The 57,671-nt window shown below is 42.1% G+C and carries 51 protein-coding genes and 1 pseudogene (1 of these 52 running past the window's edge); 31 read left to right on the top strand and 21 right to left on the bottom strand.

The genetic code is table 11. The annotated features are described in order from the left end of the window. The 4 genes from Q0541_RS17610 to Q0541_RS17595 form a co-directional block, all read left to right on the top strand. Window positions 1-1,016 carry the 3' portion of a valine--pyruvate transaminase gene (locus Q0541_RS17610; RefSeq protein WP_298912677.1) on the top strand. It extends 268 nt beyond the left edge of the window, so only the last 1,016 of its 1,284 coding nucleotides appear in the window; its start codon lies beyond the left edge, outside the window; it ends in the stop codon at window positions 1,014-1,016. 28 nt (window positions 1,017-1,044) lie between these two features. Continuing rightward, window positions 1,045-1,644 (top strand): ribosome maturation factor RimM, encoded by a 600-nt coding sequence (rimM, locus tag Q0541_RS17605; protein WP_298912746.1) that lies wholly within the window; start codon window positions 1,045-1,047, stop codon window positions 1,642-1,644. A 333-nt stretch (window positions 1,645-1,977) separates the two neighbouring features. Beyond that, the gene (locus Q0541_RS17600) at window positions 1,978-3,063 is read left to right on the top strand and encodes a hypothetical protein (protein WP_298912674.1); all 1,086 of its coding nucleotides are present in this window, start codon (window positions 1,978-1,980) and stop codon (window positions 3,061-3,063) included. A 391-nt stretch (window positions 3,064-3,454) separates the two neighbouring features. Further along, window positions 3,455-5,065 (top strand): DUF1565 domain-containing protein, encoded by a 1,611-nt coding sequence (locus tag Q0541_RS17595; protein ID WP_298912671.1) that lies wholly within the window; start codon window positions 3,455-3,457, stop codon window positions 5,063-5,065. A gap of 477 nt (window positions 5,066-5,542) precedes the next feature. Here the strand turns inward: Q0541_RS17595 and Q0541_RS17590 are convergent, their stop codons facing one another. From Q0541_RS17590 to Q0541_RS17565, 6 genes are all read right to left on the bottom strand, one after another. Continuing rightward, complete coding sequence (locus Q0541_RS17590) at window positions 5,543-6,202, bottom strand: hypothetical protein (RefSeq protein WP_298912667.1); 660 nt, start codon at window positions 6,200-6,202, stop codon at window positions 5,543-5,545. A gap of 111 nt (window positions 6,203-6,313) precedes the next feature. Next, complete coding sequence (gene fghA, locus Q0541_RS17585; protein ID WP_298912664.1) at window positions 6,314-7,153, bottom strand: S-formylglutathione hydrolase; 840 nt, start codon at window positions 7,151-7,153, stop codon at window positions 6,314-6,316. Window positions 7,154-7,318: 165 nt separating this feature from the next. Continuing rightward, entirely contained in the window at window positions 7,319-8,110 is a 792-nt protein-coding gene (locus Q0541_RS17580) for an ion transporter (RefSeq protein WP_298912661.1), read from the bottom strand. A 282-nt stretch (window positions 8,111-8,392) separates the two neighbouring features. Next, window positions 8,393-8,890, bottom strand: coding sequence for an O-acetyl-ADP-ribose deacetylase (locus Q0541_RS17575; protein WP_298912743.1), 498 nt, complete (start codon window positions 8,888-8,890; stop codon window positions 8,393-8,395). Between the two features lie 265 nt (window positions 8,891-9,155). Further along, window positions 9,156-9,818, bottom strand: coding sequence for a response regulator transcription factor (locus tag Q0541_RS17570; RefSeq protein WP_298912740.1), 663 nt, complete (start codon window positions 9,816-9,818; stop codon window positions 9,156-9,158). Then, window positions 9,818-11,083 carry a sensor histidine kinase gene (locus Q0541_RS17565; protein ID WP_298912658.1) on the bottom strand — a complete coding sequence of 422 codons (1,266 nt, stop codon included), beginning with the start codon at window positions 11,081-11,083 and terminating at the stop codon, window positions 9,818-9,820. Before Q0541_RS17565 ends, Q0541_RS17570 begins: the two co-directional genes overlap by 1 nt. A gap of 382 nt (window positions 11,084-11,465) precedes the next feature. Here Q0541_RS17565 and Q0541_RS17560 point away from each other — a divergent pair, with 382 nt between their 5' ends. From Q0541_RS17560 to Q0541_RS17550, 3 genes are all read left to right on the top strand, one after another. Beyond that, window positions 11,466-11,990: a P pilus assembly/Cpx signaling pathway, periplasmic inhibitor/zinc-resistance associated protein gene (locus Q0541_RS17560; protein ID WP_298912655.1), complete on the top strand. Its 525-nt coding sequence runs from the start codon at window positions 11,466-11,468 to the stop codon at window positions 11,988-11,990. A gap of 412 nt (window positions 11,991-12,402) precedes the next feature. Further along, the gene (sipA, locus tag Q0541_RS17555; RefSeq protein ID WP_298912652.1) at window positions 12,403-12,651 is read left to right on the top strand and encodes a regulatory protein SipA; all 249 of its coding nucleotides are present in this window, start codon (window positions 12,403-12,405) and stop codon (window positions 12,649-12,651) included. A gap of 51 nt (window positions 12,652-12,702) precedes the next feature. Then, complete coding sequence (locus Q0541_RS17550; RefSeq protein WP_298912649.1) at window positions 12,703-13,260, top strand: peroxiredoxin; 558 nt, start codon at window positions 12,703-12,705, stop codon at window positions 13,258-13,260. Window positions 13,261-13,437: 177 nt separating this feature from the next. Here the strand turns inward: Q0541_RS17550 and modA are convergent, their stop codons facing one another. Further along, a complete protein-coding gene (modA, locus tag Q0541_RS17545; protein ID WP_298912646.1) occupies window positions 13,438-14,232 on the bottom strand; it encodes a molybdate ABC transporter substrate-binding protein in 795 nt (264 codons plus the stop codon). Window positions 14,233-14,322: 90 nt separating this feature from the next. On the opposite strand from modA, the gene Q0541_RS17540 reads away from it, so the two are divergent. Together Q0541_RS17540 and Q0541_RS17535 are read left to right on the top strand one after the other, a co-directional pair. Then, window positions 14,323-14,766 carry a molybdopterin-binding protein gene (locus Q0541_RS17540; RefSeq protein WP_298912643.1) on the top strand — a complete coding sequence of 148 codons (444 nt, stop codon included), beginning with the start codon at window positions 14,323-14,325 and terminating at the stop codon, window positions 14,764-14,766. 1,592 nt (window positions 14,767-16,358) lie between these two features. After that, window positions 16,359-18,179: an iron uptake porin gene (locus tag Q0541_RS17535; protein WP_298912639.1), complete on the top strand. Its 1,821-nt coding sequence runs from the start codon at window positions 16,359-16,361 to the stop codon at window positions 18,177-18,179. A gap of 133 nt (window positions 18,180-18,312) precedes the next feature. Here Q0541_RS17535 and Q0541_RS17530 read toward each other — a convergent pair whose 3' ends face one another. Continuing rightward, complete coding sequence (locus Q0541_RS17530) at window positions 18,313-19,932, bottom strand: cyclic peptide export ABC transporter (protein WP_298912636.1); 1,620 nt, start codon at window positions 19,930-19,932, stop codon at window positions 18,313-18,315. 500 nt (window positions 19,933-20,432) lie between these two features. Here Q0541_RS17530 and Q0541_RS17525 point away from each other — a divergent pair, with 500 nt between their 5' ends. Beyond that, window positions 20,433-22,088: a B12-binding domain-containing radical SAM protein gene (locus Q0541_RS17525; RefSeq protein ID WP_298912596.1), complete on the top strand. Its 1,656-nt coding sequence runs from the start codon at window positions 20,433-20,435 to the stop codon at window positions 22,086-22,088. Between the two features lie 228 nt (window positions 22,089-22,316). Here the strand turns inward: Q0541_RS17525 and Q0541_RS17520 are convergent, their stop codons facing one another. Beyond that, window positions 22,317-22,502, bottom strand: a complete 186-nt coding sequence (locus Q0541_RS17520; protein ID WP_298912588.1) for a hypothetical protein — start codon at window positions 22,500-22,502, stop codon at window positions 22,317-22,319. Between the two features lie 226 nt (window positions 22,503-22,728). On the opposite strand from Q0541_RS17520, the gene Q0541_RS17515 reads away from it, so the two are divergent. Then, window positions 22,729-23,532 carry an SDR family NAD(P)-dependent oxidoreductase gene (locus Q0541_RS17515; RefSeq protein WP_298912585.1) on the top strand — a complete coding sequence of 268 codons (804 nt, stop codon included), beginning with the start codon at window positions 22,729-22,731 and terminating at the stop codon, window positions 23,530-23,532. Here the strand turns inward: Q0541_RS17515 and Q0541_RS17510 are convergent. Further along, window positions 23,518-23,793 carry a hypothetical protein gene (locus Q0541_RS17510; protein WP_298912580.1) on the bottom strand — a complete coding sequence of 92 codons (276 nt, stop codon included), beginning with the start codon at window positions 23,791-23,793 and terminating at the stop codon, window positions 23,518-23,520. The genes Q0541_RS17515 and Q0541_RS17510 overlap by 15 nt on opposite strands. Window positions 23,794-23,808: 15 nt before the next feature. Here Q0541_RS17510 and Q0541_RS17505 point away from each other — a divergent pair, with 15 nt between their 5' ends. The 4 genes from Q0541_RS17505 (at window position 23,809) to Q0541_RS17490 (ending at window position 26,436) form a co-directional block, all read left to right on the top strand. Continuing rightward, the gene (locus tag Q0541_RS17505) at window positions 23,809-24,549 is read left to right on the top strand and encodes an MBL fold metallo-hydrolase (RefSeq protein WP_298912577.1); all 741 of its coding nucleotides are present in this window, start codon (window positions 23,809-23,811) and stop codon (window positions 24,547-24,549) included. Window positions 24,550-24,635: 86 nt separating this feature from the next. Next, entirely contained in the window at window positions 24,636-24,788 is a 153-nt protein-coding gene (locus tag Q0541_RS17500) for a hypothetical protein (protein WP_298912574.1), read from the top strand. A gap of 89 nt (window positions 24,789-24,877) precedes the next feature. Continuing rightward, window positions 24,878-26,065, top strand: coding sequence for a zinc-dependent alcohol dehydrogenase (locus tag Q0541_RS17495; protein ID WP_298912571.1), 1,188 nt, complete (start codon window positions 24,878-24,880; stop codon window positions 26,063-26,065). A 158-nt stretch (window positions 26,066-26,223) separates the two neighbouring features. Beyond that, the gene (locus tag Q0541_RS17490; RefSeq protein ID WP_298912568.1) at window positions 26,224-26,436 is read left to right on the top strand and encodes a hypothetical protein; all 213 of its coding nucleotides are present in this window, start codon (window positions 26,224-26,226) and stop codon (window positions 26,434-26,436) included. Window positions 26,437-26,508: 72 nt separating this feature from the next. Here the strand turns inward: Q0541_RS17490 and Q0541_RS17485 are convergent, their stop codons facing one another. The 3 genes from Q0541_RS17485 to Q0541_RS17475 all read right to left on the bottom strand — a co-directional run bounded on the left by Q0541_RS17485 (window position 26,509) and on the right by Q0541_RS17475 (window position 31,031). Next, window positions 26,509-27,930 carry a pyridoxal-dependent decarboxylase gene (locus tag Q0541_RS17485; protein WP_298912565.1) on the bottom strand — a complete coding sequence of 474 codons (1,422 nt, stop codon included), beginning with the start codon at window positions 27,928-27,930 and terminating at the stop codon, window positions 26,509-26,511. A gap of 851 nt (window positions 27,931-28,781) precedes the next feature. Then, complete coding sequence (locus Q0541_RS17480) at window positions 28,782-30,245, bottom strand: FAD-binding protein (protein ID WP_298912562.1); 1,464 nt, start codon at window positions 30,243-30,245, stop codon at window positions 28,782-28,784. Between the two features lie 513 nt (window positions 30,246-30,758). After that, window positions 30,759-31,031, bottom strand: a complete 273-nt coding sequence (locus tag Q0541_RS17475; protein ID WP_298912559.1) for a hypothetical protein — start codon at window positions 31,029-31,031, stop codon at window positions 30,759-30,761. Window positions 31,032-31,535: 504 nt separating this feature from the next. Here Q0541_RS17475 and Q0541_RS17470 point away from each other — a divergent pair. The 8 genes from Q0541_RS17470 (at window position 31,536) to Q0541_RS17435 (ending at window position 40,565) form a co-directional block, all read left to right on the top strand. Next, window positions 31,536-32,222, top strand: a complete 687-nt coding sequence (locus Q0541_RS17470) for a glutathione S-transferase (RefSeq protein ID WP_298912556.1) — start codon at window positions 31,536-31,538, stop codon at window positions 32,220-32,222. Window positions 32,223-32,350: 128 nt separating this feature from the next. Further along, window positions 32,351-32,956, top strand: coding sequence for a CDP-alcohol phosphatidyltransferase family protein (locus tag Q0541_RS17465; RefSeq protein ID WP_298912553.1), 606 nt, complete (start codon window positions 32,351-32,353; stop codon window positions 32,954-32,956). Window positions 32,957-33,249: 293 nt separating this feature from the next. Further along, window positions 33,250-33,879, top strand: a complete 630-nt coding sequence (locus tag Q0541_RS17460) for a hypothetical protein (protein WP_298912552.1) — start codon at window positions 33,250-33,252, stop codon at window positions 33,877-33,879. 348 nt (window positions 33,880-34,227) lie between these two features. After that, on the top strand, window positions 34,228-34,941 hold the full coding sequence (locus Q0541_RS17455) for a 2OG-Fe(II) oxygenase (RefSeq protein WP_298912550.1): 714 nt from the start codon (window positions 34,228-34,230) through the stop codon (window positions 34,939-34,941). Between the two features lie 134 nt (window positions 34,942-35,075). Further along, complete coding sequence (locus Q0541_RS17450; RefSeq protein WP_298912548.1) at window positions 35,076-35,831, top strand: phosphocholine cytidylyltransferase family protein; 756 nt, start codon at window positions 35,076-35,078, stop codon at window positions 35,829-35,831. Between the two features lie 219 nt (window positions 35,832-36,050). Then, entirely contained in the window at window positions 36,051-37,706 is a 1,656-nt protein-coding gene (gene aepX / locus Q0541_RS17445) for a phosphoenolpyruvate mutase (RefSeq protein ID WP_298912544.1), read from the top strand. Between the two features lie 568 nt (window positions 37,707-38,274). Then, complete coding sequence (gene aepY, locus Q0541_RS17440) at window positions 38,275-39,441, top strand: phosphonopyruvate decarboxylase (RefSeq protein WP_298912540.1); 1,167 nt, start codon at window positions 38,275-38,277, stop codon at window positions 39,439-39,441. A 44-nt stretch (window positions 39,442-39,485) separates the two neighbouring features. Then, window positions 39,486-40,565, top strand: coding sequence for a 2-aminoethylphosphonate aminotransferase (locus Q0541_RS17435; protein WP_298912537.1), 1,080 nt, complete (start codon window positions 39,486-39,488; stop codon window positions 40,563-40,565). Between the two features lie 252 nt (window positions 40,566-40,817). On the opposite strand, the gene Q0541_RS17430 is transcribed toward Q0541_RS17435, so the two are convergent. Together Q0541_RS17430 and Q0541_RS17425 are read right to left on the bottom strand one after the other, a co-directional pair. Beyond that, window positions 40,818-41,273, bottom strand: coding sequence for a cupin domain-containing protein (locus Q0541_RS17430; RefSeq protein WP_298912534.1), 456 nt, complete (start codon window positions 41,271-41,273; stop codon window positions 40,818-40,820). Between the two features lie 359 nt (window positions 41,274-41,632). Then, window positions 41,633-42,397 carry an isochorismatase family cysteine hydrolase gene (locus Q0541_RS17425; RefSeq protein WP_298912531.1) on the bottom strand — a complete coding sequence of 255 codons (765 nt, stop codon included), beginning with the start codon at window positions 42,395-42,397 and terminating at the stop codon, window positions 41,633-41,635. A gap of 81 nt (window positions 42,398-42,478) precedes the next feature. Between Q0541_RS17425 and Q0541_RS17420 the strand changes: the two genes are divergently transcribed. Next, a complete protein-coding gene (locus Q0541_RS17420; RefSeq protein ID WP_298912752.1) occupies window positions 42,479-42,625 on the top strand; it encodes a hypothetical protein in 147 nt (48 codons plus the stop codon). Window positions 42,626-42,660: 35 nt separating this feature from the next. Then, a pseudogene (locus tag Q0541_RS17415) lies at window positions 42,661-42,858 on the top strand (Na+ dependent nucleoside transporter N-terminal domain-containing protein); the annotation flags it as partial. A 13-nt stretch (window positions 42,859-42,871) separates the two neighbouring features. On the opposite strand, the gene Q0541_RS17410 reads toward Q0541_RS17415, so the two are convergent. Both Q0541_RS17410 and Q0541_RS17405 read right to left on the bottom strand, forming a co-directional pair. Further along, a complete protein-coding gene (locus Q0541_RS17410) occupies window positions 42,872-44,608 on the bottom strand; it encodes an ABC transporter ATP-binding protein (protein WP_298912529.1) in 1,737 nt (578 codons plus the stop codon). A gap of 420 nt (window positions 44,609-45,028) precedes the next feature. After that, the gene (locus Q0541_RS17405; protein ID WP_298912526.1) at window positions 45,029-46,300 is read right to left on the bottom strand and encodes a lipid-A-disaccharide synthase-related protein; all 1,272 of its coding nucleotides are present in this window, start codon (window positions 46,298-46,300) and stop codon (window positions 45,029-45,031) included. Between the two features lie 51 nt (window positions 46,301-46,351). Between Q0541_RS17405 and Q0541_RS17400 the strand changes: the two genes are divergently transcribed. The 4 genes from Q0541_RS17400 to Q0541_RS17385 all read left to right on the top strand — a co-directional run bounded on the left by Q0541_RS17400 (window position 46,352) and on the right by Q0541_RS17385 (window position 50,290). After that, window positions 46,352-46,633, top strand: a complete 282-nt coding sequence (locus Q0541_RS17400; RefSeq protein ID WP_298912523.1) for a hypothetical protein — start codon at window positions 46,352-46,354, stop codon at window positions 46,631-46,633. 593 nt (window positions 46,634-47,226) lie between these two features. Beyond that, window positions 47,227-47,424 (top strand): hypothetical protein, encoded by a 198-nt coding sequence (locus Q0541_RS17395; protein ID WP_298912520.1) that lies wholly within the window; start codon window positions 47,227-47,229, stop codon window positions 47,422-47,424. Window positions 47,425-47,426: 2 nt separating this feature from the next. Then, the gene (locus Q0541_RS17390; protein WP_298912518.1) at window positions 47,427-47,741 is read left to right on the top strand and encodes a hypothetical protein; all 315 of its coding nucleotides are present in this window, start codon (window positions 47,427-47,429) and stop codon (window positions 47,739-47,741) included. A gap of 749 nt (window positions 47,742-48,490) precedes the next feature. After that, the gene (locus Q0541_RS17385; protein WP_298912516.1) at window positions 48,491-50,290 is read left to right on the top strand and encodes a fasciclin domain-containing protein; all 1,800 of its coding nucleotides are present in this window, start codon (window positions 48,491-48,493) and stop codon (window positions 50,288-50,290) included. A 380-nt stretch (window positions 50,291-50,670) separates the two neighbouring features. Here the strand turns inward: Q0541_RS17385 and Q0541_RS17380 are convergent, their stop codons facing one another. The 4 genes from Q0541_RS17380 to Q0541_RS17365 all read right to left on the bottom strand — a co-directional run bounded on the left by Q0541_RS17380 (window position 50,671) and on the right by Q0541_RS17365 (window position 55,180). Beyond that, window positions 50,671-51,336, bottom strand: coding sequence for a class I SAM-dependent methyltransferase (locus tag Q0541_RS17380; protein ID WP_298912514.1), 666 nt, complete (start codon window positions 51,334-51,336; stop codon window positions 50,671-50,673). 1,394 nt (window positions 51,337-52,730) lie between these two features. Beyond that, on the bottom strand, window positions 52,731-53,663 hold the full coding sequence (locus Q0541_RS17375; RefSeq protein WP_298912512.1) for an alpha/beta hydrolase: 933 nt from the start codon (window positions 53,661-53,663) through the stop codon (window positions 52,731-52,733). 19 nt (window positions 53,664-53,682) lie between these two features. Continuing rightward, window positions 53,683-54,189 carry a DUF4112 domain-containing protein gene (locus tag Q0541_RS17370; RefSeq protein WP_298912510.1) on the bottom strand — a complete coding sequence of 169 codons (507 nt, stop codon included), beginning with the start codon at window positions 54,187-54,189 and terminating at the stop codon, window positions 53,683-53,685. Window positions 54,190-54,283: 94 nt separating this feature from the next. Next, window positions 54,284-55,180, bottom strand: a complete 897-nt coding sequence (locus tag Q0541_RS17365) for a YihY/virulence factor BrkB family protein (RefSeq protein ID WP_298912509.1) — start codon at window positions 55,178-55,180, stop codon at window positions 54,284-54,286. 505 nt (window positions 55,181-55,685) lie between these two features. Between Q0541_RS17365 and Q0541_RS17360 the strand changes: the two genes are divergently transcribed. Both Q0541_RS17360 and Q0541_RS17355 read left to right on the top strand, forming a co-directional pair. After that, complete coding sequence (locus Q0541_RS17360) at window positions 55,686-56,159, top strand: hypothetical protein (RefSeq protein ID WP_298912507.1); 474 nt, start codon at window positions 55,686-55,688, stop codon at window positions 56,157-56,159. A gap of 121 nt (window positions 56,160-56,280) precedes the next feature. Further along, the gene (locus Q0541_RS17355) at window positions 56,281-57,510 is read left to right on the top strand and encodes a hypothetical protein (RefSeq protein ID WP_298912505.1); all 1,230 of its coding nucleotides are present in this window, start codon (window positions 56,281-56,283) and stop codon (window positions 57,508-57,510) included. Window positions 57,511-57,671 lie beyond the last annotated feature (161 nt).

Raw genomic sequence — 57,671 nt, 5'->3', positions numbered from 1 at the left:
ATGATTTTAACAAACGCTACGGGTTAAACTTGAGCGATCGCAATATCCTGATTACCCCCGGCAGTCAAACCCTCTACTTCTACGCTGCGAATGCCTTCGCTGGCTACACTCCCAGCGGCGAGTTAAAACAAATTGTTTTGCCCCTCTGTCCTGACTACACAGGTTACGGTGGTATCTGCTTAGTTCCAAAAGCCCTAATCGCCCACAAACCGACTCTTGATATTGATGCAGCTAATCACCGATTTAAATATCGCCCCGACTTCAGCCAACTGTCGATTACAGAAAACACGGGTTGTGTCCTCTTCTCTCGCCCCTGTAATCCCACTGGCAATGTCCTCACTGATGATGAGGTGAAAAAGATTGTTGCCCTGGCTGCACCTTACAATCTGCCCGTGTTAATTGACTCGGCTTATGCGCCTCCCTTCCCAGCATTGAACTTTACCGAAATGACACCAGTGTTTGGTGATAATATCTTACACTGCATGAGTTTATCAAAAGCGGGATTACCAGGAGAAAGGATTGGTATTGCCATTGGAAATGAAAAGTGGATTGAGGCGTTGGAGTGTTTCCAAGCAAATATGAGTCTCCATTCTTCACGTTACGGCCAAGCGATCGCTGCTTTTGCAATCAATTCTGGTGCATTAGTGGAAATTTCTCACACTGTCATCCGTCCCTTTTATCAAAATAAATTTACCGTTTTAGAAACCAGCTTAGAACAAGCGATGCCCAAGAATTTACCTTGGTTCCTGCATCGTGGTGAAGGAGCAATTTTTGCTTGGTTGTGGTTAGAGGATCTACCCATCACTGACTGGGAATTTTATCAACGCCTCAAGCAAGTAGGTGTGATTGTTGTCCCTGGAAGTACCTTCTTCCCCGGTTTAGAGGAAGAGTGGGCACATAAGCAACAATGCGTCCGCATCAGCCTTACAGGCAGCGATGAGGAGATTGCCACTGGTATGCAACGTTTAGCAAAAGTCGCTGAAGAAGCTTATCAGCGTGCAGTTGTGAGTGCCTGATTAGGGGTAGAGACGCGATTAATCGCGTCTGTACAGGAGTTATAAGAATTCTTTCCTCAATGCCCCATGCCCCATGCCCAAATCAGATGATTGGCTAGAAATTGGTAAGATTGTTGCCCCTCAAGGATTATCTGGAGAATTACGGGTTTATCCTGTATCTGACTTCCCCGAAAGATTTGAGGTGCCAGGAAAACGTTGGTTGTTGCGTTCAGGTGACACAGAACCACAACCAATCGAATTATTGACAGGACGTTATATAAGTAATAAAAACTTATATGTGCTCAAATTAGCTGGTGTGGAAAATTGCGATCAGGCGGAGGCGTTGCGCGGTTGTAAGTTAATGGTGCCAGCAAGCGATCGCCCCCAATTAGGCGAAGATGAATATCATGTCCTCGATTTGATTGGGTTGGAAGTCTTCATGCAAGCATCTGGCGAACTCGTTGGTACGGTGGTAGATATCATTCCTGCGGGGAATGATTTGTTAGAAGTGAAGTTGCATGAATCATTTGCTACTGACAAAAAGCAAAAGACTGTTTTGATTCCATTTGTGGAAGCGATCGCACCAGTGGTAGACTTGCCATCTGGTCGCATTGAAATTACACCACCGCCTGGGTTGTTGGAAATCTAATAATTAGGTCATTAATTAAATATTAATTATTATGAGAAAGTTATAGTTTTTTCCTTTGCTATAAAAACTCCAGATACTCCTTGCCATTTAGTGTTTACAAGATGATTCCTGAAAATCCCAAAGAAAACAGTAACATTATCAGAGAAAATGAACTGCTCTCTTCTTCCAGTCAACTAATAAATGGCTTAGATAGCATTAGATATCGTTTGCAAGGTAGTTTCTACAAAACAAAAGGTAGATGCTCTTTTAGAAGCATTCCAATCTGGGCACAAAGGAATTGAGTTAGTTGTACAAGCATTAGATAATGAAATCAGAGAAGTTCGACAATCAGCTTTGCTCCTATTGTCTGATAGCAGTGAAGTTACTGCCGGACAAGCGCTATGGAATCATCTACCCTTTGCAAAAATGCAATGCCTGCATACATTAAAGGAATTTAATCTTGATTGCTACAATCCTGAACAACATCATCCATATTATTTTGCGATCGCAGACTACAATAATACCCTAATTTGCTATTGGGATATATATTATAAGGGATCTTTCGTTAATATCTGGCATTTAGAAATAGGACAAAGCAAGAAAGATTTTGGGTTGGGTATGGCTCATGAATTTGCTTTAGGAAAAAGCGGCAGGGTGAGTATCATTAGCTTTCAGGACGTACTTTGGGCACTAGATACAGAAACACAAGAAAATATTGGAACTTTTCCCGATAACCTTATTCATACTGTTCTACCCCATCCTCATTGCTTGGCTGTCTGCCCAACTAAAAAGCCATTAGTTGCTACTGGGTATACTCAAGGCAGAACAGGAGAGTTAGAGATTTGGGATTATGAAACATATACTCGTCGCCTCTATCATCAATTTCAAGATGTAGTTTTGATTCCTTATGATAATTCATGGAATCAATCAAAGCTAAACCTTTGGTTAACTACACCCCTTTTTTTCACCCCTGATGGAAAGTTCTTGGTTGCACGTTTCAAGCAGAGATTGCAGAATAAGCTACAACTCTGGAATACCGAAACAGGAGAACTTTTTCAAACATTAGATAATTTACCTGCTCTGACAGTGAATTCACTTGCAAATCGCCTTGATGGGCAAATTTTGGCTTGCGGAATCCGGCAAGACGAAGTGTGTGTATGGGAATTGATCAGTGATCGCATTCTCTATACATCTTCGGGTGTTGCTCCTTGCCTTATGAGTTTAGATGGTAGAGTTTTAATCTACTGTACAGACAATTACGAAATAGTTGTTTGGGATTTGGCAATGAACAGAAAATTATGCACATTGCAGGGGCATACAGCACCAATTGGTTATGTTGCCATGAGTAGCGATCGTGAGTTCATTGCTAGTTATAGCATTGATAGAACAATTAAAATTTGGGGAGTGCCACAATCAATTAATAGCTGTAGCAACCTGTAAACCACTTCCGAATTGAGAACACATTATTTGCAAACAATTCAGAAACGTTGAACATGGGTATAAAATTGCCAACCCAACGACACTGGCACAGATTAGCCATGAGGAGTTGGATGCGACCTGAAGATGCCAGGCAGAGCCTCTAGATGGGCATTGCCATGCTCTGCATGGGAACGAGATCATGTCACCTTGGCAGGGCTACTCCTCACTCAACATTCACTATTCTCCACCCTCACCCAGCAATTTTGAGTTGTCGAGTACTAATAAAACCAAAAGCACTGGCATAATTTTTTAACTTTGCAGTGACAAGTACTTTAAGTAACTTAATGCATCAACTGCTACTCACTTTCATGGTTAGCGCTAAGATAGCTATGTATTTTTTGGAAGTATAAATATGGCTCAGATTTTTTACGTAAATCCAGTATCAGGTAGCAATACCAACCTTGGTAGCCAACAAGCCCCGTTCAAAACTATTACCCAAGCCCTCAAGGTAGCTACAGATAATACTAAAATTCAACTGGCAGATGGAAATTATAATGCAGCTAGCGGGGAAGTCTTTCCGCTAACGGTTGCATCTGGGGTGACAGTTGTGGGTAATGAAACCAATAAAGGAAATGGCATTTTGATTGAAGGGAGTGGTAGCTATCTAAGCCGTACTTTTGCTGCTCAGAATGTCACATTTGTGCTGCTGGATAAAGCTGAACTCAGGGGGATAACTGTAACAAATCTGGCTAGCCGTGGTAGTGGTGTCTGGATTGAATCAACTGCCCCTACTGTTGCTAATAGCACCTTCACTAACTGTAAGCGGGAGGGAGTATTTGCTACAGGCGATGCTAACCCAGTTATTCTAAGTAATGTGTTCAGTGAAAATGCAGCCAATGGAATTGCGATCGCTAAAAATTCCAAAGGTCAAATTCAGGGTAATACCTTCTTCAAAACAGGTTTTGGCATTGCTATTAGTGATACTGCATCACCCACCCTTCGAGATAACAAAATTTCCGAAAACCGTTCTGGAATTGTGATCTCTGGCAGTACTCGTCCTGTATTGCGTAACAATGTCAGTGAGAATAACACTGACGATGGGATCACAGTAATTGGAAGTGCCCTACCGGATATCGGCAGTACTAATAATCCAGGCGGCAATACTCTACAAAATAACGGTAAATTTGATTTGCAAAATGCCAGTTCCAACAAGCTGGTTTCTGTGGGAAATAAAATAAATGCGTCTAAAGTTACGGGAAACGTAGAGTTTGCAGATAGTTCAGTTCCTACACCTACTCCTGTGCCAACACCCACACCCACGCCCACTCCTGTGCCCACGACGCCCACTCCTGTGCCCACGCCCACTCCTGTGCCCACGCCCACGCCTACTCCTGTGCCCACGCCTACCCCTACTCCTGTGCCAACACCCACGCCCACTCCTAGTATCGAATTAACCGATATTAGTAATCATTGGGCAGGTGGGTTTATTCGGGAATTAGTCAAATTGGGGATAGTTAATGGTTTTCCCGATCGCACATTTAAACCCGATGCGACGATGACACGGGCGCAATACGCGGCATTATTGGTAAAAGCTTTCAACCCATCGCCAAACCGCACCATAAACAAATTCAAAGATGTACCAGCAGACTTCTGGGCATCCAAGGTAATTCAGCAGGCATATCAAGGTTTATTTCTCTCTGGTTTTCCTGACAATACCTTTGGCCCCAACAAAAATATCCAGCGTGTGCAAGTGATTGTCTCACTGGTGAATGGATTGAAGTTATCTGGTGATAGTACAGCAACTATCAAAGCTTTTGATGACCAAGCAAAGATTCCTGAATATGCCAAGGATGAGGTAGTAAAAGCTATAAACAAGGGGATTATCGTCAATCACCCGAACCTCAAACAACTTAATCCTACCCGCGATGCTACACGCGCTGAGGTAGCGGCGATGGTATACCAAGCCTTGGTAGATGCTGGCAGTGTAGCAGCGATTGACTCGCCTGATATTGTGACTGCTTAATTGACAAAATAGTTTGTTTTAGCAAAATCGGATGATTTTTGTAAAAGCAATTCATGACTGAAGTTTAGACTACTTATAAATTCAGAACTTACGCATTGACAAATTAGACAACAAGTGAAGTAGGGTAAACCAGAAAAAATATGCGATCGCTAAGGAACGTGGATTAGATAAAATGCAAAACTTCATCCTGTATCTTGCTTCCCTCTCCAATATATAGGAGAGGAATTGAGGGTGAGGTAAGTCAGGGACAAAAATTGTATGTTATTTAATTCTTATTCCTAATCACTTTGAACAAAAGATGGACTTGAATGCATATATAGGACTGATATTTGATTTTTGAAATATACGTAGGGTGCGTTATGCCAAAGGCTAACGCACCACCTCTGATTCTAGGTGCGTTACGCTACGCGATAACACACCCTACATATATTTAGATTTTTTCAAAAATCAAATCGGATTGCTATAGTCAGATTACTGTCAATGCGTAAGTCTTGAAATTATTTTCCAGCGTTGACGCAACAATAAACTAGCACCAATTATTCCTATACCTACCAATGTTGTAGTATTTCCGGCTTCCGGAACTCTTTGAGGAACTGTAAAGGAACCACTTAAGACGGCTGTACCTGTAGTGCGAGGTTCCGTTGTTGCATTCGGATTGAAAGTCACGTTCTCCGAAAGCGTTAAAGTCCCTGTTGCACCTTGAAAATTGCCTACTCCACCGACAATAGTTGTAGTGCCGGAAATCAATGCCGTAAAATCTTTAACGTTACGTATAGCAGTACTACTAGTGCTTGCAAATAATTTATCGTTACCGCTACCAAAAAATGTCTCAATAAGAATTGGTAATCCTTTTATACCAAACTCTGTAGCATCTTTAACTATTGATTCCACTCCTGTATTATCATTCCTTTGGATATAATCCATTCTTATAAAATTAGTCAAACCATAAGGCGCATCAGTACTTTCACCTATTACAGTTGACTTAAACACAGCATCTTGAATCGGTTCAAAAACGCTTTGTGTGTTGTAAGTAGCCTCAAAAGGAAAAGTAATTTGAGCATTTGCCTTTGTCATATCTAACCCCAAACTCAGCAATGCTACTGGTATGAACGATAAAGTGAGCGAGCCAAGTTTCATAAGTTCTTCTCCTTTAGTAATAAATACATTCGTAGTAATTTAAGATAGCACTACTAATGTCAATAAGCAGATATGCTGAAGGTAGTTGAAATAGATGAAAACTGCTGTAATTCATAAAGCGATCGCATGGTGGCGCATATGATCTTCAATAAAACTGGCTATGAAATAAAAACTGTGGTCATAGCCTTCTTGGTAACGCAAATTTAGCGGCTGGTTAACATCTGCACAAGCTTGTTCAAACACCTCTGGTAGTAATTGCTCAACTAAAAATTTATCAGCAGTTCCTTGGTCAATAAAAATTGGACTGTGATATCCTACTTGTTTGACTAATTCGCTAGCATCATAAGCACGCCAACTTTCTTGATTGCTGCCAAGATAACGACTGAACGCTTTTTGTCCCCAAGGACAACGCATGGGTGCAGTGATAGGTGCAAAGGCTGATACTGATTTGTAGAGTTCTGGGTTTTTCATCGCACAGACAAGCGCCCCGTGTCCCCCCATTGAATGACCGAAAATACCTTGTCTCTCCGGTTGCGTGGGGAAGTTTGCGGTAATTAAAGCAGGTAATTCCTGGACGATATAACTATACATTTGGTAATGCTGATCCCACGGTTCTTCTGTAGCATCAACATAAAAGCCCGCACCTGTACCAAAGTCCCAATCATCATCTTCACCAGGAATACCTGTGTTCCGAGGACTAGTATCTGGCACAACCAGCATCAAACCATACTCAGCTGCGTAGCGCTGCGCCCCCGCCTTCACCATAAAATTTTCTTCAGTGCAAGTTAAACCAGAGAGGAAATAGAGAATCGGCACAGGTTGTTGAGTTGCTTGTGGTGGTTGATAAACAGCAAAGCGCATTTCACCGTTACAGGTTGAGGAGGGATGACTATAAAAGCCGAGTTTGCCACCAAAGCTTTTATATTCTGAAATAAGGTTGAGGTTAGGCATTGGTTATATTCTCTTTCCTGAGCGGCTACCGGAGAATGATTATTTTAGCGTGAGTTTCGCTCTGATAACCGAAACCAAATTGCGATCGCTGCTTGGCGATTCATCGCGTCTGAACTTTGTAGCACACACTAAAATTACGCGCCGTCAGCGCCACCACTTACTCTCTCAATCAACCCTGCGACTAGGTAACTTAGTACCGCACCTTTTACAAAACCCAGCATCTACATCGTGGAAAGCCAAACCACAACCTGAACAAACTGTTTCTACTTGATTAGCGGTTTTCACCACTCGCTTAATTAAATCTCCCACTTGCCAAGGAATCAGCGCAATTCCTGTGAAAATCATCAGTACTGTTAGCAAACGCCCTAATTCAGAAATTGGAATAACATCGCCAAATCCCACAGTTGTCATTGTGACAACAGAGAAATAAAATGCATCAAAAAATGTCCTGTAATTTTGAGGATTAACCGGATGTTCTACTTGATAAATTAAGCCAGAATAAATAAAAACAATTGCAAATAATGTAAATAAGATTCGCACAAAAATCATGCCATCTTCGGTGCTGATAGTGGCGAATAAAAATTTTCTATCTATAAATCTGATTAATCGTAAAATCCGAAACCATCGTAGTAGGCGGATAAAGCTGATATCCACCATTCTTAGAAAGAATGGCAAAATCGCCATTAAGTCAATAATCGAATAAAAGCTAAAAATATACTTAATTTTATTTTCTGCACTCCACAGACGGAGTGAATATTCCACCGCAAAGATGATAACGATCGCAGTATCGGCTACATGCAATTGAAACCGCACAGAATCAGGAATATTATAAGTTTCTGCTACAAAAATTCCTGATGATAATAGCACCATCGCAGCAAGTGTTAAATTAATCGCTTTCCCTAATGGTGTTTCCAGGTCTGTTAAGTAAAATTCTGTTTCTTGTCTGCTCAGTAACATATTCGACCATTAACTAATCTTAATTCCCAGTTATAGCATTAGAAATACGATATTATTAATCATTATCCTTATGTTAACCTCAGCTTATAGAAACTCAGAAGATTTTATGCCTATCAAAAAACTTATAGGAATAGTCTTTTCAAAGTAACTCCAAATATATCGTTTTTTCTCTCTGTACCACTGACACTTTGCTTAAGTCGGAAAATCTTCCAAAGTAAGTGTTATCCTTAGTGAATTTGCGACGTCAAAGTAATTTATCTAACCAATATTAATTTACTTATGTCAATGCGTAAATCCTAAAATATTTGTATATATTCCATAGTTTTCTGGGTCATAGCAGCAAAAAATTATTCTTTGTGGACGACCATTCTTTTGTAGTTGTTCATCGCATATTTTCACTGCCACCTCAGCTGCTAAAGCTTTAGGATATTTATAAATGCCAGTACTAATGCAAGGAAATGCCAAACTATTAAACTCTTTATCTGCGGCAATTTGCATACATTTATAGTAACACTGAGCTAGAAGTTCAGGTTCTCCGTAATTACCTCCTCGCCATACTGGGCCTACGGTATGAATGATGAAGCTTGCAGGCAAGCGATATCCTTTGGTTAGTTTAGCATCGCCAATCTTACATCCTCTAAGTGACCTACACTCATCAACTAGGTCTGATCCAGATGCCTTGTGTATCGCTCCATCTACACCACTACCCCCAAGCAGACTAGTATTTGCAGCATTGACGATGGCATCAACTTCTAGCTTTGTGATATCACCCAAAATCACTTCCATAAAACAATTAAGCGTAATCAAGACTAATCTTTATACTACGCTTGTATTATGTTTCTGTCCACCACACAGTTTTAGCTTCAAGCTTAACGAGCAGTCTGCTTAAGGTGATGAGTGATCGCCTGCTTTTTCCTGATTTATTCAATGCATTTTTTATCTGTTTTATCAATACGTAAGTTATGATTTTTCAGTTGTATAAGTAGCTCGGTGAAGAATTACGTTAGCGCAGCGTTAGTAACGTAGGAACATCATTACGAATTATTTAACTTGGTTCATTCAAATAGGATAAATATGTATTTGCCCAAATCGCAGCTTGAGTGCGATCGCGCAAATTTAACCTGTTTAAAATATTTGTAACATGATTTTTCACAGTCCCCTCAGAAATGTAGAGTTGCTGGGCAATTTCTCGGTTACTAGCGCCTGTAGCAATTAACCGCAAAACCTCTTTTTCTCTAGGAGTAAGTTCAGCTAAACTAGATGGTACAGGCGGTGATTGGGTTAGTGCAACATGAGAAAACTGAGTCAATAGTTTTTTAACTATACCTGGGCCCAATTGAGTATATCCTTTATAAACGGCACGAATAGCAACAGCTAATTCTTCTGAGGGCGTATCTTTTAATAAATAACCCATTGCCCCATTTTGTAAGGCTGCTGACACATATTCATCATCATCAAAAGTCGTCAATACTAAAATTTTAGTTTTTGCAAAACGTTTTTGAATTTCTCGCGTAGCTGCAACTCCATCCATAATTGGCATTCTGATATCCAGCAATACTACATCTGGCTGAAATTTAGCAACCAAATTAATCGCCTGTTCACCGTTTTCTGCTTCTCCCACTATCTCTAAATCTGGTTCTAATTCTAATAACACTCTTAATCCTTGACGAATTAAACCTTGGTCATCTACCAACAACACTTTAATCATCATGTCAACCTTGTTAAAGGAATATTAACTGTAATTTTGCAACCAGAACCAGGAACGCTATTAATATTAAACTCACCTCCAAGTGCTAAAGTGCGATCGCGCATACTATGAAGTCCATAACCAGTAGTATTTTGCCTTAAATCAAAACCTCTACCATTATCCTGAATTATCAATCGTAAATTTCCTCTGATTTCAGTAAGTTCTAGTTTCACCTCTGTTGCTAATGCATATTTAGATATATTTGTCAACGATTCTTGAGTAATTCGGTAAATAGCGGTATTGATTTCAGGTGGGAGAGAAGATTCCAGATTGATTTGATAAATTGGTAAAATGCCATTGGAGCGATGAAAACTTTCTGAAAGATTAGCGATCGCACGTTCTAAAGATTGCTCTTGTAAGGGATTAAAACGCATAGTAGAAACAGATTGACGGACATCTTTTAACGCTTTTGAACCTAATTCTTTTGCTGTTGCTAGAAATGTTTCTGCCTTACCTGGATTAGATTGCCACAATTTTAAAGCAGTTTCTAATTGCAGATTTAAAGCAGTTAGAGAATGTCCTAATGAATCATGAATTTCACGAGCAATGCGGTTACGTTCTTCCAAGGTAGCTTGATTTTCAATTTGCATGGCATATTGACGGAGTTTTTCATTAGCGATCGCTAGCTTTTCTCGACTGTGCCGTTCAGATAATACTGCATTCATCATCAACAACACAAAAACTAAACTTAAGCCAAATGTTAGCGACCAATTCCAGCTAAAAAAACGATCTCGTTCTTGTGCTTGTGGTGATGCTTGATAATTGAATAACTGGTATTTTAGCTGTGTAGTAACTAAAAATAAGGTAAATGATAAAGTTGTAATGAATAAACGTCCAGGTAACTTAAAAATTAAGCAACTGCGAGTAACTAAAATTATGTAAAGAACGGGGAAAAGGCGAGCAAATCTTTCACCAAAAAGTCCAGTTGTTAAAATCAATAAAATTTCAATTACTGTGTAGATTACCTTAGTTATCTGGTTATTTTTGGGTAATCTTAAGCCCATTAAGGCAAAAATAATCAAACTATAAATTGACAGTTCTGGCAAGAGATTGCAAATTGATAAGTCTGGAAATATATCACAAATTGATAGTTCTGGAGGTTTGTGAGGAAATCGCCGTAACGGAGGTGGTATAACTGCTGTCAATGCAGTGATTGCTAGTAGTATCCACTCCAGATAAAGCAGAGATGGAAAAGGATGTTTCTTAATTTCAATTGGACGATTCATTAGTCGCTTCATTCAAGTTATGAAAGATGAGTTATGAATTAGGAGTTAGGAGTTCAGAACTTTTGAGCGGCATCCGACGATTAAAACTTCAGCAGATGCTCAAATCTATCGCTGAATGAGCAATTAAGTGTAAGTGCAATGTCTAAAAAATTATATAATACGCTAAATAAGGATTTATAAATTAATCATAATCAAAATCTGCATTATTCATAACTTCTCACTTCTAACTCTTAACCCCTAATTATTTATTGTCAGTCAAATTTGTTAAAATTCCATCATGACTAAAGTCATGGGTAAAACCATGACTTTCTCCTCATGTGACTACTGAAGATAAGTTCTTATGATGGTGACATCCAACCAGGAAAAAACCACCAAATAAGTAATGAAACTCAAAGCATTATCGCTAGTCGCTGGAGCGATCGCCTTAACTTTAACTGCAACCTCCTTTGCTGTTGATGCTCAAACAGCCTCTCCTTCACCCGTGTTACTTGCACAAAGTCCACAAAAAGAAAGGGGCCCTTGGAAAGACTTGAATCTAACAGATGCCCAAAAAACCCAAATTCAGGCAATTCGCCGCGATAGCCGTACCAAAATGGAGGCAGTTTTCACCCCAGAACAAAAGGCCAAGTTAGAGGCAGCGAAACAAGCGCGTCGGGCTGAGTGGCAAGCGCGTAAGGCTCAGGGACAAACTGGTCAAGGTCAACGGCAACCAGGTCAGCATCATGGTCGTGGAAAAGGTGATTTTGCTGACTTAAATCTGAGTGAAATACAGAAAACCCAAATCCGACAAATCCGGGAGTCTGAGAAACAACAAATTCAAGCAGTCTTAACCCCTGAACAGCAGCAAAAAATAGAGCAATTCCGTCAAAATGCCCCTTCGCGCCGTCAACAAGGCAATCCTCAATAATAATCTTTCAAAAAATAGTTAATAAGTCTGGGGCTTTGACCCAGATACTTAGTAACCATAATTACTGTGGCCGTAGCCTTGACTGATGTCTAGGCATTGTTTTCCATAATCAAAAATTAATAGACTTCTTGCAGAAGATCAGGAAAAGGGATGAAATTTTTTCCCCTTTTCCTTTCCCTCTTTCTTCACACCAAAATAGAAAATTGGATAACCTCTAGTAAAAGTTAGGAGTTATGAGTTTTGATTAATATCAAGTCCGCTTAAATAACCGTCATTGCGAGCGTTCGAGGAGCGTCTCATAGAGAAGGGAAGCAATCCCAAAAACCCTGTGATTGCGTCGTTTCAGTCGCAATGACATATTACGGGTGATTTGCCGGACATCATATAACTCATAACTCCTAGCTGTTTCAAAATGTCTAAAGAATTCCCTATTGGTAGTAAAGTCCGGGTTGTGGCACTACCGTCCTACGTCAAAACTGCTGAACCTATGCCCATGCTGCGCCCCCCCGATGTGATTCACATTGGCGAGGAAGGTATAGTCATTGACCGCCGTCCCGGTGGATATTGGGGTATTCGCTTCGCTAAGGGAGCCTTTCTCCTAGATAGCCAATACATCGAAAGTACAGATACTCCTTCCGAATCTCACTCAGAGCGAGACTAATAGCAACCAAGAATTGTAAACTTGTGTAAAGTTGTAATTCTGGTTTGCACTATGATTTCCCGCCGCACTTTTTTAAGCATATTATTTGTCAGCTGTATTTCTGTGATCAGCTGGCTGAATTTTACCCCTGCTGCTGATGCTCTTGGTGGTAAACTTCCTGCAATTAATCAATCCGCACCAGAGTTTACTTTGCCAACCAATACAGGGGATGGCAAAATTTCCCTCTCTGACTTGCGCGGTAAGTGGTTAGTCCTCTACTTTTATCCTAAAGACTTTACGTCTGGTTGTACTATAGAGGCTCGTCGTTTTCAGCAAGACTTACCGCAATACCTCGAAAAAAACGCCCAGATTATTGGCGTAAGTGCTGATGACATTGATTCTCACGCCAAATTTTGTGATTCAGAGGGACTAAAATTCCCGCTGTTGGCTGACACTGATGGATCAGTGAGTAAAGCTTACGGTTCGTGGCTCGGTTTCTTATCGATGCGCCACAGTTTTCTCATCGATCCTCAGGGCATCTTGCGCGAGACTTTTGTGAAAGTCAACCCAAGCATTCACAGTTCAGAAGTGCTGGCACGACTAGAAAAATTACAGTCCGCAGCTTCTTAGACGATTAGCCTAAGAGGATATTTGAAAAGTCCTCTAATGGATTTTTCAATAAAGTGTAACTTTTGTAGGGTGCGTTACATTCCTAACGTACTATTAAGGATGCTTTCGGTGTGTTACGCGATCGCTAACACACCCTACACATTTTCTACTCAGAATAAAAGGGTTTTTGACTTTTAACTAACTTACAATAAACCCATGTTTTTTGAGTACAGTCTTGACTTCACTGCCAGATAAAAACTCGATAAACTCTTTGGCTGCGGGAATATTTTTACTGCCTTTAATTACTGCCATTGGATAGACAATCGGTGAGTGAAACTTATCGTCAGCAGCGACTACAACTTTTACTTTGTTGGAGATTTTGGCGTCAGTGGCATAAACTAAACCAGCTTCGGCGTTACCACTTTCTACTGCTGCCAAGACTTGCCGCACATTGTTAGCAAAGACCAATTTGGACTTGACTCGATCATAAAGTTTCAATTTCTTTAAGACTTGCTCTCCATATTGCCCAGCAGGTACACTCCTGGGTTCACCGATCGCAATTTTTTTAATCTTACTATCTGTTAAATTGTAGAAGCTGCTGATGCCAACAACATCCTGAGCCACAATCAAGACTAGACGGTTATTTGCCAGGTTAGTACGGCTACCTGGTACTAAAAGTCCTTTTTCTTCTAAAGCATCCACTTGTTTTTTGCCAGCAGAAATAAAGATATCTGCTGGCGCACCTTGCTCAATCTGTTGCTGTAAGGCACCAGAAGCCCCAAAATTATAAGTAATGTTGATATTTGATTTAGTTTGTTGGTATAGAGGCTTAATTTCTTCTAGTGTCTCTTTTAAGCTGGCGGCTGCGGACACGAGTATGCTGGTGTTTGACTGTGCTATTACAGGAGAAGGAGTAACCAATGGTAAGCCAATTGCCAGAAGCAAGCCTGCAACTGCCATACCCAGCAAGCCAAGAATTTGTCTTCTTTTCATAAAAAAGGTGCTAGAGTGGTTTTTTTCTAAAATTGATGCTAGATAGAATAACAATAATACCAATATTTTCCCAACTATATCAGTAAATTTATGCCTAAAAAAGAACAAGGGTGGGTCACATTCCAAACCTCAGAAGAGGAGCGGAAGATTTTGGAAGAGTTCTGCGGCCAGTCTCAGCGAACTAAGACTGAGATTCTCCGGGAACTGGTACGTGGTCTTAATCAACACTCTTCATCATCCAACTCGCAACCTACCATAAACACAAAAGAGGAAGATATCTACGCTCAACAGCCTGAGATAGAAATTAGTATTCAAAAGAAACCACTCAAAGTTAGCTCCCGCAATATTCTCAAGGGTATTGTTAAACGAGTTGTCACTGGAGCCGTTAATAGTGAGGTGACGCTGGAGATTGTTCACAAAGTTGAGTTAACTTCGATTATCACCAGAGTATCGGTAGAAGAGTTGGATTTGTCTGAGGGGAAAGAGGCTTATGCCGTTATTAAGTCCAACGATATAGTTATTGCCAGAGAATAGGCTGTGGTGATGTCTCTGAATAATTACTTTAGCGATCGCTTTGCTATTCACTCAAGAAAAACGCTCAAAATTTTCTGCGCGTTTGATTCCAGATTGCTGTATAAACTTCTTAATCGATGACTGTTGAAATGTTGAATTTTTGCTATAGACACTTGTAATGGTGTTGCTCGGCTCAGGGGAAGCGCATATAAATGACCGAGACAATTTACGATGTTACGATGTTTGGATAATGGAATTAAAATCTAGAATCTAACTCATGTTACAAGCCTCTCCGTTCACGGAGATAAAAACAAAAAATCATCATTACAAGCCTCTTCTTTATAAGGAGAGGTTAATTCCAGAATCTAAAATCCAAAATCCAAAATCCAAAATTAGGTGACTCTTGACAAAAACCCCAGTTAATAAATTAAAAACTGCACTTTGTCTTGGCACTATGATGAGCTAATGTCAAAAATGTGACAATATTACTTGATTGTACCCAAAGTATTTATAAGAAAAGACAGGAATTACCTGCCTTATATAATTAATTGATATTGTGTTCACTATGTATAACACATGGTTTTGACAAACCTATTACATAATTGTGTCAAAAATGTGAATGCGCTTGCTAGTAAAGACGATTGTCCTGATGGGAGAGACAAGCAGGGCGATCGCATCTAAATTAGTTTTGACCAAAACCAAGGTTAAGGACCAACCAAAAAATCAGCATTCTGGTTTGATTTATTTTCCAAGCCTCAAAGCGATTACCTGATTTTCTGTAATCAGCGAAGTGGAATAACTCTGTTCTGCTGGCCTTTAAAGTTGAGTTAATTTTTTTTAATTTTTGGCGACTAGCGCGGCAGAAGATATGACTTGATAAAAGCCTGACAATTTTTTGCTGTTACAGAAGAGAATTATTCTGACATAAGAATGACACAAGAATGACACAAGAATGACATAGAGATAAGGTATACAGTTAACTTTTAAACAGCAATTGACATTATAAACATCACTATTAACAATGTCTGTGTTGTTAGGGAAAGCGATTATTTTGCGGGTTACAGCTACTAATACAACACGGCGTAAATAGAGCAACCATTTAAAAACCCTAAAAAGCCCTTCCATAATACTTTTGACTTTTGACTTCCGCCTTGCGGTACTAGTGTTATTTACCTTTCAGACGCAAAGTAACCACCTTAGTCTTGTTTGCTGCCAGAATGATCGCAAAATAGTGCTGTGTAATATCAGGCAACGCACCTTTTTACAAGCACGATCCTGGCAATTTGGGCATGGCAAATCTTGAATTAAAATTTACTGTTCTAAAGTGACGATACTTGCATTTTATAAATCTCTATGCAAAAATAGGTTGCTAAAGTACCGTAAGCCTATCGGGTTACAGTATTTAAATAAAAAATAATCGGATGCGATTTTCTTTCCTTTCATATTCAATCACTGGATTGCTGGTTTGAGACTCTGAAATTTCAGATATATAGCCAGCTAGATATTTGCTAGTAAATAATCTGGCATTTAAGTAGAAGTATTGTGATAAATATTTCTGCGGCTTTTGCTGTTCAATTTTTAGTCAGTTATTTCACTTTTAAGGTTGAGGAGTCATGTCGATTGTTTGCTGGAATTCAAAGTTTAGATTGTGCTTACTTTTGTTGGTAAATATTTCAATTATCTCAGTTATTAATCCTGCAAAAAGTCAGGCTAATATACCTGAATCTGTTGCATCTACTGTGAGTGATACCACCCTTGTTCCTGCTTCTGGGCAATCACCTGTATTTTTTCGTGATCGCAACAATTATGTGGTTGAGAAGGTTACACCTCTTTCACAATTACTCTCACCTAAACCATTACCTACTTTTAAGACTACCGATCCCACAGTCAGCAGACATCAAGTGCGATCGCCAGATGATAATACAGCAAAAGAACAGGTAACTTCTGTTTCGCAGTTATCAGATGTCAAACCTACTGATTGGGCGTTTCAAGCCTTGCAATCTTTAGTGGAACGGTATGGGGTAATTGCAGGCTACCCCAATCAAACCTTTCAAGGTGATCGGGCAATGACTCGTTACGAGTTTGCGGCTGGACTAAATGCAGCGCTGGATCGAATCAATGAGTTGGTAAGTGCAGGAACTAGCGATCTGCTGAGAAAAGAAGATTTAGAAACATTGCAAAAACTCCAAAGTCAATTTGGGCCAGAACTGGCCGAACTGCGGGGGAAAGTGGATTCGTTGGAAGCAAGAACAGCGACTCTTCAAGCACAGCAGTTTTCCACTACAACTAAACTTGTTGGTGAACTTGAGACTGTGATTGGAGGAATTGTAGCAGGCAATAACGTCGTCACCAAGCAACCCGCACCTCACATCTTCACATTTCAAGACCGGCTTATTTTGCGCTTAAACACCAGTTTCACCGGTACAGATCAACTGCGGATAGCACTCACAGGAGGAAATATTACCGCTTCCGGAGGAACAAGAAGTGGAACACTTGGAACTAATGATGGTAAAACTTCTGATTACGCCAGTCCACTTTTCCCCAACAATCAATTTTTCCTCTCTGGACTGCGCTATCGTTTTTTAGCTGGTAGTAATACTGCAATTAATGTTTTTGCTCAATCTGATGGAGCCTTTGAACTAGGCTTGAGTGGAACCATCAACCCGTATTTTGAGGGGTCAGCAGCGAATGGGATCTCACGATATTCGCGGCGAAATATGGTCTATGACTACGGAGATACCGGAGCCGGAATTGCCATTCTCCATGATTTTAGTAAACAATTTCAATTAGGATTGGAGTACACCTCGATTAACGGTAACAATCCTACAGAGAATAATGGCTTATTTGCAGGCAGGTATGTAGCTCTAGGACAATTACTATACAGCGGCGCCAAGAATAATTTCCGGATAGCTTTGACTTACGCCAATACTTATAGTCCACCAAACACTACAGGTCTAAGTGGCACAAACTTCGGCCCAGTCATCGGCAGTAACTTAGCAAACAGCACAGTGGCTGGAACAGGAACTTTAGCGAATACTTATGGTGCAGAAGCGTTTTATCGGATTAGTCCATCTGTGGCAGTAAATGGATGGGTAGGTTATTCCGCGCACCGTTACTTAGGGAGGGGTGATGCAGAAGTCTGGGACTGGGGTGCCGGACTATCGTTTCCCGATTTATTTAGCAAAGGTAGTTTGGGAGGCATTTTTGTGGGCATGGAGCCAAAGTTGACTACTCTAAGTAGGAACATCAATTTAGGAGCGGGCCTTGGTCAAGTAGACAAAGATACCTCCTTACATATTGAGGGCTTTTACCAATATCAACTTAGTGACAATATTGCGATCACGCCCGGTGTAATATGGATTACTGCACCAGACTTTGATGCTGACAATCCTGATAGTGTAGTTGCTTGGCTCCGGACTACCTTCAGATTTTAACTTGAAAAAACTATAGCAATTCTAAATCATTCGTGAGAAAGAAGCTCTCCGACTTATTAAAAGTTGTTGGGGAGCTTGAAGTTGCAATTCTCATAAATCAAATAAGTAAGTCGTTTACCCCAATCCGCTTGGGTTAAGTTTTGTCGTACTCTATCTGTCCATAATCAAGTTTGATAATTCGGTTTGCTAAATGAAAATAGCGATCGTCGTGGCTAATCACCAGCACTGTTTTACCCCGCGATCGCAGTTCTGGGAGTAGTTTAGTATAAAATATTTCTTTGAATATTGGATCTTGATCAGCTGCCCACTCATCAAATAGATAAATTGGTCGATCTTCCAAGTAGGCTGTGAGTAAGGCTAGTCGTTTCCGTTGTCCTTGAGAAAGTGCAGTGGTGGAAAGTTGCCCATTTTCAACTTTAACTTTATGGTCTAGTTGTAGTTGTTTTAAATATTGTGTTGCTTGAGTATCTAAGTTAGAATTTTTTAATCCTAAAAGTTCTTCAAATAAATAAAAGTCGGAAAATACCACGGAAAAATGCTGGCGATACCATTCTCGGTTTTGTTCGCTAATTAACTCACTATCAAACCAAATTTCGCCGTTTTCAGGGATGTAAAGTCCAGTAATTAGTTTCGCTAATGTAGATTTACCACTACCATTCCCGCCAACAATAAAGACTAATTCTTCAGGATAAAATGTCAAGTCGATGGGGCCAAAGATAAAGCTATTGTCTTCTTGATCTGTGTAGTAAGTGTGGGTAACACTTTTAAATTTTAAGCTGTGCCAGTCCGATTTAAGGGCAGGTGGAACAGTCGATATTTCAGTTCGACTAGCTAGAGATAAACCCAGTGACTCTATTTTTTGCAAGGCAATGCTGGCTTTGCTTAATAGAGGAAGTTTGCTGATGATGTTATCCATTGGTAACACCAAATAAGTCAAGGTCAAAATGTAACCAGAGAGAGTTTGGGGATTGATGGTAAGCAGATGGGGTAACGCGAACAGGACAAAACCAAGGGCAAAAAAGAATACGAGTTGACCCCAGCTTGAAGTTATGGCAAAAAGTGTTAGACCGTTAACGTTGTGATCACGAAATTCGTTAGCAGTTGATTGCAGTTTTTCTTCTAAAAAGTCTTGACGCCGCCGATAATTTAGCTTGAGTTCCTTGACTCCTTCGGTAATGGTGCGAAAATGTTTAAACAGATGGTCTTCATCTTCACGAGCTAGGGCTAGCAATTTCCCGCCTCTGTTGAGTAGCCACTGACAACTAGTGATTGCTACTACTGTAACACCACAAACCATCAGCAGTACTAACCAAGAGAGCCAAGTTATATACGCTATGCAACCCAAGACGATCGCTAGATTAATAAAGATGAAAGGCAGCTGATAAACAGCATTGGCAACCGCCTGAATATCTTCTGTTAGAGTTGCCAATAATCGAGGATTCCCTAAGCGTTCTAGATGACTCAACTCAGAAGCGAGAATTTGGCGACTCAAACGCATCCGTAATTGCAAAACAGCATTCTGAGAAAGGCGAATCAGCATCACTTGGGAAATGATACTGGTAATCAGTGCAACTATTGCCAGCCCCGCAAAACCCCAAGTTATGGATGTCAGCCGGGAAGCGGAACTGCTACTAGCAGTACGGCTAATTAGGGCAATCAAGCCAGCACTACTACCGCCACTCAGAAATCCGGTAGCGATCGCGATCACTACCATCCCCCAAGAAGAACGCAAAACAAAGTAAATCAAATTCATAACAAACGCTCATACCCCCATGACGCCAGTTGCTACACTACGGGTTCTCCAAAGGAGTACAAGTTGGGCATTGCCCGAACGCCAACTAGATAAGCGAAATCCGTCTACTCCTAAGGGAGACACATTCGCGTTCAGTAGTGGCTCCCCAATGCCCCATTTCCATCACAGTAGCTTGTAAACCAATTCAGTTTGCGCTTTTAGGGGAGATTTTATATTTTACAGTTAAAAACTTCTGAAATATCACGGTAAGCTAGTTGCAATTAAACCGCGTCCACCTTGAAAACTGTAGTTCTTTCCGTATGAAAAGAAAAAACCCTCATCCCCTAGCCCCTTCTCCCAATATTGGGAGAAGGGGAGCCGGAAAGAAGTCCCTCTCCCCCTACTTGGGAGAGGGATTTAGGGTGAGGACAAAAACTACGGTTCTCAACATAGATAAGGTTTACAACTGATTCTGCCAGTAGATTGTCTTAGCTGCTCAGTTTTCCGGGGTGAAATTTGCGATGACTGTGAATATGAAGTCTTTGGATCAACAAATTAATGTCGCGGCCAATTCAAAAACCGCTCCTGTCAATCAAGGAACCCGCTACGTTCCTTTGCACCATCGACGCATTCTGTGTATCTTTCCTAAATACAGCCGCTCTTTTGGTACTTTTCATCACGCCTACCCACTTATGGGTAATGTCCGGGCTTTTATGCCACCCCAAGGTATTTTAATTGTGGCTGCCTACTTACCTAAAGAATGGGAAGTGCGGTTTATTGATGAGAATGTCAAATCAGCAACTAGGGCTGATTACCAATGGGCTGATGTGGTGATTGTCAGTGGAATGCATATCCAGAAACCACAGATTAATCAAATTAATGAACTTGCCCATCGAGCCGGCAAAATCACAGTTGTGGGTGGCCCCTCGGTATCTGGGTGTCCAGAATATTATCCTGAGTTTGACATTTTAAGTTTGGGTGAATTAGGAGATGCAAACGATCGGATGATCGAATATCTCGACCAAAACCTGGAACGTCCCCAAGCGCAAATTCGCTTTGAAACCAAGGAACGTTTGCCCCTCACAGAGTTTCCCACTCCAGCTTATCATTTGCTGAATATCAATGATTATTTCCTGGCAAATGTCCAGTTTTCCAGTGGTTGCCCTTATCGCTGCGAGTTTTGTGATATTCCAGAACTCTACGGCAACAGTCCCCGGATGAAAACACCAGAGCAAGTAGTTGCGGAGCTAGATGCAATGCGACAATCTGGGAATTTGGGGGCAGTGTATTTTGTCGATGATAACTTTGTTGGCGATCGCCGCGCCGCCATGAAGTTGCTTCCTCACCTGATTGACTGGCAAAAACGCAATGGTTATCCCATCCAGTTTGCCTGTGAAGCAACGCTCAACCTAGCTCAAAGTCCAAAATTGCTAGAAATGATGCGCGAAGCTTATTTCTGCACAGTCTTTTGCGGCATTGAAACACCTGAACCAAATGCTCTCCATGCTATTTCCAAAGACCAAAATCTGAGTCTACCGATTTTAAAAGCGATTCAGATTTTAAATAGCTATGGCATGGAAGTAGTATCAGGAATCATCATCGGGTTAGATACAGATACACCAGAAACAGCAGACCGAATTATCGAATTTATCCGGGCATCCCAAATTCCCATGTTGACAATTAACCTCCTTCATGCTTTACCTAGAACTCCTTTATGGCGGAGGTTAGAAGCAGAAGGACGAATTGTCTTTGATGAAAGCCGCGAATCAAATGTTGAATTTTTGATGCCCTACGAGCAAGTTATTGAGATGTGGCGGCGCTGCATTACAACAGCTTATGAGCCAGAATTTTTATATCAGCGGTTCGCCTACAATATGGAACACACCTACCCAAACCGCATCGAAGTACCAAACAGCCCAGCTCGCACTTCTGGGGCTAATATTCGCAAAGGTTTAACTTATTTAGGGAATATTTTGCTGCGGATAGGCATATTTAGTAACTATCGTCAGACTTTTTGGAAAATGGCTAAGCCAGCCCTGAAAGCGGGTGATATTGAAAACTTGATTCACGTTGGACTTGTGGGACACCATTTGATTAAGTTTGCCCAAGATTGTGCCAAAAATGAAGAATCAGCTTCCTTTTATTCTCAAAAAATCCTCACCAAAGTTCGTAGTTAACTGTCAATATTAGGTACTAACCATCGGTTGCTACAAGTGCTACATCTAAATTTGATAGCTCACGCATAATACAGAGTTGGAGTTTGTTGCAAATAGGGCTAATACCAATTCTGTATGAAGATGCGCCATATATGAGGAACGAACCGCAAAGAACGCAAAGAACGCAAAGAAAGAAAGAAAGAAATAAGAAGCCAAGAAAATTTGGCGCAGCCTCACAAAAAAATGTTATTAGTACAGCATTTCATTAATTCGTAGCGAATTAAATTTGGCAATGGCAATGCGTCCCTCTGCAATGCCAATGCATCCCTCTACAATGGCAATGTGTCCCTCTGCATTTAAAAACGATACGATTTTATGCAAAACCGTACTTAGTCCCTTAAAATCTGAGGTTTGCCAGAGGTAGAAGTAAAGCACAGTCTGTTCGACTAAATGAAGGTTAAAAATATATCCAAAACTCTATAAAAGTAACCTTAAAGACACAGGAGCGATATTTCCTGCGAAAGACGTAACTACACTGCGGCCGCCCTAAAATTATAAGAATTGAAAGCCTACAGTCCACGCAGACGGTCTGGTAGTGAGATAGAAGCTTGCCAAGACTTACGAGCGTGGAGCAGTTATATAGGAGTTTGAACAAACGGTTATGAACAGTTCTTTGACCCGACCGCTTGCTGTCGTGACGGGTGCCTCAAACGGTATTGGCTACGAACTTGCCAAACAGTTTGCCCAAAACGGCTTTGATCTTCTAGTCACAGCCACCGGATCGAGTATCAATGAAGCTGCTCAAGCTTTCAAGGATCTAGGTGCTCAGGTTGAGACGGTGCAGGCTGATCTGGCTACCTATGATGGTGTTGAGACGCTCTACAATCAGATTAAAGCGACTGGCCGACCAGTGGATGCGATCGCCATCAACGCGGGTGTCGGTGTTAGCGGCGACTTCGCTCGTGAAACCGACCTGAAGGAAGAACTCAATCTGATTAATTTGAACGTTGTGTCCTCTGTCCATCTTGCCAAATTAGTTGTAAAGGATATGGTTGAGCTTGGCAAGGGTCGAATCCTTTTCACATCGTCGATCGTCGCCCTGATGCCTGGCCCGTTTGAGACAGTCTACGCTGCCTCAAAGGCGTTTGTGCATTCTTTTTCAGAGGGGCTACGCAGCGAGTTGAAGGATACGGGCGTGACTGTCACCGCGCTTATGCCTGGACCCACCGATACCAACTTCTTCCAGCGTGCGGATATGGACGACACCAAGGTAGGCGCAGATCAAAAGGACGATCCAGCTGAGGTCGCCAAGCAGGGTTTCGATGCCTTGATGGCAGGTAAGCATGAGATCATCGCAGGTTCACTGAAGACGAAGATTCTGGGCACAGTGAGCAAGGTCTTACCTGATACCGTAAGTGCTGAACTGCATCGCAAGCTCACTGAGCCGGGATCAGGCAACGAGTAATTTACACGTAATCAATCGAATATGCTCAGTTGGCACTGTTTTGAAATAGAGGGCGTTGGCGCAGCCCGTCGTAGGCATCGCTTGGGCTAACAGCATCAGCGAAGTTAATCGTGCAGTCGGCAATCTCACACATTTAGGCTGGTTCTGAGGAATCAGAGTCGTAACGGAGGATTCATGCAAATTCATCATCTCAATTGCGGCTGCATGTGCCCGATTGGTGGGGCTTTCTTCGATGGCTTCAGTCGGGGCCCAACGGCTCACCTCGTCTGCCACTGTTTGCTTGTCGAGACAGAGCAGGGACTTGTTCTGATTGATACTGGTTTCGGACTGCGCGATATCAAGTCCCCTTACTCCCGCCTCAGTCCGTTCTTCATTCATTTCAATGGCATCCAGTTTGATAAAAAATATACCGCACTTGAGCAAGTTGAGCGGCTGGGATTTTCCGCACGAGATGTGCGTCATATTGTGCTTACTCACCTCGATTTCGATCATGCTGGTGGTCTAGAAGATTTCCCGGAAGCAACTGTGCATGTAATGCAGACAGAGATTGAAACCGCGCAGGATCGGCGCGGCTTCATCGCCAAAAGGCGCTATCGTCCAGAACAGTGGGACGAGGTTAAGCACTGGAAGTATTATTCGGCGGGAGGCGAACCTTGGTTCGGCTTTGAAGCAGTACGTGACCTCGACGGACTACCGCCTGAGATTCTCTTTATCCCGCTTGTTGGTCACACGCGGGGTCATGCTGGTATCGCCATTGATACACCAGAGGGTTGGCTTCTACATGCAGGCGACGCCTACTTTTATCGGCACGAGATGGATTCATCCAAAAGACGCTGTACGCCAGGTTTGCGTGCTTACCAGTGGATGATGGAGGTGGATCGCCAGGCTCGGTTGTTCAATCAAGATCGGCTACACGCGTTATCGAGCGATCGCAATAAGGGCGTGCGCCTGTTCTGTAGTCACGATGCTGTCGAGTTCAAAGCGTTCGCTGACCAATTTAGCGGATCTCAAAACTAGAAATTTGATCATTATGTCCGAAGCAAAACTGATTCATGCTGCTGACCTTTCAGGCAAATCCTAGCCTTATTTAGGAAATATTACTCATGGTTATTCAGTTACAGAAGTTGCCCACAGATGACGTTACTGCAAACCAGTTGCATCGTCAGGCTAAATACCAAAAAGGAAAAGACCTGCGTCAGAAGCCCTATACGCTATTCCGCATCCGCATTGACGCTCAACCAGTTCTACTGCGGTGAACCCGGCTTCACCGAAAGGTAATTGACAAAAGTCCTGGTAGATGCATTTCACTATTAACAAACAACTTAACTTCAGGAAATTTCAACATATGAAAGCAGTTTGCTGGCAAGGTACCCATAATGTGCAGGTCGAAACCGTACCCGATCCCAAAATTATTAATCCGCGTGATGCTATTGTTAAAATCACGTCAACGGCGATTTGTGGTTCTGATTTACATCTTTATGACGGCTACAATCCTACAATGCAAAAGGGCGACATCCTGGGTCATGAATTCATGGGAGAAGTCGTTGAGTTGGGGAGGGCTGTCAAGAATGTAAAAATAGGCGATCGCGTTGTTGTCCCCTTTACTATTTCCTGCGGATCATGTTTCTTCTGCAATCGAGATTTATGGTCGCTGTGCGATAACTCCAATCCCAACGCTTGGATGGCAGAAAAAATGCTGGGTCATTCCCCATCGGGTCTTTTCGGCTACTCTCATTTGACAGGTGGCTACGCAGGAGGTCAAGCTGAATATGCCCGCGTTCCCTTTGCCGATGTTGGTTTGTTCAAAATTCCAGATGGGCTGACAGACGAACAGGTTTTGTTTCTGACTGATATCTACCCCACCGGATACATGGCTGCGGAGAACTGTGACATCCAGCCTGGAGATACGGTGGCGATCTGGGGCTGTGGCCCAGTAGGGCAATTTGCGATTAGAAGCGCCTTTCTTCTAGGTGCAGAGCGGGTGATTGCAATTGATCGCGTTCCCGAACGCCTCCAGATGGCAAAAGAAGGTGGGGCAGAAATCCTCAACTATGAAGAAGTCGAGGTGGGTGAAGCCCTGAAAGAAATGACGGGTGGGCGTGGCCCCGACTCGGTAATGGATGCGGTGGGCATGGAAGCTCACGGTTTGGGTTTGGAAGGCTTTTATGACAAGGCCAAGCAAGCAGTACGTCTAGAGACTGATCGCCCCAATGTGCTGCGTCAAGCGATCGTTGCCTGTCGCAAAGGCGGCACTGTGTCCGTTCCCGGTGTTTACACTGGTTTTGTAGACAAGATTCCTATGGGGGCTTTCATGAATAAAGGCTTGACGATGAAAACGGGACAAACACACGTTCATCGGTACTTGCGTCCGTTGCTCGATCACGTTCAAAATGGCGATATCGATCCATCGTTCGTGATTACCCATCGTCTGCCGCTAGATCAAGCAGCGCACGGCTACCAAATTTTCAAGGACAAGCAGGACAACTGTATCAAGATTGTACTCAAGCCTGGTGAGTCCACCGAAACCTTGTAAGGTAAATACGGAAAATTTCTGAAAAACAAGCACGTTAATGCTGTATTCCGTGCTTGTCTTCTACACGCTAGCAGCCAACAGACAAGCTGCACGCTCAACGTATACTTAATGGTTTATAGGACTGATATTTGATTTTTGAAATATACGTAGGGTGCGTTATGCCAAAGGCTAACGCACCACCTCTGATTCTAGGTGCCGTACTCAAGGGCGATAACACAACGCCAGTCCGCTCAAGTCGGGAAACCATGCACGGCAGTTCCTCCTGGGGGAAACCCCCATCGCCCTTGGCGTCTCCCTTTGGGAGAAGACCGGACTGCCGACGCTCCTACGTCGCTAACGCTGCGCTAACACCAGACGGCTGGCTCCCCTAATATATACTTAGATTTTTTCACGCAATCAAATCGGATTGCTACAGCTGTTGAGCGTATGTGGCCAAAAATGAGTTAATGATTTTCTATATTCTCAGCAGTTTCACAAATTAATTGCCAAGCGTGCTGTACGTGTATTTTATCTGTGGTTGCTTGTCCAATTGACATTCTTAAAGTTAATTTTTGCTCAAGCTTAGTGGAAGTAAGATAGATTTTACCCGAAGAGTTGATATTGTTAATGATTTCTTGGTTAATTGCATTACCCAATTTATGGCGAAAACATACCAAATTTAACGGGGGATTTACAACCAGTTCAAAACTAGGATGAGATTTTACACATTCAGCAAATTGTTGTGCTAAAGCAATATGCTTGCGAATATAATGCTGTAAGCCTTCTATACCATAGTGCCGAATTACAAACCACAGTTTAAGACTTCTAAATCTACGTCCTAAAGAAATCTGCCAATCTCGATAGTCAATAACTTTACCAGACGTGCTAGCTTGATTTTTGAGAAATTCAGGCATGATAGATAATGCATGAATTAGTTTGGCTCGGTCTTTCACATAAAAACAGGTACAATCAAAATTAGTTAGCATCCATTTGTGAGGATTAAAACAATAGCTGTCTGCTAGTTCTAATCCTTGATGAATCCACCGATACTCAGGACATATAGCTGCTGTACCGCTCATTGCGCCATCAACATGGAGCCAAATGTTATGTATTTGAGCGATCGCACCTATTTCTGTTAATGGATCTATGGCATGAGATGAGGTTGTCCCCACAGTAGCAGCAATATAAAAAGGGATTAACCCAGATTCAATATCTGAAATAATCTGCTGTTGTAGTAATTCTGGACGCATTCTATAATCAGCATCAACCTCAATTAAACGGAGATTGTCTCGCTTAATTCCCGCTACAATGGCAGCTTTCTCAATTGAAGAGTGTGCTTGAATAGAAGTGTAGACAACCAGTTGATTAATATCTGCTTTTAACTGTTCTCTAGCTGCTATCAAAGCTACTAAAGAAGCACTACTGGCTGAGTCTTGAATTACTCCTCCTCCTGTGGTCGAAGATTTAAACTGCGAGGGAAGTTCCAACATATCTACCAACCAATCTAAAACATGAGTTTCTAACTCAGTGCAAGCTGGAGAAGTTGCCCACAACATCCCCTGAACTCCAAGTCCCGCACTGACTAATTCTCCTAAAATTGATGGTGCAGAAATACCTGTAGGAAAGAAAGCAAAAAAGTTTGGAGACTGCCAATTAGTCAATCCTGGTACGATGATTTCATCTAAATCTTGTAAAATGTCTGCAAAAGACTCTCCTTTTACCGGGGCTGTTTCTGGTAGTTTGGCTCTAATGTCTCCAGGTTCTACTTGAGATAAAACAGGCAGTTGCTCTACTGTTTCTAAATAATTAGCTATCCAATCAATAGTTTTATATCCCCAATGACGAAATTCATCTGAGGACATATGGTATTCTTGATTGTTTTCCATATTTTTATCCTGGATAAAAAATTTTATTTAATACCAATTCAATTAATGATTGCAACACATCCTTGAGTGAAGACGCGATTCATCGCGTCTCTACAAATGGTCTATTTGTCGCATTCTTTTTTTAAATTGGTATAACACTACATATTTTATATGTTATCTGAAGCTTTAATATTTATTTTTCTGTATCAAGCCCAGTGAAAAAAAGGAGAGTAGCAATACTCTCCTAACGTAATATGAGGGAAAATTTTCAGCTTAGTGATCAAGCCTCGCAATCCGTTCACACAATCCACGAGCCTATGCGTTGTCAGAAAATCATCCCTTAATAGTCATTGTCAGCCACACAAATTCCTTTACATTTAATACCGTTCGTAGCTGTGCGCTGGCAATGAGAACATAAAACTTTTTCGTTTTCTGTTTCTTGATTGATATTTATATTAGTGCTTACAGTAAAAAAGTCTTTTTCGGTCTGGATTTTTACAGTCATAAGGATGGAGGGATTTTTTGCGGTTGACATTTTACAAGTCAGTTAGAATCTCAATCTGGTTTGGAGCAAAGCCTTGTCTCCATGTCACTAGCAGCAAGCTTTGCTACTTCTAGACCGTCGTGCATGGTGTAGGTCATGGCTGTATCTCTTAGCAAGGCATACTAATTTATTATTTCACTTCTATTGCAATTCTCGTTTGGATGCAACACATGGTAGGGGCACAGCATTGCTGTGCCCTTACGAGTGGTCTGTAGTCTGTATTCCATGCAATTGAGAACCACTATATTGCTCCTCACTAAGACTGAGTATCTCAGCTAAAAATATACAAGCGTTCGCGTTCAGCGTCTCATATAGAGAAAAGTTTGGGCTAACAGTTTGCAAAAATGCCCTGACTTGGCGTTAGTAAATTATCTGGATCGTAACGTCGCTTTGCACTTACCAAATTTCCCCAAACCGGACGAAAATGCTGCTGCCAATCATGATGGGAGAAGGACAGGGTGTTTACAGGATATTGATAACCACCCAAATCACGATTTTTCTCAAAGAGTCTACGATTATCATTGAGCATTTTTGTAATTACAGAATCATCTGGTGGTACTACTGTTCGCAATAGGGCAAACAGAAACACAACCTTTTGGTTCGGAACCCGGAAATTGGGTAGCCCGAAGCGTTTAGTTTTAACTGGATACAGCAGAATTGGCCCTTGACCAGTGTCAGCTAGGGTTAAGGTGGCAGCGACTTCACCAACAAAACTGTTAACTGCACTACTGGGTACAAACAGATTTAACCAAGGATGAGGATTTGACCAAACACCAATAGATTTGAAAAGGGCAACTGTAGGAGCTAAACGGTTGAGAAAATCAAAGTAAGTTTTATCCTCTATTTGTTCTGTACCGCGAGTATAGTTTAACCCCGCAAGTAACAAACTGTTATTAGGTATGCTTGGAGGACTGTAAAAGCTAGCCACTTCTAGCAGATAACGCCATCCACCAGCATTATTAGAAACTAACTGACCTTCTACATAGTTGAAGCGCTGATCATTTATGATTTCGCATTGGTCACGAGTAAAGCTAGCCAAATCGTCATAATACAACTGAAATACACGGGCATTGGTAGTGGCGGGAATTAGCTTAACAGTTGCCTGTACAATAATTCCACATTGACCTAGCCCTGCTAGTACTGCTGTAAATAGATTGCGATTGTACAACAGTGAGCAAGTTTCGAGATCACCAGTACCAGTTATCACCTTCAGTTCTAAAACATTGTCAACTTGCACACCATAGCGATGAGTTGCACCGCCAATACCCCCCACTGATAAAGTACCGCCGATAGAAAGCTCGATGTAATCAGTGAGAACGGGCGGTGTTAATCCCATAGCAAGCGTTTGTTGCAATAACTGACTCCATACCACTCCAGCATCAACAATTGCTCGGTCTGTACCAATGAAATGAATCTTGTTGAGCGGACTTAAATCAATGACGATGCCTGCTTCTACTTGTGACTGACCGTAGGTAGAGTGACCCTGACCGCGTGGGGCAACCTTGAGCTTGTGAGTCCGAGCAAATTGAATAACTTGAATAATATCCTCTATTGAGCCTGGTTTAAGTACTGCTATCGGTTGACGATGCACGATATTACCAAAGTCAATACTGGCATCAGCAAGTGTCATATTATCGGTGTAAAGCACTCCATCTAAGGAAGGTAAACTTTCAAAAACAGATGTGGCACTGGCAGATGTTACCCAGGAACGAGTAGTTAAATCAAACCCGATAACAATTGCACTGGTAATCAAACCTTGTAAAACTGAGCGATGTGAAGTGTTTTGTCCCATAATTTTAAATTTATAATATAATTAATTACTATTTGTAAGTAAATACACTGATTTTTTAGCGTTTACTTAGCTCAACTTGAATTCATATTCAGTGAAAAGTGTGATTTTATAGTTCAGTATAAAAATCAAAATTTATACAATTGCTTTGTAAAAAATACGGTAAAAGACTGTTAAGGTTATTACTGAGGAAAAATCGCTTTTAGAAAATACAAGCGAGTTGCACGTAAGAAGCGATCGCTCTCCCTAGCAGCAACTTTTCTTTCGCCAATTTGTCGCCGCGAATTAACCCCCCACTTCTAATCCCTCCCCCGTATCCTACCCCAAACAAAAAACCTTTTGGCTGGATGCTTAGGGTGATGAGGCGATCGCTACAAGCAAAACTTCTTCAATTCCTCATACAGCTGCACAAATTATACTGATGGGGTGAGGAGCGATCGCCGTCCACACTAGAATTAGCGAATCAACTAACTGATCAATAAAGCATTTCTGGACAATCTCGAAAACGCAGCGCAACTAAGATACTTTTGGTTGCTGCCATAGGATAAGTTTCAATTCAGGGCAGTTGCAAGCCCCATTACTAATTTCTCCTTCGTGGTCAGCTATCCAATCATAAATTTGCGTAGCTTTTGCTAATGCCACTCTTTCTGAACGATAAAGCCGAGGGGTAGGGCAGTAAGCTTGGCCATTGATGTGTATAGCTGCAATCTGCCAATAATCGCTGTCTTCACCCTCTGGTATAACTTCTAAAAACCCGTTACTGTAAGGCTCGATTATTCCTATATTCATCTACAACCATCAAACTTTAAAACAAAGGCCACAACAAAGCTGATACCAGCCAATTCTTCTGAGTCAAAGCTGGAATCACCAGGGATTGCTATTGCATTCCCTGCTAATGATTGTGGGTTCGTAGTCAATGAAAATCTGAATTATTGGTCACTTTTTGGTTTGATTCCGTTATTGGCAGCAATAATGGCAAGAGGAATAGGCACAAACTAGGCTAAATTACTCCTCGGTCACCTAATTTTGGATTTTGGATTTTGAATTTTAGATTCTGGAATTAACCTCTCCTTATAAAGAAGACGCTTGTAATGATGATTTTTTGTTTTTATCTCCGTGAACGGAAAGGCTTGTAACATGAGTTAGATTTTAGATTTTAATTCCATTATCCAAACATCGTAAATCTAAAATTGTCTCGGTCACGTTTCTAAAGCTGCCTTTGGTGCGATCACCACAAGACTCAAGACAAACCAGCAGATAGATGAAGAGTGGGGGAACTGATGATACGTTGAGATGAGCAAAAGCTCCTATCAATCCCATTATCAAAAAGTAGCAATTATGATCGTTGTCCATCATCTCAACAACTCGCGATCGCAGCGCGTGCTATGGCTACTTGAAGAATTAGGTATCGAATACGAGATTAAGTTCTACGAACGCGACCAGAAAACGATGCTGGCACCAACATCGCTGCGTGAAATCCATCCGCTCGGCAAGTCACCAGTGATCACAGATGCAGACCTCACTGTTGCAGAGTCGGGCGCTATCATCGAATATATACTGGATCGCTACGGCAATGGTCGGCTAATCCCGCCATCTGGTACGCCAGAGCGTCTGCGCTATACGTATTGGCTGCATTACGCCGAAGGCTCTGCAATGCCACCTCTGGTGATGAACCTCGTCTTCAATAATTTTGGTATAGGAGACAGCAGCGTAAACGACGAATTTATCGCACCCCAGATCAAGCTTCACTTTGACTACATAGAAGGTGAACTTAATAAGAGTACATGGTTTGTAGGCGAAGAATTTACTGCCGCCGATATCCAAATGAGCTTTCCTCTGGAAATAGTCGCTATGCAAGCCGAACTCATCTCAAGCCGACCAAAGATTAAGCAATTTACTGAGCGCATCCATGCACGACCTGCTTACGAACGCGCCCTTGAACGTGGAGGTAAATACGACTTCGCTAAAAGCATTCAATAATTCACTCAACTAAGAACCGCTACATCCTAAAACTACCAGTTATTAAACAAAAATCTGTATCTCTAGCTAGATGTGGTAATCGTAAATGTTATATGTATTCAAAGACCATATCAAATTCAAGTTCATCTATGATTACCAAGCCTTGGGATGCTCAACTTGCTTACTGGCTAGTTAAACCTCTAAAAGACAGTTGGGTAAACCCTAATCATCTCACCACAGTGCGACTTGTGACAGGGTTGGCAGCTGCCGTAGCGATCGCAGTTGGCGATGCCATCTGGGCTAATATTGGGGCAGGGCTGTTTGCTTTATCCAACTTTCTAGATCACACGGACGGTGAATTAGCTCGTTTGAGTGGGAAAAGCAGCAAATGGGGACATCAGTATGATCTCGCTAGTGACGCCATCATCCACATTCTTTTGTTTGTATGTATTGGATATGGTCTTAAGGAGGGAAAATTTGGTTGGTGGGCGTTACTAATGGGGATAGTATCTGGTGTATCTGTTGCTTGCATATTTCATTTGCGAAACCAAATGGAACAGCGTTTAGGTAAAGACGCCAGCCGTCAACCAAATTTTGCCGGGTTTGACATTGAAGACGTGCTGTATTTGTTTCCCATAGTTACCTTACTGCATGGACTAGAGCCGTTACTAATGGCAGCTACAATTGGGGCACCAACTTTTGCTATATGGGTAATTTGGCAATTTTGGGCACTCCCGCAGCCGGAATCAAACTAGTATAACGGGGCATGGGGCAGAAAGCTAATAAAACAGGCTTTTTAGCTTTCTTGAATGCATAATCAAATTTTGCGATCGCACTTGCTAACTTACAGTTTTTAATATTAAAAAAATAAGTATCGCCTGATTACTTATTTTTGCAGATTTTACCTGCTGCTTTCTTCCCAAATTCTCTTGAATAACTCGTTAGTGGTTGATTGTAAAAGTGCGATCGCACTCCTAAACTTAGTACTTACTTGCAAAGTGTCATTTCAACATGATACTATGATTTTTTTCCTAAAAGTTTTATCATTATGCCCAAATCAATATTTCAACATCTGGTCGATAGTGTGAACAAAGATTATGAGGATACCTATGCATATGTAGGTAGAAATTTTGATTTTATCCGCGAACTGATTGATAAAATCGCTTTACATATTGAATGTAGTCCAGGAAAAGATATATATATTGTTGATGAAAAAGGCTCTAAAATTGCTCCTTATAATTTTATTCAAGATGCTATTATTGTAGATAATGAATGTTTTTTTAGTTTTAAATTAGTGATTTCTGCACCCAATATAGGTTTTAATATTAGTAGTTGTGGTAAAAGCTTTTTTAATAAAAATTTAGTGCCACCTTCAGGAATTGCTATGTATATCTCTATTAAACAAGAGGATGATATTTTTATTGTTATAGCACCATCGATAAAAGAAGAAAAAGTAGTTACTGAAACTTTTAAAATATATTCTGATAATCCTTTATGGACTGACTTACTTGAATCGGTTACTCAAGTAATAATAAACTTTTCAAAAAAAGACCTTAGATATAGAATTAATCAGTTATTTGAAAAATCATCTCAACAATTAAAACCAAAAGGTTTTAATGTAACCCCTGACATAAAGATTATTAACACGTCAGTAACCCCAGACAATAACGATGTGTAGTTGCGATGTTTTCTAAAAAACTTTTTGTAAAAAGAAGAAATTATGTTGAGTTTAAAAGTGCGATCGCATTTATTAAACATGTTAGCAAGTTTAGAGTGAAATTATAATCAGCGTAAAGAATGAAGGATAGAGTTACACTCCTCAGATAAGTAAAACGAATCCATGCAGCCTGAAAACCCCTTGATAGAGTAAGCAAGCGGCTTTTTCATATATAAGCAGAGATTATGATATGTGTAATAGCAAATATCAAGCAAAGACGCAAATGTTAAGGTTGTGGGTATTGTGGGACAATTTGTTGAGTGAATGGTATGTTTATTTTTGCAATCTTGTATTAGTATCAAATTATCAATGGAGCTTCAAACTGAAATTGATAAAGCTATAGCAGCTGTTGATTACCAGAAATTTCAAGCTGAGTTTCAGGCTCAAAATGAATTTTTGGTGGTTGAAAACTTTCTCCCTAACTCCATCATCGAGAAGTTTTTGGCGCTTTTGCCATCTTTGCAACCTGCTATAAATCGCAACTATATTCCCAATCATAAAAAGGGCGGTAGTATCAGCCGCTATAGTTTAGACAGCCTTGCTCCGATTTTCGGAGAGTTTTATCAACTCAATGTTTTTTTTGAGTTCCTCAACAAAATTACGGCAGAAAAACTACTTCCCTGTCCTAATGCTGATCCCCATACTTACGCGCTGTACTATTACACTGAGCCTGGAGACCATATTCAGTATCATTACGATACCTCTTACTATCGCGGGAAACGCTATACAGTGTTGCTTGGTTTAGTTGATAATTCATCCAGTAAGCTGGAATATCAACTTTACAAGGATATTCCTGAACGGGAGACACAAACGCGATCGCTCTCCTTAACCCCTGGTACTATAGTCTTATTCAATGGTGACAAACTTTACCACAGAGTTACTCCTTTGGGTGAAAATGAACAGCGCATTGTCTTAACTTTGGAGTACGTCACCGACACCAACATGGGTATGTTAAAACGTTTTGTCTCGAATATGAAAGATGCGATCGCCTATTTTGGTTTTCGCCAGGTGTTTCGCAATTGAGGCGGTACAGAGTTAATCTTTCTTCCATGTTAAGAATTAATTAACAAATATTGTCTTGAGCAAAAAACAGTCATTATAAAATACGGGAAAATTTCCAGATTTTCTGGTGTTATAGCTTTGTTGGTGACTTGACAATGAAGGCAATTATATTAGCTGCTGGCGTTGGACGACGCTTAGGTAAAGATGGGCAAATCCAACCCAAATGCTTACTGAAATTTAACGGCAAATCTCTATTAGAGCGCCATTTGAACTATCTCCGTCATTACCAGATTGACGAAGTAGTGATTGCTGTGGGTTACCAAGCAGAAAGAATTCAGGAGGAAATCAAAGCATTGGGAGCCGAAAATTGGGTCAGTACAGTTTATAATCCTGACTACACTAAAGGTAGTGTAATCAGCCTTTGGACTGTTCGTCAGCATCTAGTCGCTGGCGATGACATATTATTAATGGATGCAGATGTTTTGTACGATCGCCGCATCATCGAACGACTGGTAAAGACAAATATCCCCGACTGCTTTTTACTGGATCGAGATTTTGAACCGGGAGATGAACCCGTGAAGCTTTGCGTCAGAGATAATTATCTAGTGGAGTTTCGTAAACAAATAGCTCCTGGTTTGGCTTATGATTTTGCCGGCGAGTCAGTGGGATTCTTTCGTTTTGGAAGTATTACTGCTCACCGGATTGCTACTCACACAGAACAATATGTTGCTGACGGACGACATGATGAGCCTTATGAAGAAGTAATTCGGGATCTACTATTAGAAACTCCCGAAAAATTTGGCTACGAAGACATCACTGGTTTACCTTGGCTCGAAATCGATTTTCCCCAGGATATTCAACGTGCCCAAAATGATATTTTACCTCAGATAGAAGTTGTAGAGAATGTCTGAAAATATTTTAATTTGTAGCAGTTATCGTACCCTGCGGGAAGCCGCTACGCGTCTATGGATGTATTAAAGTCTGACCTTACTTCCATTCCTCTCTCCTAAAAGGAGAGAGGCTTTGAGGTTTACTCCCCAACGCTAGCTCTTAAGGGGCTGTTCTTGTTAGGTCTGTATTCCATGCAATTGAGAACCGCTATATTATATAGGTTGAAAAAAGCAGAATAGATGCATCAAATATTTGCACCCATTGTCAACGCTGCCAAATTAAGTAAGTGTGCCCAGCTACGGGTATTATTAGAATCGCCTCAACTCGACTTCATCATGGAAGCTCACAATGGGATTAGCGCCCGCATTGTGGAAGAGGCTGGATTTAAAGGAATTTGGGCGAGTGGATTAGCCCTTTCGGCTCAATATGGCGTTCGAGATAATAATGAAGCCAGTTGGACTCAAGTTGTGGAAATGCTGGAGTTCATGTCTGATGTTACCAGCATCCCTATTTTGTTAGACGGGGATACTGGTTATGGCAACTTTAATAATATGCGTCGGCTGGTTAAGAAGTTAGAACAGCGGGGTATTGCTGGAGTCTGTATTGAAGATAAGCTTTTTCCCAAAACCAATAGTTTCATCAATGGAAGTCGCCAAGCTTTGGCTGATATTGATGAATTCTCCGGCAAAATTAAGGCAGGTAAGGATAGTCAGACAGATCCAGATTTTTGCATCGTCGCCCGACTCGAAGCTTTGATTGCCGGGTGGGATCTTTCAGAGGCAATGCGCCGAGCTGAAGCTTACCACGCCGCAGGAGCCAACGCCATCCTGATTCACAGTAAATCATCGCGTCCTGATCAAGTGCTAGCCTTTGCCAAAGAGTGGGCGGGTCGTTCCCCGTTAGTAATTATACCGACTAAATATTACAGTACTCCCACCGATGTCTTTCGCAAAGCTGAAGTGAATTTGGTCATCTGGGCAAATCATCTGATTCGAGCTGCTGTTGCAAGTATGCAAGCGATCGCTCGTGAAGTCAAAGCCAGCGAAACTTTAATCAACATTGAAGATGAGATTGCGCCTGTAAAAGAAATTTTCCGGCTACAGGGGGCGGATGAACTCATAGAAGCTGAAAAACGCTACTTTAACAATGGACGCCACGATACCCAAGCGATCGTTTTGGCTGCTAGCAGAGGCCAAGAATTAGCAGCATTGACGCAAGATAAACCGAAAGTGATGTTACCCCTTGGAGGTAAACCCCTACTCAGGTTGTTGGTGGACAAATTTAAGAAACTTGCCATCAACGATATTACTGTTGTCGCGGGTTACAAAGCAGAAACTATTAATGTTCCGGGGACTAAAGTCATCCGCAACCCAGATTATGAAACAACGGGAGAATTAGCATCCTTAGCCGTAGCTCAAACCAACTTCAGCGACGAGATGCTGGTGCTTTACGGCGATTTACTATTTAGAAGCTACATCCTGCGGGATTTATTAGAATGTCCCGGAGAAATTGTGGCTGTGGTTGATTCTGTGGCGAACAGCAAGTCTGTTAGCGGTTCACCTGACTACGCTTATTGCTCAATTCCAGACGATCTTTCTCTCTTTGGACAGGATGTCAACCTGTTGGACATTTCTAAAACAACACAAACGCAATTGGGGAAATCTAGCGGACGCTGGATTGGGATGCTGCGTCTGCGGAGTCAAGGTAGACAGTGGCTGAGTGAAGCACTCGATGAATTACAAAAACGACCGGAATTCAACAGTTTGGGTTTGCCAGAATTATGCAATTATTTAATTGAGCAAGGAAAACCAATCAAGGTGCTTTATATTCGCGGTAACTGGTTAGATGTTAATTCTTTGGATGATCTTGACCTTGCTTTTCAATTAAAGCAATAGGGGAGACGCGATTAATCGCGTCTGTACAGGAGTTAGGAGTAGAGACGCGATTAATCGCGTCTGTACAAGAGTTCTAAGCTTGACGCTTTGTATTGTGAGGTTAAAATTTTGAGTTTTGAAGTTGAGGTTTCGAGTTCTGAGGTCGAAGTTCCGAGCTAAAAGGTCGGAACTCCGAGTTAAAAGGTCGGAACTCCGAGTTAAAAGGTCAAACTTCCGAGCTAAAAGGTTGAACTTCCGAGTTCAAAGGTCGGAGTTCCAAGTTCAAAGGTCGAACTTCCGAGTTCAAAGGTCAGAGTTCCGATTTCAAAGGTCGAAGTTCCGAGTTGACTTTAATGATACAAATACGTTGGTAGGAAACATTACTACTTTGGTGTCAACTTAAGCCCAAACCCCATTAAAACCTCGTTTCCAGCCAGAGGCTGGAAATGCCCTTCATTGCGGCTCTGCCGCAAATCTTGAGGCAAAGCCTCCCATTAGGCATTCCCAGTCAGATACTTCTTTTCAAGACGACTCCCCACTCCCGATCTCAATCGTCTAAATACCTGAAAATTACTGTAAATTTTTAATTATGATTCAGGCAGAGGAATTTGTAGAAGCTTCGCGTAATCTTGGCTTTGGCTGGTACACTGGCGTACCCTGTTCTTTTCTCACGCCTTTTATTAACTACGTCATCAATGACGTTCAACTTAGATATATCTCCGCAGCCAATGAGGGAGATGCTGTAGCGATCGCAGCGGGAGCAGCAATTGCTGGTAAACCAGCGGTGGTGATGATGCAAAACTCTGGTTTGGGAAATGCTGTTAACCCGCTAACGTCCCTCACTTATATCTTTCGGATTCCACTGCTGCTGATTTGTACCTTGCGAGGCGATCGCCTGTTGCAAGATGAACCACAACATCAATTAATGGGGCAAATCACAGATAAATTACTGCAAACAATGACTATACCTTGGGAATTTTTTCCCACAAACGCAGCAGAAATAGAACCCGTTCTGCAAAGAGCCACAGCCTACATGAGACAAGAGCGCTGTCCTTATGCTCTAATTATGCGTAAAGGAGCGATCGCCCCCCATGCACTCACCCGTTCTTCTATCCCCGAACGAGAAAATAGTAGTAGCGCTCATATTCAGCAAAGCTTTTTTCGGGATCACAAAGAACAACGCGTTTCTCGCAGCGAAGCCTTGGCTCGGATTGTTGAACTTACCGATCCAGAAAACACTGTAGTAATTGCCACCACCGGATACACTGGACGGGAACTCTTCGCCAGCAAAGACAGCGCCAATCATCTTTATATGGTCGGGTCGATGGGCTGCGCTTCCTCAATGGGATTGGGGCTATCCTTAGCACGTCCAGACCTGAAGGTAGTAGTAATTGATGGCGATGGAGCAGCACTAATGCGAATGGGTAATTTTGCTACCATCGGCACTTATGGCGGTGCTAATTTAATCCATATTCTCTTAGATAATGAAGTCCATGATTCCACAGGCGCACAAGCTACCGTCTCTGCGGGTATCTCCTTTGCCAAGATTGCCGAAGGGTGCGGTTATGGCGTTACATTAGCCGGAGATGACCCAGCGCTTTTAGATGCCTTATTTACCGCAGATACCAACATTAGACCGAAATTCGCGCATCTGAAAATCCGTCCCGGAACTTTAGAAAAGCTACCTCGACCCAACCTCACCCCGGAAGCAGTTTTGCAACGCTTCATGAAACATATTGGTTCAGACTGGCAATAAAATTCTAACTCCTGTACAGACGCGATTAATCGCGTCTCTTTGTAATGATTTTACTAAATCCCGGCCCCGTAAATTTGAGCGATCGCGTCAGAAACGCCCTGTTGCGTCCCGATTTGTGTCATCGTGAAGTAGAATTTTCCCAACTTCAAAGCAAAATCCGCGAACAATTACTTCAAGTTTATGGTCTTGAAAGCGATCGCTGGGCAGCAGTTCTCCTCACAGGTTCTGGTACCGCAGCGATGGAAGCTATGATCAGCAGTCTAGTCCCCAAAGACGGGAAATTGCTGGTGATTGAAAACGGTGTATATGGCGAACGACTATCCAAAATCGCCAAAATCCACAGCATTGATTACATAACACTTTCCCATGCTTGGGATGCCGAAATAGATATCAACGGTTTAGTCAAACTTTTAAATGAAAACGCCGATATCACCCATCTTGCTGTTGTCCATCACGAAACTACTACCGGTCGCCTAAATAATTTGGTGGAACTTGCGTTAATTTGTCAAGAACGCCATATTCAATTACTAGTGGATGGTGTCAGCAGTTTTGGTGGCGAGGAACTGAATTTTGCAGATTGGGGAATCACCGCTTGCGCTGCAACAGCCAATAAATGTCTGCATGGTGTCCCCGGAACCTCCTTTGTCATCCTGCGACGAGATGCACTGCCGTCAGTAGCCACAATCCCCCGCACCTTATATTTAGATTTAGGAACCTATTGCCAGCAGCAAGACCGAGGCGGCACACCTTTTACGCAATCAGTACAGACATTTTATGCCTTAACGGAAGCTTTGCAAGAAATGGCAGAAGCAGGGGGTTGGAGTGCCAGACACAGCCATTACAACCAACTTGCTAGCTTAGTTAGAGACGGGTTAGCCTCAATCGGAATTAAACCCCTACTTCCTCTTGGCAGTTCATCCGTTGTCTTGAATGCCTACTATTTGCCAGAGGGTTTCAGCTATGAGGAATTTCACGACCAACTCAAAGCACGAGACTATATAATTTATTCTGGACAGGGAAATTTAGCTCAATCTATTTTCCGAGTCTCGACAATGGGAGCGATAACCCACGCTGACATGGAACGCTTTGTTACTGTTGTTAAACAAATTATTAATAACTCGTAATTAACGTGAGTTCGATTCTCTCGTTCCCATGCTCTGCATGGGAATGGCTAATTAGAGGCTCTGCCTCCAATTAGACATGGAGTCAGAGCCTCAATGAATGCATTCCCATGTGGAACATGGGAACGGGGCATAGGAGGAATAAGCGTTTTTTCTTGCCCTGCTTAAGAACTACTCAAGAACTGCTTGCTGGACAGATAAATTTCTTAACCGAGCAGTAGTGGGGGTGTAATGACTTACGAAATCCGAATTATTTTAACAGGGCATCAAAGCATCTAATCTCCCCAGTACTGCCATATCTTCTGCATCTAACTCCGTCGGAATACCACTGCGAATCAATTCCGAAAAGTTTTCATTAGGAACCATAACAGTCAACGTGTACAAGCGAGTAGAACCAGTATTTTTAATTAAATGAGTCCCAGTGGGAGGCACCAATAAACTATCTCCAGCTTTGATCGTGGTAGTCTTGCCGTCACACATGGCGATCGCTTCCCCTTTGAGGACGAAAAACAATTCCACCGCCCACTGATGGCGATTTGGCGGTGTTTGTCCACCAACATCAAAAATTTCAATGCAGCAAGTTAAGGAAATATTAGCATTTGTCGAATCGAAGATAATTGCTAATCGATTAGAGTCGTTGGGACTGATGCGATATACCTGGTAATCTTTGGTAGATTTGATAACCGGAATTACACAACGAGTAGCATTCATTTATTTATCCCCTCGGAAGTGATTGTTGGGTATGAAAATTCCTAAAATCCAAGTCCTGAATATTGAGTTGTTTAAGTTGTATGTCTAAATCACCCAATTTTAGATTTTAGATTTCAAATTTTGGATTTTGGGATTAAATAATTCAAAAGCGTTCGCCTAAGCGCTCACGCCGTACTCCTACGGGGATCTTGCTACGCGTAGCGTTCCGCAGGAAAGTCCAAAATTTAAAAAGTTTGAGTTCAAGCTAATTTAAACGCAAGAACAAATCTAAAATCTCAAATTATTGAGCAAATAAAGAGCATTCATACATGAAATCAATCTCAAATCTCAAATCTCAAATCGAATTACTCCTCACTCTTTTACAGCGCTGTTAAAATTGCTTGCGAGTCAGTGACAAAACCGAAGCATTGTTTGACATTATACAATGTCGCCAGCCAACAATATTCAGGAGAAGTAGTAGCGGTACAGTCTTTAACTAACACACAGTCATATCCTAAAAAGTTGGCATCACATAAGGTCATTAGCACACATTGATCAGCATTAACACCAGCAAAAAATAGTGTTGTCCTTCCCAGATTCCGCAAGATACTATCTAAGGGCGTATCCCAAAAACCACTCATGCGGTATTTATCCACACGAATATCTTCCGGAATCTGTTCTAGTTCGTCTACTATTGCCGCTGCCCAACTACCTGCCATGAGTACTCTAGCACCATTGCTTGGCAGTGGATCGCCCAATCCCACACCTCCCCCTGTGGGATTATAGACGTGACGCGAACCAGCACTAATATTGAGCAAGTCGGGACGATTCCCCCAATTTACCCAAATGACTGGAACACCAGCCTCACGAAGTTCTGGAAGTAAGTTGTTTAAAGGTTCAATAGGCTGACGCGCTGGAGTTACATCCACACCAATATGCGCTAACCAGCCATCAGGGTGACAGAAGTCGTTTTGCATATCAATGACGAGGATAGCAGCTTTTGCCAAGTCTAAATGCAGGGTTTTAGTTTCTGTTGATAAAATAACGGGTTGTGGGGTCTTTTGAGGACGAGTAATATCTGCGATCGCATCATTTACTGTCCACGCATTTGGTGGAACTCCCAATGTCCGAAAAGGCAAATTCATAAGATTGCAATAGAGAATACCATTTTCTATCTTGTAACTTGAAATTTAGTTGAGAAGACGATTACTTAATCAAGGTTAAATATGCTAAATTTTACCATCCATAATGTTTTGATTGCCGTCAGTGATGATTATGCAACGGTAGATGTACAGGTTGTAGATGGTAAAATCGCTGCCATTGCCCCCAATCTACAAGTAATCGGCACTGGCATAGATATGTATGCTTTGTGACCAAGTGCCTCTGGGAAATGTATCGCGGAGTCAATATGGAACGCGCCATTTCTGCGTTGGGAATTTTAGTTTTTATCGGTATATCCTACGCCTTCTCTGTTAATCGTCGTGCAGTGTGTTGGCGAGTGGCGTGGGGTTTGGGATTAGAGTTTGCATTGGCGCTAGTGATTCTTAAAACTCCTTGGGGTTTGAATGTGTTTAAATCTCTAGGAAATATTGTCAGCCAATTTTTAGGATGACAATGCCCTACTTATCTGTAGAGTAGAACTGTTGGGCGTAAAAACGGGCATACCGTCCTTCCTGAGATAATAGGGAGGCGTGGGTACCAGCTTCAACCACCTGTCCTTGTTCTAGTACGAGAATGCAGTCAGCACGACGAACGCTGCTCAAGCGATGGGCAATAATAAACACGGTACGGTTTTGCATGACTCGCTCCAGCGCTTCTTGAACTAGTGCTTCTGATTCCGAATCCAAAGCAGAGGTGGCCTCATCCAGGATGAGAATTCGCGGATCGTTGGCGATCGCTCTGGCGATCGCTAATCTTTGGCGTTGTCCTCCAGATAGGTTAACTCCCCGTTCACCCACCCAGGTATGATAACCCTGAGAAAACTGGGTGATAAAGGAGTGAGCGTTGGCAATCTTTGCCGCTTCTTGAATCGCTGCTAAATCTAATTTTTCCTGACCGTAACCGATGTTTTCGGCGATCGTTCCCGAAAAAAGGGTAATATCTTGGGGAACAATCCCAATTTGACGGCGCAGGCTGGTGAGTGTAACGTCACGGATATCAATATTATCAATCAGAATTTGACCCGCCTGAGGGTCATAAAAGCGAAGTAAAAGGCTAATTAACGTCGATTTTCCTGCTCCAGAAGAACCAACCAAAGCCATCACATCACCCGGAGAAGCGTGCAGGCAAAGATCCTTTAGCACTGGCTCGTTGGGATTGTAGGCGAAATTGACATGACGATACTCTACCTTGCCAATAACTCGTGGCATTTCCTGAGCATTCGATTTTTCGCTGAGGCTAGGCTGCTTCGCCATCAGTTCAAAGATGCGTTCGACGGAAGCTTCGGTCTGTTTGTACTCGTTGTAATTGCTAATCATCATGTCGATTGGCTGAATCAGTAAAGCCACAGCAGCTAAGAAACTGATAAACCCTTGAGATGTTAGCTGATTCTGAGAAATCTGCCATCCTCCCAATAAAAATAGCAGCATAATACTAACTGCTTCCAAAAAACCGACAACGGGAAACTGAATGGATTTGAGTTGTTGAGTGCGATACTGAGCCTGACGATTGCGTTCTGCTTCCTGATTGAATCGCTTCACTTCATACTCTTGTGCTGCAAAAGCCTGAACGACGCGAATCCCGCTAAATACTTCAGTTAGCAGCGCAGACAAGTTGGAAACCTGATTTTGACTCTGGCGAGATAGCACGAGTAATCGCTGACCAAATTCTCCGATCAACCAAGCCATCAGGGGAGCCAAAATCAAACCCGTAAGCGTGAGCGGCCAATTCAGGTAGAGCATGTAAATGGGAATCACAATTAACTGCAACAGATTGGAAAGAAACTGATGGGATAACTTATCAATAATCTCGCCTACCCGGTCGATATCTTCAGTTAGGCGATAAGTGAGGTCTCCCGTCTGTGTGGTTTCAAAGTAATCCAATCCGAGTTTGTGCAGGTGAGCGTAAACTCGCTTACGCAAGTTTAAAGCCATTTCCAGAGCAGCAGCGATCATAAAGACATTCTGCCCGTATTGACAAAACCCTCGAACCAAAAATACTAAAGTGGCTAGTCCGAGCCAGTAGGCAATCTGGTTAACATTTCCCTGACCAAGAAAAAAAGCGACCTTACCTGCTAAATAGGGTATTGCTAGGGTGAACAACACAAATCCTAAGATACAAGCCAATCCCCGAATTAACAGCGGCCATTGGGGCCACAGATAAGGCAACAGTTGCCAGTAGCTAGAGCGGACTTTCATAGTTCAATTCTGTATGCTTATATTCTGCCAGCGCCGCAAAGTATCCCTTCCATGATTTATCCAACAATCTCAAAATTTATTGTGTAACCTTGGCAGATAAACTATTGTCCTCTTTAATTGGCTGCATTAACTTATCCATCTGATTGGAAGATGGCACTATGACCATAGATAAAAAATTGTCGAATGCAATAATTAGCAGCTTTCCACACATAACATCTTTTTGCTCTCATGCCGGATGATTTATTTAGCTATTTTCAGCTAAATAAACCACATCCTCTTGGGCATAGAAAAAGCTCATTGGTGTCAACTTACAGCTATTTTCAGGTAAATAGACCACGCGGTAGGGGCGCAAGGCCTTGCGCCCCTACGACAAATGTGGTTCAAATACTTGAATTCTGCGGTAATAACTCGCTGTTTTACCTACATTCTGTTATCCTTACCTTCATTATTAAAATTTGGCAGCAACGGTAATTTCTCCTCAGTTTCTCCTAGATAGGTTAGCAGAAAGCGGGCAATTCTCTCAGATGCGCCAGGCGGGCCAAATCGCTCAGGGCCATTTTCTTTGCACTTAGCGAGGTAGTCTGAATCTTGTAAAGTCTCAACTACTCGTCGAGCCGCTTGCTTGAGAATATCAGGGGTTGCTGGCTTAGTGCCGATGGTTTGGGCAGAAATGCCCAACAGCCGTGTTTGCGCCTCTGCAAATTGATAGGTAAATTGAGGACCCTCTCCAGGAATCTGGATGATTGGTTTGCCGATCGCTACAGCTTGCTCCACTGCCAACCCTGCCATACCAATGACGAGAGTAGAGTAACATACAATGTCACTGAAGGCATCTGAATAACATCTCACTTCCACAATCGGTGATTTGTCAGCAGAATTTCCTGGAAGAGAATAAGTAAGTATACCTTGAGTCAGCTGCCAACCTTGACTTTTGGCAATGTCGTCTAGTTGTTCCATCAAATCCGGTATCAAGGCTGCACGAAACTGTAATCCTGACTCAGGCATCACCTTGGCGATTTCTACCACTAGTTGCAACTGCAAACAAAAATTTCGCGTGGCTTCAGGCATCCGTGACCCTGGTAGGAGAGCGATCGCTCTCCCGTCCGGTTTCAGGTGCAAGTCTTTGCCAGCAGGGACGAGCCAATCTAAAGCCGGAATGCCAGCAAACTGAGCTTTAGTTAAACCTTGGCGTTGGAGGTCATAAGCCGTATAGGGATCCTTGGTGAAAACTGCCAGACATCTAGAAGAATTAAGGTCGTGCCACAGAAGCGGATTGAGTCGTAACTGCCCTTCGTAGAGGGCAGAAAGACAAGAGATAAAGGAGACGAAGGGGCGCTTTGTTAAGTAAGCAAATGTCTGAGAGACAAAATCCCCAGTAGCCATAATCAAATCGCAATTGGGAGCATAATGTAACACCGCTTGTAACTGTCGCCACGTTAACCCAATCAATCCCGATTGAAAATCTTTGAGCAAATAGAGGCGCTTCATGTAAAAGAATCCCCCAGAGGGCATACTTTGCGTCGGGCCAATAATGGGAATGTTTAAGTTGCGGTAAGCTTTTCCTTCCCCAACAATCGGCATTGCTGCCATATCAAGAGAAGGACACAATTGGCGCAGGGTTTGAATAACATGAGAGGTATGGTTGTCCTCTCCGTGGCCGTTACTGATAAATAGGATTCGCTTAGAAGGCATCTTGGTATTTGGATAGCAAAAGGGAAAAAACAGCGAATTTTATCTTATTTTATGGCTCCGGTAGCATTATTGATGGGTGTACCTTGGACTGATTGTCGGCAAGTTGGGAATGATTCCCGATTGCTCCCATCGTTTGGAGATGAACGAGGATTAAAGACTCGTTCACCAGTATTAAAGGTGGATGAACGAGGATTAAAGACTCGTTCACGAGTATCAAAGGTGGATGAACGAGGATTAAAGACTCGTTCACGAGTATTAAAGGTGGATGAACGAGGATCAAAGACTCGTTCACGAGTATCAAAGATGGATGAACGAGGATCAAAGACTCGTTAATGAGTATTAAAGGTGGATGAACGAGGATCAAAGACTCGTTAATGAGTATTAAAGGTGGATGAACGAGGATTAAAGGTGGATAAATTTATAGGACTTACGCAAAAAACCTCTCAAACTCTCATTCCTCCGTGTACTCTGTGTCTGGAGTGGTAGCCTGCGGCAAGCCGCTTCTCTACGAGAGGCTGCGCCAATGCGTCTACGTTTTTCCATGACCCGTGCGTAAGTCGTGATTTAGCTGTATTCAGCCTAAAGGTGGAAGATATTGCCCGAAAATCTTAGATTAACTTTAAACCGCGTCCACCTTGAAAACTGTAGTTCTTTCCGTATGAACAGAAAAACCCTCATCCCCCAGCCCCTTCTCCCAATATTGCCAGAAGCGGAGCCAAAAATAAGTCCCTCTCCCTACTTGGGAGAGGGATTTAGGGTGAGGGCAAAAACTACAGTTCTCAACATAGATGAGGTTTAAATCTATTTAACTTTTTAGAATGCTAGACGCAAAAAAGCTCTAAAACCAGCTGGCTAATGAGAAGCTGCTGCACCGCCAAGTTAGTAAAAAAGCAAATTATTCGCCAGTAGCCAGGAAAGAAAAGGAAATGGTGCTTCAGTTGGCTGATGACACTATCCAGGCTTGCAGTGCAACTTGCGATCGCATTTTGGGACTGACCGCAGAACAGCTTGTGGGGCAAAATTTGCTTGACCCAGGTAGCATTTTATTTATGAAGATGGCTCTTTTTTCGGAGATGAAACTTACTCTGCGATCGTTACCCAGAATACAGCTAAACCTTGCTTGAATGTGGTGTGTGGTCTTTATCAGCCAAATGGTGAGCAAGGAGGGCTATTGTTAGTCTTCACAACCTCTGTTCCAAGCTGGAGGAACTACTCCCGACGCGATCGTGACAACTTTTTCGGAATCTATTGGCGCAGCTTGAGGAAAACTGTAGCTGTGCTGAAGATACTCAACAAGTTGATACAGATGAATTTCAGGCACTATGGGATACTCTACATTTATCACCTAATTGAGCAGCGAAATTCTGATGTTAATTACGAAATTGCTCAAGGTTGGGGCTACAGACCAGTAGAAATTCAGGCAATGGCAAAGGAGTTATAGTTATGAGCAAAATTGATGCAGATTAAACATCTTCCGAAAATCCTAGTTTATCTGTGGGTTCATTTTCATAAAATTGTCTTTTGCAAAAAAATAATTCCTAGCCAAAAATCTTGGCGCAATCATGCTCGAAAATTTAGATTGCGATCGCTAATTTCCGGTTTAGCATTTTAAAATTGCCCATCAGGGACAACTATCTAAAGAGTGAAAGTTTTTCTTCGGAATCCAGCCCTTAGTTAGTTGTATAATTTTTATCAAAGATGTAACACTACAGCATATCGCCAAGAAAAATTTTATTTCTTTAATCTTGCTAAAGATCATGATACATTAGGCTTGACGGCATTAACCCTCCTGGGCAATCATAAAGAGACGGCTATTATAAGCCCATTTTCTTAGTGCTTGACTGCGATTTTATCAGTTATAAAATCGCCTACTTGTACTTATTCTCTTAATTGTTGCAACATACCATATTACCACAGTATGCCTGTTTATCCTTATTAGTGTTATCTGCGGTTCTTTAAAAATCAAATAGGAATCTTATACTATGTGTGGTGAACATTTGGATAAATTTGATCAGATGTCAGAGCAGCTACTTATAATGCCCAACATTTAAATTTTCCAGAGTTAACGGTTGTATTTGTGGTTTCCATATCGAGGCAAACCAAACAATCATCTCGATATTTGTATTCACTTAACTTTGCATCCAGTATTTTCCAATAGTCAATCCAAGAATTTGAAAAGAGGATATTTCCATGTCTAGTTTGTTTCGTTGGTCATCAACAAGGGTTGCTTTACTAGTTCTAGGAATGACATCTGCTATAATAGCTCCCATCCTAATTTCTACCCCAGCTTCATCTCAAAATACTGTTCCATCTACGACACCATCACCTGACACACCATCGCCTGCGACACCATCGCTCGATACACCATCGCCTGCAACACCATCGCTCGATACACCATCGCCTGCAACCCCATCGCCTGACACACCATCGCCTGCGACACCATCACTTACAACACCATCACCTACTTCAACAGTTAACTTGTCTGATGTTTCCTCAGATTATTGGGCGCGTCCTTTCATTCAAGCCCTAGCTGACAATAACGTGATTGCTGGCTTTCCTGATGGCACCTTTAGGCCGAATCAAGCTGTGACTCGTGCTGAATTTGCCGCTTTAATTCAAAAAGCTTTCGGTAACCAAAACCGAGTTCGGCAATTAAGCGCAGGTGGATTTAGTGATGTTCCTGCTAACTATTGGGCGGCTTCTGCAATTCAGAGCGCCTATGAAACTGGATTTCTGGCAGGTTATCCTGGGAATGTGTTTAGACCAAATCAAGAAATTCCTAGAGTGCAGGGGATCGTTGCTTTAGCGAGTGGTTTAGGTTTAACTCCTAGCAGCACTGGAACAAGTAGTGACCTCAGCACCTATTACAATGACGCCTCAAGTATCCCGAACTACGCTGTAAATAGTGTGACAGCAGCAACACAATCTAGTATTGTTGTTAATTATCCAGATGTAAAACAACTCAATCCGCAACAGTCCCTGACTCGTGCAGAAGCTGCGGCACTCTTGTATCAAGCTTTGGCTAAACAGGGAAGGGTACAACCCATTGCTAGTAATCTTCCAGCTACTCAATATATTGTCGGTGGAACTCAAAGAGGTACCGATATTGTTTCTCTTGCTGCATCCAGTAGTTCTTTGACAACTCTGACTTCTTTATTAAAGACAGCTGGTTTAACTGATATTCTTCAACAGCCAGGCCCTTATACAGTCTTCGCTCCTACTGATGAAGCATTTGCGGCTTTACCTGCTGCTACCTTACAGCAGTTACAGCAACCAGAAAACAGAGAAGCATTGATTAAGATTTTGAGATATCATGTGCTTCCTGGTGCAGTAACTGCTAGTCAATTCTCGCCTGGAAAACTGGCAACCGATGAAGGAAGACCTGTAAATATTAAAATTGATCGCGCTAACAATCAAGTCGAGGTGAATAATGCCAGAGTTATCCAGGCGGACGTAAAAGCTAGCAATGGTATTATCCATGCAGTCAACCAAGTCCTGATCCCGCCTGATGTTAACATTAGTCAGTTAAATCAGCCACCAACAGGAAGTAATGGGACACCTACGGTAGGTAGAGCTACTCGTGGTGGCAGAAGCTACATCGGGGTTGGTGGTAACATTGGTTTGGGCGGCGACGATACAGCTCTGAGCGATACTAACTTTACAGTAATCAGCAAATTTGGTCTGACAAACTTTCTATCAGTGCGACCATCGGTGATCTTTGGGGACGATACAGTATTTCTAGTTCCCGTAACTTTGGATTTTTCTCCGCGCAGAGCAGGTTCGGTGGGTGAAAGAACCTTTGCTATATCTCCTTACATAGGTGCTGGCATAGCAATTGAAGCTAACGCTGATACTGATATTGGATTACTGTTAACTGGTGGTGTAGACATTCCTCTCGGTTCTAAACTTACGCTAACAGGTGGTGTAAATGCTGCTTTTGTGGATGACACTGATGTCGGACTACAATTAGGAGTTGGCTATAACTTCTAAGTAAATAGAAGTAGAACACGCGGTAGGGGCGCATATCTGTCATTGGTGTCAACTTAAGCCAAAACTCTTTTAAAGCCTCGTTTCCAGGATCTATATCATGTCCGCTGAATTGCCCATAATAAAATAACCTTACTCCGCCTATAGCTAAAGCTACAGGCTCCCCTCCCCTTGTAGGGGAGGGGTTGCTCTTGAGAGGTCACGCAACAATCATAAGTAATTTACCGGACATGATCTAATTAGGACTTACGCACTGTACAAATTAATCATAGTATGCATTACCATGAGGTTTTACTACGCAAAACCGTCCCTCTGCGAGTCGTAGAGGTACAGACTTGAATTAAAGTTCAAGTCCGGGAGAGGTTCATCAAACTTATGTTGTATTAAGGTCGCTTGATTGCTAAAGTAAGTCCATCAGCCATGGGGACAAGGGAGAGGGTAACCCGTTCATCATGATGTAACTTTTCGTTGAGCGCCCGGATAGCTTGGGTCCTTTCATCTTGATTTTGCGGATCAGTAACTTGTCCTGACCATAAAACATTATCAATAGCAATCAATCCACCTGGACGCACCAATTGCAGCGATCGCTCGTAATATCCGTCATAATTTTCTTTATCAGCATCAATAAAGGCAAAATCAAATGTCTCGGCTTGCCCAGTTGCCAACAATGCATCTAAAGTTTCCAAAGCTGGTGCCAATCGCAGATCGATTTTATCAGCAACTCCAGCTTCTTGCCAATATCGGCGGGCGATCGCAGTAAATTCTTCACTCACATCAGCAGCGATAATCTTGCCATCTTCAGGAAGGGCTAAAGCAACTGAGAGTGAGCTATAACCTGTAAAGACACCAACTTCCAGGGTTTTCTTCGCTCCAATGAGCTGCACCAGTAGTCTCATAAACTGCCCTTGTTCTGGTGAAATCTGCATTCCACTTCGGGGATGGCTGGCGGTTTCTTGGCGCAACTTCAAAAGAATCTCCGGTTCCCGCAGCGAAACGGATAAAAGGTAATTATAGAGTTGGTTATCAAGACCTATAGACTGTTTTGGCATGGTAAATCAGAGAATTGAAATAATCTACAGTTATACTATCGCCTAAGAGTGGTTTATTAGAAATCCCTAGTGAGCTTACAGCAGTTTTCAAGTATTTGAACCACATCTGTCGTAGGGACGCAAGGCCAAAATCCCCTCCCGCGTGGTCTCATTTACCTGAAAATAGCTGTAATCTCTGTCGTCTTCGTCTAGGTCTATTTACACAGCGTTATTTTATAATTTCACTTCCAAATTTTCAGTGATACCTTGGAAGAGTTCCAACGCTGCTCCTAAGTCCTCTGCAATTTCCAAAGTTGGGGTTGATAAATTATAGGCTCTTGATTGAAAGGGTGTTCAGCTATTATCTGCAAAATTGGATTAGAGTTATCGTAAACAATCCAGCGATCGCACAAGGTAAGTATAATTCAATTAAGTTCTTTCTTCCTCCTTCGTAGCGACGGCGAAAATTAATTTGTTTGTAGTCTTGAATAATCGAACCTGTATCGGTGAGTAGTTGGTCAATTTTGAGTCTGGCTTGTGACTCTGGGGTGATGACTGATTTATTATACGGATATTTAAATTGTCATGCTTTTAACTGAGAAATGCAAGTGATATTAAATACAGTCTAGTGACAGCTAAAAAAGAGGAATAAAATCAGCGATCGCGCTAATAAGCAGGCTGGTTTGGAGAAGATTGGGGAGATAGTGTGTTGAAATTATTGGATTGGATGCATGATGCACTTTTATGACTTCCCAAAAAGTATTGGGACAATGATCAGATGGTTATCCAGTTCATCAAGGTTACTTATGAACAATTAGGAAATTTAAAAACCTGCCAAAATGGCAACCAGATTCTGATTAACCAAGTTAAATTGTATAAAGATAAACGACTTCAAGGGTTTTGTTATCAGGGACTACCACGTAAGCAAATTACTTTTGTAAAACACTATCTACTAAGTGATTTACAAAAATAAAAAACTATTTCTACCAATTATTTGCAGAGGATTTTTCTCAGTAGATAAATATCAATAATCAGGTTTGGCATTTGCTGCAACAGGAATATTAAATATGTATAGGCGTTGTTGTTAAAGTACGCATTAGCCCCCAAATAACGGGCAACGTCTATATACATTCCTGTTCACTTCAGCGGCAAATGGCAGAGTGGGAGTTTGAAAGCTGACTGATATGCTTCCTCCCACTCTTCTTTTTATTTAGCGTAGGCATAGCCTGCACTTCGACCCAGCTCTTCTCTACAAGAGGCTACGCCAAGGAGAGGCTGGCGCTTAGGGCGTAGCTATGCCGCAGGCTTTACGGCAAAGCTTAAGGCAACGCAAGCTCAGTGACCACCCCTGGCATCGCTCTCAGATATGCCAATCAAAAAAACAATCATCAACTCAATTAGAACATAAATTCTTTTTATAAATCACTATCCCGTAAAAACTCAAGAATCGCTGCATTCAACACCTCAAAAGCACCAGTTGAGGCATCATGACAGCAGTTAGACAAAATTTGTAATTTGGAATTGGGAATATGCTGATGCAATTTTTCACCATGACTAGCAGGAAACCAACTATCTTGATCACCCCACAAAACTAGTGTAGGACACTTAATTGAACTCAGATTATTTTGAATTTGAGTGAGCATATTGGGCTTATTTGCTTGCCAATTCTCAATTTCTCGCGCTGCTATTTGTAACTCTTCAGCAACTTTCGCAACCGTACCTGGCAGTTCAATAAACGGGTAAGTTATCCAATAGACATCTTCCTGTGTCAAGATTGATGGATCGAATAATACCCCACGTCTTTCTATTGCCATAATTTCTCTAAATAGAGGTGCCAACAAATATGCCAGCCGTAAGGAGTCAATTGTTTGCATTATTTCCAGAGGCATTTGGGCAAGTAACAACATAGCCCAATGGGGTAGATGTTCGGTAAAAATAGGTACGTTTACTACTACAAGCTGCCCGATTAACTGCGGATGTTCTTGAGCAAGGGCAAGGGCAACTAATCCCCCCAGAGATTCAGCTACAATCACTGCGGGTTCATCACATAATGCCTGAATAATTCTTTTAAACTCAATAACTTGATGACTGTTGTCTTCTCTACGAGACAATGGTTTTTCGGAAAAACCAAAATTTTTGGCATCAAAACAGATTACCCGAAAATATTTCGATAATGGTGCTATACAGTGCCGCCAATTATAGCTCCAACTACCCATGCCATGTAATAAAATTAGCGGTTTACCTTTACCTTTTTCGCCATAAGCAATTTGTACAGGATACCCTTTAGCATCAGTAATAACTAGACTTTGCCGCCCTTCAGGAAAAGTAGCTTGCCACCAATCTTTCATTCCTTTATCAATAAATAATTTAACCGCCAGTTAAGGCGTTCCACAATATTCTAATTAGTATTACTGGTAATGCCACTAAAACAATGGAGATTAGCAACAATCCAGCCAAAACGGCAAAGATAAACCACCTGTCTGCACTCTTTTGCTGGCTAGGAAACTTTAAGTACTCTTCCAAGAGCTTGATATTATAGCTGTTAGCTGTCCAGGCAAAATCAAAAAAGTCTCCCAAAACTGGGACAGCACCTACCAAGCCATCAATGATCACATTCAAAACCATTTTGCCTAAAGTGGCTCTAGATACACCCAGCCGCGCTGCTTCTAGGATGATGTAGCTAGAAAACATGACTCCCAAAAAATCACCACCAATAGGTATAAGTCCTAAAATTGGATCTAGACCAAAACCAATTTTCGTACCAGGAAGGGTAATAACATTATCCATCAGCCGACTTAACTGACGCAAGCGCTTCAAGGTGGGTGCTTTGGCATCAGGTTCAATCATCGAAAACCGAGGAGGAGATTCAGGCATAAAGGCGATCGCTAGCTTTGGATTGAATCGTTAGGTATTTTACTCTTCTACTGAGCTTTGGCAAAAATTTCCTCAGAGATTTCAGCTATATTTTCTATTTTTCGAGAGATTCTGACTGTGCTTTTGGGCGCATATCTTCGCCGACAGTCACGTTTAACTGCTCGCCGATTAATAGAACAGCAGCACTCATCGACAGCCAGAGCATTAAAACTATCACAGCCCCTACTGCACCATAGACTTTATTATAATTGCCAAAATTCGCCACATAAAGCCGAAATAGGGCAGACAAAATTGCCCAAAAAACAGCTGCTAAAATTGCTCCAGGCATCATTGGCGTGCCTGAGTTCCACTGGCTTGGGCCATAGCGATAGACGAAGCCAAAGGCGAAAGCAACAATACTTAAAGCTAAAGGCCAGCGTAACAGCTGCCAAAGATGCAATAAGAAGATCAAAGAACCATTTCCGCGCACTACCATTGCCAATAGCCAGTCGCTGGTAAACACTAAGAAAGAAGCCAATACTAAAAGCAACATAGTACCGACTGTTAATCCCAGAGAGATGAGCTTGGCTTTCCAAAAGGGGCGAATGTTTTCTGGAGGAATCTGATGGATTTGGTCGAGAGCTGTCATAGCGGTACTCACCGCCCCAGAAGCAGTCCAAATTGCTAATACAAAGCTCAGAGAAAATAAACCACTGTTTTTGGAGTTGGTAATTTCTGTGGTAGCAAAATCACGAATCAGATCCAAGGCTTGTTCAGGTAGGACTTGACTTAGCTGATCTGCCAATTGTTTAAAGGTGGCTTGCAAAGATTGTGCCAATAAGCCAATGGCTGTGATCAGAGCCAGAATTGCTGGAAACAGCGATAGCATGGCATTGAAGGCGATTTCCGAGGCAAGTCCCAAAAGTCGTCTTTCGGTTGTCCTGGCAAAAGTTTTTTTGAGCGTGTGCCAATTTAAATGGCGAAAGAAGCGGATAAAACGAGGTTTTGACATGATTTAGAGTTAAAACTGGTTGGGTTTGTTAACTACTTTCCCAAATTTGGGGTAGCGATCACATCTATACTTTTTACCGCAAGAATACCGAGTCGGGAGTGGGAGAGTAGAGGAGCATACAACTCTTCTCTACGAGAGGCTGCGCCAAGGAGAGGCTGGCGCTTAGGGCGTAGCTATGCCGCAGGCTTTACGACTGCGCTCAGTAACCAGGGGAGTAGGAGGAGAGTTCCTGACTAATGACTCTTGACTAATAACCATTGACCGTGCGAATTTTAGATTTTAGATTAAAAAATTAAAAATTATTTCGGTTCATGCCCCGCTCCGCACTTCTAACAGGGCGCGTAGCTTGCTTCTCCGTAGGAGTACGTGGGCGGAACAATTCCATTATCCAAAATTTAAAATCCGGCTTGCCCCAAGCCAAAAAGTGGTCGGGGTCAATCCAAAATCCAAAATCCAAAATTTAAAATCGATTGACTAATGACCATTGACTAATAACTATTTATTTATGAATCAAGATTTAACGCAACAGTGGTTGACAGAAATCCAGGTACTCAAAGAGCAGATGGCGGGACTTCAGGGCGATCGCGATGCTGCTTGGGAAAGTGGTCAAAAATGGCGTCAGCTTTACAACACAGAAGCAGAACAACGCCGCACAGATGCCCAACTGTCCCAACAGGCGATCGCATCCCTTAAGGCAGACCTGTACAAACTCCAGGGTCTTGAGGTCGAGACACTGGCTGCTGGGACACCAGTAACAGCGATCCAAGAAGAAATAGAACAACTAAAATCTGTGGAGGACTTACAAGCTAAAGTCATCGCTGTGATCAAAGAACGCGATCGCCTCTTGCAAGCTTTGAAAACTGAGCAGGATAACCACGCCCAAACCCGCAATAGCCTTACTACTGCCTTAGGTGATGCTATTGATAGCTTGACACGCGAACGAGCATCAAAAGAAGAAGAGAAGGGAAAAAACTCCTAACTTCTAACTCTTCGTACCTCAACCCAACCTTGTAAAGCTGGGGAATAGTTAGTAAATAATAGGGCATGGTGATAATTACCAATTATCTCACGCAACTAACTCAAGGGAAGGTAAAGTACCCATGCTCAAGCGCTTAATTGTGATTGTTACTGCTGCTACACTCTTTAGTAGCTCCTTGACGCTGGCAGACAGCAAAAAGCCCAAACCACCGGATAAATTTCCTCCTAGTCCCCTAGAAATTACCACACCCGATCCACTGTTACCACGTTTGCCCAAGGATAAACAGCCGTTAACTCTCGAAGAACAGCAAAAGTTAGAACCAGCACTGGATGCCTTAAACCAAGAAGCAGCGGCAAAACTGCAAGCAGGGGATCAGGTGGCGGCGTTTGAAATTTGGAACCGGGAACTGCGCTTGCGACGCTTTTTAGGTTCATCACTAGAGGTGCAAGCACTATCACGAGTCGGGGCGATCGCCTGGAAGCAAAACGACAGTCAAGAAGTACAATATATTACGCAGCGATTGCAAGCAATTCAAAAGCAGGTACAATCTCAGAAAAAAACTGCCCAAATTGATCTAGAATTGTGGCGATCGCTAGGGCAAGCTTACCAAAATGTGCGATCGCCAAAACTCGCTCTAGAAGCTTACGACCAAGTTTTGTTAGTGGTACGACAGCAAAAAAATACAACAGCCCTACTAGAAATCCTCAAGACAGTTGGGGAACTCAATTTGAGTTGGTTTGATTATTACAAAGCTGCGCCAATCTACGAGGAATTGTTGGGTTTAGCTACTTCTGTTGGCGACCGTGTAAACGAGCTAACATATCTGCAACGGTTGGCTGAGATTTACGAGCAGACAAACCAACCACAGCAGTCATTGAATGTACTTAATAAATTAGCAGAAATTTACGTCAATGAAAATAATATTACTGAAATACCAGAATTAAAGCTAGCGATCGCTTCAGATTACGAATCTCTAGCAAAGAAAGATCCTAACTTACTGCTAGAAGCTTTTAAAAATTATCAAGAAGCTTATACTACTGCTTGGCAATTACGGGAGTACGTTCGTGCTGGTGAAGCTTTGCAGAAATTAATTGCGCTGTATCGTTCTCAAGGACAAACAGACGAGGCTTTGCAGGCTAGCCAAATTCTTGTGCAAACAGAGGCAGAAGCCGCCAACTTTTACGGGTTGATGCAAGCTTATGACCAAATTGGGCAATTGTATTTAGAACGTAAAGAGTTTCCTCAAGCACTAACAGCTTTTCAAAAAGGCTTAGAACTAGCGCAACAACTCAAACATCAGGAAGCATACTTTACTGGGCAAATTGAAAAAATCTCGAAAGCAAATTTGTAGCCAATATTAGAGGTTGGAAAGTCTCAATTCATACTACTACAGCACGGCGTAAATAAGCAGACCATTGAAAAGCCATTATATTCGCCTAATACTTCTCAAACAACCTCTTAAACCTCATCTATGTTGAGAACCGTAGTTTTTGCCCTCACCCTAAATCCCTC

It is taken from the genome of uncultured Nostoc sp., from assembly GCF_937863485.1.
Classification (GTDB): domain Bacteria; phylum Cyanobacteriota; class Cyanobacteriia; order Cyanobacteriales; family Nostocaceae; genus Nostoc.
Note: the sequence above shows the minus strand (reverse complement) of the source record. Positions and strands in the feature narration are given on the sequence as shown.

Coding starts and splice junctions, on each gene's coding strand:
- Q0541_RS17595 (WP_298912671.1), top strand. CDS start 3,455: ATGGCTCAGATTTTTTACGTAAATCCAGTATCAGGTAGCAATACCAAC.
- Q0541_RS17590 (WP_298912667.1), bottom strand. CDS start 6,202: ATGAAACTTGGCTCGCTCACTTTATCGTTCATACCAGTAGCATTGCTG.
- fghA (WP_298912664.1), bottom strand. CDS start 7,153: ATGCCTAACCTCAACCTTATTTCAGAATATAAAAGCTTTGGTGGCAAA.
- Q0541_RS17580 (WP_298912661.1), bottom strand. CDS start 8,110: ATGTTACTGAGCAGACAAGAAACAGAATTTTACTTAACAGACCTGGAA.
- Q0541_RS17570 (WP_298912740.1), bottom strand. CDS start 9,818: ATGATTAAAGTGTTGTTGGTAGATGACCAAGGTTTAATTCGTCAAGGA.
- Q0541_RS17565 (WP_298912658.1), bottom strand. CDS start 11,083: ATGAATCGTCCAATTGAAATTAAGAAACATCCTTTTCCATCTCTGCTT.
- Q0541_RS17560 (WP_298912655.1), top strand. CDS start 11,466: ATGAAACTCAAAGCATTATCGCTAGTCGCTGGAGCGATCGCCTTAACT.
- sipA (WP_298912652.1), top strand. CDS start 12,403: ATGTCTAAAGAATTCCCTATTGGTAGTAAAGTCCGGGTTGTGGCACTA.
- Q0541_RS17550 (WP_298912649.1), top strand. CDS start 12,703: ATGATTTCCCGCCGCACTTTTTTAAGCATATTATTTGTCAGCTGTATT.
- modA (WP_298912646.1), bottom strand. CDS start 14,232: ATGAAAAGAAGACAAATTCTTGGCTTGCTGGGTATGGCAGTTGCAGGC.
- Q0541_RS17540 (WP_298912643.1), top strand. CDS start 14,323: ATGCCTAAAAAAGAACAAGGGTGGGTCACATTCCAAACCTCAGAAGAG.
- Q0541_RS17535 (WP_298912639.1), top strand. CDS start 16,359: ATGTCGATTGTTTGCTGGAATTCAAAGTTTAGATTGTGCTTACTTTTG.
- Q0541_RS17530 (WP_298912636.1), bottom strand. CDS start 19,932: ATGAATTTGATTTACTTTGTTTTGCGTTCTTCTTGGGGGATGGTAGTG.
- Q0541_RS17525 (WP_298912596.1), top strand. CDS start 20,433: ATGACTGTGAATATGAAGTCTTTGGATCAACAAATTAATGTCGCGGCC.
- Q0541_RS17515 (WP_298912585.1), top strand. CDS start 22,729: ATGAACAGTTCTTTGACCCGACCGCTTGCTGTCGTGACGGGTGCCTCA.
- Q0541_RS17500 (WP_298912574.1), top strand. CDS start 24,636: ATGGTTATTCAGTTACAGAAGTTGCCCACAGATGACGTTACTGCAAAC.
- Q0541_RS17495 (WP_298912571.1), top strand. CDS start 24,878: ATGAAAGCAGTTTGCTGGCAAGGTACCCATAATGTGCAGGTCGAAACC.
- Q0541_RS17490 (WP_298912568.1), top strand. CDS start 26,224: ATGCCAAAGGCTAACGCACCACCTCTGATTCTAGGTGCCGTACTCAAG.
- Q0541_RS17485 (WP_298912565.1), bottom strand. CDS start 27,930: ATGGAAAACAATCAAGAATACCATATGTCCTCAGATGAATTTCGTCAT.
- Q0541_RS17480 (WP_298912562.1), bottom strand. CDS start 30,245: ATGGGACAAAACACTTCACATCGCTCAGTTTTACAAGGTTTGATTACC.
- Q0541_RS17475 (WP_298912559.1), bottom strand. CDS start 31,031: ATGAATATAGGAATAATCGAGCCTTACAGTAACGGGTTTTTAGAAGTT.
- Q0541_RS17470 (WP_298912556.1), top strand. CDS start 31,536: ATGAGCAAAAGCTCCTATCAATCCCATTATCAAAAAGTAGCAATTATG.
- Q0541_RS17465 (WP_298912553.1), top strand. CDS start 32,351: ATGATTACCAAGCCTTGGGATGCTCAACTTGCTTACTGGCTAGTTAAA.
- Q0541_RS17460 (WP_298912552.1), top strand. CDS start 33,250: ATGCCCAAATCAATATTTCAACATCTGGTCGATAGTGTGAACAAAGAT.
- Q0541_RS17455 (WP_298912550.1), top strand. CDS start 34,228: ATGGAGCTTCAAACTGAAATTGATAAAGCTATAGCAGCTGTTGATTAC.
- Q0541_RS17450 (WP_298912548.1), top strand. CDS start 35,076: ATGAAGGCAATTATATTAGCTGCTGGCGTTGGACGACGCTTAGGTAAA.
- aepX (WP_298912544.1), top strand. CDS start 36,051: ATGCATCAAATATTTGCACCCATTGTCAACGCTGCCAAATTAAGTAAG.
- aepY (WP_298912540.1), top strand. CDS start 38,275: ATGATTCAGGCAGAGGAATTTGTAGAAGCTTCGCGTAATCTTGGCTTT.
- Q0541_RS17435 (WP_298912537.1), top strand. CDS start 39,486: ATGATTTTACTAAATCCCGGCCCCGTAAATTTGAGCGATCGCGTCAGA.
- Q0541_RS17430 (WP_298912534.1), bottom strand. CDS start 41,273: ATGAATGCTACTCGTTGTGTAATTCCGGTTATCAAATCTACCAAAGAT.
- Q0541_RS17425 (WP_298912531.1), bottom strand. CDS start 42,397: ATGAATTTGCCTTTTCGGACATTGGGAGTTCCACCAAATGCGTGGACA.
- Q0541_RS17420 (WP_298912752.1), top strand. CDS start 42,479: ATGCTAAATTTTACCATCCATAATGTTTTGATTGCCGTCAGTGATGAT.
- Q0541_RS17410 (WP_298912529.1), bottom strand. CDS start 44,608: ATGAAAGTCCGCTCTAGCTACTGGCAACTGTTGCCTTATCTGTGGCCC.
- Q0541_RS17405 (WP_298912526.1), bottom strand. CDS start 46,300: ATGCCTTCTAAGCGAATCCTATTTATCAGTAACGGCCACGGAGAGGAC.
- Q0541_RS17400 (WP_298912523.1), top strand. CDS start 46,352: ATGGCTCCGGTAGCATTATTGATGGGTGTACCTTGGACTGATTGTCGG.
- Q0541_RS17395 (WP_298912520.1), top strand. CDS start 47,227: ATGGTGCTTCAGTTGGCTGATGACACTATCCAGGCTTGCAGTGCAACT.
- Q0541_RS17385 (WP_298912516.1), top strand. CDS start 48,491: ATGTCTAGTTTGTTTCGTTGGTCATCAACAAGGGTTGCTTTACTAGTT.
- Q0541_RS17380 (WP_298912514.1), bottom strand. CDS start 51,336: ATGCCAAAACAGTCTATAGGTCTTGATAACCAACTCTATAATTACCTT.
- Q0541_RS17375 (WP_298912512.1), bottom strand. CDS start 53,663: ATGAAAGATTGGTGGCAAGCTACTTTTCCTGAAGGGCGGCAAAGTCTA.
- Q0541_RS17370 (WP_298912510.1), bottom strand. CDS start 54,189: ATGCCTGAATCTCCTCCTCGGTTTTCGATGATTGAACCTGATGCCAAA.
- Q0541_RS17365 (WP_298912509.1), bottom strand. CDS start 55,180: ATGTCAAAACCTCGTTTTATCCGCTTCTTTCGCCATTTAAATTGGCAC.
- Q0541_RS17360 (WP_298912507.1), top strand. CDS start 55,686: ATGAATCAAGATTTAACGCAACAGTGGTTGACAGAAATCCAGGTACTC.
- Q0541_RS17355 (WP_298912505.1), top strand. CDS start 56,281: ATGCTCAAGCGCTTAATTGTGATTGTTACTGCTGCTACACTCTTTAGT.